This window comes from Phytohabitans kaempferiae (assembly GCF_042433955.1).
GTDB classification, from domain to species: domain Bacteria; phylum Actinomycetota; class Actinomycetes; order Mycobacteriales; family Micromonosporaceae; genus Phytohabitans; species Phytohabitans kaempferiae.
The window spans coordinates 170,218-226,013 of the sequence record NZ_JBHLUH010000060.1; the positions used below are offsets into that span (position 1 = coordinate 170,218).

General features: G+C 69.4%; 55 protein-coding genes and 1 pseudogene (2 of these 56 only partly in view). 8 read left to right on the top strand and 48 right to left on the bottom strand.

The genetic code is table 11. From position 1 onward, the window contains the following. From ACFFIA_RS28375 to ACFFIA_RS28395, 5 genes are all read right to left on the bottom strand, one after another. Positions 1 to 326 carry the 5' portion of a dipeptide ABC transporter ATP-binding protein gene (locus ACFFIA_RS28375; protein ID WP_377256202.1) on the bottom strand. The gene continues 1,480 nt to the left of window position 1, outside the view, so 326 of the gene's 1,806 nt are visible here — the first part of the coding sequence; it begins with the start codon at positions 324 to 326; its stop codon lies off the left edge, out of view. After that, positions 323 to 1,072, bottom strand: coding sequence for an ABC transporter permease (locus tag ACFFIA_RS28380; protein ID WP_377256205.1), 750 nt, complete (start codon positions 1,070 to 1,072; stop codon positions 323 to 325). Before ACFFIA_RS28380 ends, ACFFIA_RS28375 begins: the two co-directional genes overlap by 4 nt. A 112-nt stretch (positions 1,073 to 1,184) precedes the next feature. Then, positions 1,185 to 2,216, bottom strand: coding sequence for an ABC transporter permease (locus ACFFIA_RS28385; RefSeq protein WP_377256208.1), 1,032 nt, complete (start codon positions 2,214 to 2,216; stop codon positions 1,185 to 1,187). Then, the gene (locus ACFFIA_RS28390) at positions 2,177 to 3,835 is read right to left on the bottom strand and encodes an ABC transporter substrate-binding protein (protein ID WP_377256211.1); all 1,659 of its coding nucleotides are present in this window, start codon (positions 3,833 to 3,835) and stop codon (positions 2,177 to 2,179) included. Before ACFFIA_RS28390 ends, ACFFIA_RS28385 begins: the two co-directional genes overlap by 40 nt. Positions 3,836 to 4,130: 295 nt before the next feature. Beyond that, entirely contained in the window at positions 4,131 to 5,261 is a 1,131-nt protein-coding gene (locus tag ACFFIA_RS28395) for an FAD-dependent monooxygenase (RefSeq protein WP_377256213.1), read from the bottom strand. Between the two features lie 462 nt (positions 5,262 to 5,723). Between ACFFIA_RS28395 and ACFFIA_RS28400 the strand changes: the two genes are divergently transcribed. Beyond that, positions 5,724 to 7,064, top strand: coding sequence for an L-serine ammonia-lyase (locus ACFFIA_RS28400; protein WP_377256216.1), 1,341 nt, complete (start codon positions 5,724 to 5,726; stop codon positions 7,062 to 7,064). Positions 7,065 to 7,134: 70 nt separating this feature from the next. Further along, complete coding sequence (locus ACFFIA_RS28405) at positions 7,135 to 7,584, top strand: hypothetical protein (RefSeq protein WP_377256219.1); 450 nt, start codon at positions 7,135 to 7,137, stop codon at positions 7,582 to 7,584. Between the two features lie 206 nt (positions 7,585 to 7,790). On the opposite strand, the gene pucG is transcribed toward ACFFIA_RS28405, so the two are convergent. The 18 genes from pucG to ACFFIA_RS28495 all read right to left on the bottom strand — a co-directional run bounded on the left by pucG (position 7,791) and on the right by ACFFIA_RS28495 (position 27,026). Beyond that, entirely contained in the window at positions 7,791 to 9,071 is a 1,281-nt protein-coding gene (pucG, locus tag ACFFIA_RS28410) for a (S)-ureidoglycine--glyoxylate transaminase (protein ID WP_512700725.1), read from the bottom strand. Next, positions 9,068 to 10,228 (bottom strand): amidase family protein, encoded by a 1,161-nt coding sequence (locus ACFFIA_RS28415; protein WP_377256225.1) that lies wholly within the window; start codon positions 10,226 to 10,228, stop codon positions 9,068 to 9,070. The genes pucG and ACFFIA_RS28415 overlap by 4 nt, the downstream gene beginning before the upstream one ends. Further along, positions 10,225 to 11,307: an acetamidase/formamidase family protein gene (locus tag ACFFIA_RS28420; RefSeq protein ID WP_377256228.1), complete on the bottom strand. Its 1,083-nt coding sequence runs from the start codon at positions 11,305 to 11,307 to the stop codon at positions 10,225 to 10,227. Before ACFFIA_RS28420 ends, ACFFIA_RS28415 begins: the two co-directional genes overlap by 4 nt. Before the next feature lie 31 nt (positions 11,308 to 11,338). After that, positions 11,339 to 12,727: a dihydropyrimidinase gene (gene hydA, locus ACFFIA_RS28425; RefSeq protein WP_377256231.1), complete on the bottom strand. Its 1,389-nt coding sequence runs from the start codon at positions 12,725 to 12,727 to the stop codon at positions 11,339 to 11,341. Further along, positions 12,724 to 14,034, bottom strand: coding sequence for a (2Fe-2S)-binding protein (locus ACFFIA_RS28430; protein WP_377256234.1), 1,311 nt, complete (start codon positions 14,032 to 14,034; stop codon positions 12,724 to 12,726). The genes hydA and ACFFIA_RS28430 overlap by 4 nt, the downstream gene beginning before the upstream one ends. After that, positions 14,031 to 15,209, bottom strand: coding sequence for an NAD(P)/FAD-dependent oxidoreductase (locus ACFFIA_RS28435; RefSeq protein ID WP_377256237.1), 1,179 nt, complete (start codon positions 15,207 to 15,209; stop codon positions 14,031 to 14,033). Before ACFFIA_RS28435 ends, ACFFIA_RS28430 begins: the two co-directional genes overlap by 4 nt. Next, entirely contained in the window at positions 15,206 to 16,120 is a 915-nt protein-coding gene (locus ACFFIA_RS28440; protein WP_377256240.1) for a dihydrodipicolinate synthase family protein, read from the bottom strand. The genes ACFFIA_RS28435 and ACFFIA_RS28440 overlap by 4 nt, the downstream gene beginning before the upstream one ends. After that, positions 16,107 to 16,895, bottom strand: a complete 789-nt coding sequence (locus ACFFIA_RS28445) for an aspartate/glutamate racemase family protein (protein ID WP_377256242.1) — start codon at positions 16,893 to 16,895, stop codon at positions 16,107 to 16,109. The genes ACFFIA_RS28440 and ACFFIA_RS28445 overlap by 14 nt, the downstream gene beginning before the upstream one ends. A gap of 26 nt (positions 16,896 to 16,921) precedes the next feature. Then, on the bottom strand, positions 16,922 to 17,665 hold the full coding sequence (locus ACFFIA_RS28450) for an aspartate/glutamate racemase family protein (RefSeq protein ID WP_377256244.1): 744 nt from the start codon (positions 17,663 to 17,665) through the stop codon (positions 16,922 to 16,924). 26 nt (positions 17,666 to 17,691) lie between these two features. Further along, positions 17,692 to 18,951: a metal-dependent hydrolase family protein gene (locus ACFFIA_RS28455; RefSeq protein ID WP_377256247.1), complete on the bottom strand. Its 1,260-nt coding sequence runs from the start codon at positions 18,949 to 18,951 to the stop codon at positions 17,692 to 17,694. A gap of 27 nt (positions 18,952 to 18,978) precedes the next feature. Further along, positions 18,979 to 19,710, bottom strand: a complete 732-nt coding sequence (locus ACFFIA_RS28460; protein WP_377256250.1) for a GntR family transcriptional regulator — start codon at positions 19,708 to 19,710, stop codon at positions 18,979 to 18,981. Between the two features lie 17 nt (positions 19,711 to 19,727). Next, positions 19,728 to 20,396, bottom strand: a complete 669-nt coding sequence (locus tag ACFFIA_RS28465) for a GntR family transcriptional regulator (protein WP_377256252.1) — start codon at positions 20,394 to 20,396, stop codon at positions 19,728 to 19,730. Positions 20,397 to 20,432: 36 nt separating this feature from the next. Next, positions 20,433 to 21,443, bottom strand: coding sequence for a 2,5-dihydroxypyridine 5,6-dioxygenase NicX family protein (locus ACFFIA_RS28470; protein WP_377256255.1), 1,011 nt, complete (start codon positions 21,441 to 21,443; stop codon positions 20,433 to 20,435). A gap of 72 nt (positions 21,444 to 21,515) precedes the next feature. Next, positions 21,516 to 22,391: an ABC transporter ATP-binding protein gene (locus ACFFIA_RS28475; protein WP_377256258.1), complete on the bottom strand. Its 876-nt coding sequence runs from the start codon at positions 22,389 to 22,391 to the stop codon at positions 21,516 to 21,518. Then, positions 22,388 to 23,404: an ABC transporter ATP-binding protein gene (locus ACFFIA_RS28480; protein WP_377256261.1), complete on the bottom strand. Its 1,017-nt coding sequence runs from the start codon at positions 23,402 to 23,404 to the stop codon at positions 22,388 to 22,390. Before ACFFIA_RS28480 ends, ACFFIA_RS28475 begins: the two co-directional genes overlap by 4 nt. Next, positions 23,401 to 24,282: an ABC transporter permease gene (locus tag ACFFIA_RS28485; protein ID WP_377256264.1), complete on the bottom strand. Its 882-nt coding sequence runs from the start codon at positions 24,280 to 24,282 to the stop codon at positions 23,401 to 23,403. Before ACFFIA_RS28485 ends, ACFFIA_RS28480 begins: the two co-directional genes overlap by 4 nt. Continuing rightward, positions 24,279 to 25,289 carry an ABC transporter permease gene (locus ACFFIA_RS28490; RefSeq protein ID WP_377256267.1) on the bottom strand — a complete coding sequence of 337 codons (1,011 nt, stop codon included), beginning with the start codon at positions 25,287 to 25,289 and terminating at the stop codon, positions 24,279 to 24,281. Before ACFFIA_RS28490 ends, ACFFIA_RS28485 begins: the two co-directional genes overlap by 4 nt. A gap of 18 nt (positions 25,290 to 25,307) precedes the next feature. Beyond that, positions 25,308 to 27,026 carry an ABC transporter substrate-binding protein gene (locus ACFFIA_RS28495; RefSeq protein WP_377256270.1) on the bottom strand — a complete coding sequence of 573 codons (1,719 nt, stop codon included), beginning with the start codon at positions 27,024 to 27,026 and terminating at the stop codon, positions 25,308 to 25,310. A 98-nt stretch (positions 27,027 to 27,124) separates the two neighbouring features. On the opposite strand from ACFFIA_RS28495, the gene ACFFIA_RS28500 reads away from it, so the two are divergent. Then, positions 27,125 to 28,123, top strand: coding sequence for a proline racemase family protein (locus tag ACFFIA_RS28500; protein ID WP_377256273.1), 999 nt, complete (start codon positions 27,125 to 27,127; stop codon positions 28,121 to 28,123). Positions 28,124 to 28,178: 55 nt separating this feature from the next. Further along, positions 28,179 to 28,340: a hypothetical protein gene (locus ACFFIA_RS28505; RefSeq protein WP_377256276.1), complete on the top strand. Its 162-nt coding sequence runs from the start codon at positions 28,179 to 28,181 to the stop codon at positions 28,338 to 28,340. An 88-nt stretch (positions 28,341 to 28,428) separates the two neighbouring features. On the opposite strand, the gene ACFFIA_RS28510 is transcribed toward ACFFIA_RS28505, so the two are convergent. From ACFFIA_RS28510 to ACFFIA_RS28525, 4 genes are all read right to left on the bottom strand, one after another. Beyond that, complete coding sequence (locus ACFFIA_RS28510) at positions 28,429 to 28,734, bottom strand: hypothetical protein (protein ID WP_377256279.1); 306 nt, start codon at positions 28,732 to 28,734, stop codon at positions 28,429 to 28,431. 274 nt (positions 28,735 to 29,008) lie between these two features. Then, positions 29,009 to 29,527 carry an Lrp/AsnC family transcriptional regulator gene (locus ACFFIA_RS28515; RefSeq protein ID WP_377256282.1) on the bottom strand — a complete coding sequence of 173 codons (519 nt, stop codon included), beginning with the start codon at positions 29,525 to 29,527 and terminating at the stop codon, positions 29,009 to 29,011. A 43-nt stretch (positions 29,528 to 29,570) separates the two neighbouring features. Next, positions 29,571 to 30,359 (bottom strand): LLM class flavin-dependent oxidoreductase, encoded by a 789-nt coding sequence (locus ACFFIA_RS28520; RefSeq protein WP_377256284.1) that lies wholly within the window; start codon positions 30,357 to 30,359, stop codon positions 29,571 to 29,573. Further along, a complete protein-coding gene (locus ACFFIA_RS28525; protein ID WP_377256286.1) occupies positions 30,356 to 31,330 on the bottom strand; it encodes an LLM class flavin-dependent oxidoreductase in 975 nt (324 codons plus the stop codon). Before ACFFIA_RS28525 ends, ACFFIA_RS28520 begins: the two co-directional genes overlap by 4 nt. Before the next feature lie 129 nt (positions 31,331 to 31,459). On the opposite strand from ACFFIA_RS28525, the gene ACFFIA_RS28530 reads away from it, so the two are divergent. Both ACFFIA_RS28530 and ACFFIA_RS28535 read left to right on the top strand, forming a co-directional pair. Then, entirely contained in the window at positions 31,460 to 32,215 is a 756-nt protein-coding gene (locus tag ACFFIA_RS28530) for an SDR family NAD(P)-dependent oxidoreductase (protein WP_377256288.1), read from the top strand. Then, positions 32,203 to 32,937, top strand: a complete 735-nt coding sequence (locus ACFFIA_RS28535; protein ID WP_377256290.1) for an SDR family NAD(P)-dependent oxidoreductase — start codon at positions 32,203 to 32,205, stop codon at positions 32,935 to 32,937. The genes ACFFIA_RS28530 and ACFFIA_RS28535 overlap by 13 nt, the downstream gene beginning before the upstream one ends. 19 nt (positions 32,938 to 32,956) lie before the next feature. Here ACFFIA_RS28535 and ACFFIA_RS28540 read toward each other — a convergent pair whose 3' ends face one another. The 12 genes from ACFFIA_RS28540 to ACFFIA_RS28595 are packed head-to-tail and all read right to left on the bottom strand — an operon-like array spanning position 32,957 to position 46,082. Beyond that, positions 32,957 to 34,093 (bottom strand): M24 family metallopeptidase, encoded by a 1,137-nt coding sequence (locus tag ACFFIA_RS28540; RefSeq protein ID WP_377256293.1) that lies wholly within the window; start codon positions 34,091 to 34,093, stop codon positions 32,957 to 32,959. 8 nt (positions 34,094 to 34,101) lie between these two features. Further along, positions 34,102 to 34,551, bottom strand: coding sequence for a nuclear transport factor 2 family protein (locus ACFFIA_RS28545; RefSeq protein ID WP_377256297.1), 450 nt, complete (start codon positions 34,549 to 34,551; stop codon positions 34,102 to 34,104). Beyond that, on the bottom strand, positions 34,548 to 35,384 hold the full coding sequence (locus tag ACFFIA_RS28550; protein WP_377256299.1) for a TIGR03619 family F420-dependent LLM class oxidoreductase: 837 nt from the start codon (positions 35,382 to 35,384) through the stop codon (positions 34,548 to 34,550). Before ACFFIA_RS28550 ends, ACFFIA_RS28545 begins: the two co-directional genes overlap by 4 nt. Beyond that, entirely contained in the window at positions 35,381 to 36,175 is a 795-nt protein-coding gene (locus tag ACFFIA_RS28555) for an ABC transporter ATP-binding protein (RefSeq protein ID WP_377256302.1), read from the bottom strand. Before ACFFIA_RS28555 ends, ACFFIA_RS28550 begins: the two co-directional genes overlap by 4 nt. Continuing rightward, positions 36,172 to 36,984 (bottom strand): ABC transporter ATP-binding protein, encoded by an 813-nt coding sequence (locus ACFFIA_RS28560; protein ID WP_377256305.1) that lies wholly within the window; start codon positions 36,982 to 36,984, stop codon positions 36,172 to 36,174. The genes ACFFIA_RS28555 and ACFFIA_RS28560 overlap by 4 nt, the downstream gene beginning before the upstream one ends. Further along, positions 36,981 to 37,820, bottom strand: a complete 840-nt coding sequence (locus ACFFIA_RS28565) for an ABC transporter permease (protein ID WP_377256308.1) — start codon at positions 37,818 to 37,820, stop codon at positions 36,981 to 36,983. The genes ACFFIA_RS28560 and ACFFIA_RS28565 overlap by 4 nt, the downstream gene beginning before the upstream one ends. Continuing rightward, positions 37,817 to 38,824: an ABC transporter permease gene (locus tag ACFFIA_RS28570; protein ID WP_377256311.1), complete on the bottom strand. Its 1,008-nt coding sequence runs from the start codon at positions 38,822 to 38,824 to the stop codon at positions 37,817 to 37,819. Before ACFFIA_RS28570 ends, ACFFIA_RS28565 begins: the two co-directional genes overlap by 4 nt. A 15-nt stretch (positions 38,825 to 38,839) precedes the next feature. Beyond that, positions 38,840 to 40,438, bottom strand: a complete 1,599-nt coding sequence (locus ACFFIA_RS28575; protein ID WP_377256314.1) for an ABC transporter substrate-binding protein — start codon at positions 40,436 to 40,438, stop codon at positions 38,840 to 38,842. A gap of 13 nt (positions 40,439 to 40,451) precedes the next feature. Then, positions 40,452 to 41,228, bottom strand: coding sequence for an aspartate/glutamate racemase family protein (locus ACFFIA_RS28580; protein ID WP_377256317.1), 777 nt, complete (start codon positions 41,226 to 41,228; stop codon positions 40,452 to 40,454). Beyond that, on the bottom strand, positions 41,225 to 42,892 hold the full coding sequence (locus ACFFIA_RS28585) for a hydantoinase B/oxoprolinase family protein (protein WP_377256319.1): 1,668 nt from the start codon (positions 42,890 to 42,892) through the stop codon (positions 41,225 to 41,227). The genes ACFFIA_RS28580 and ACFFIA_RS28585 overlap by 4 nt, the downstream gene beginning before the upstream one ends. Next, on the bottom strand, positions 42,889 to 44,910 hold the full coding sequence (locus ACFFIA_RS28590; protein ID WP_377256322.1) for a hydantoinase/oxoprolinase family protein: 2,022 nt from the start codon (positions 44,908 to 44,910) through the stop codon (positions 42,889 to 42,891). Before ACFFIA_RS28590 ends, ACFFIA_RS28585 begins: the two co-directional genes overlap by 4 nt. Further along, positions 44,907 to 46,082 (bottom strand): pyridoxal phosphate-dependent aminotransferase, encoded by a 1,176-nt coding sequence (locus ACFFIA_RS28595; protein ID WP_377256325.1) that lies wholly within the window; start codon positions 46,080 to 46,082, stop codon positions 44,907 to 44,909. The genes ACFFIA_RS28590 and ACFFIA_RS28595 overlap by 4 nt, the downstream gene beginning before the upstream one ends. Positions 46,083 to 46,240: 158 nt before the next feature. On the opposite strand from ACFFIA_RS28595, the gene ACFFIA_RS28600 reads away from it, so the two are divergent. Beyond that, positions 46,241 to 47,017 (top strand): HpcH/HpaI aldolase family protein, encoded by a 777-nt coding sequence (locus tag ACFFIA_RS28600; RefSeq protein WP_377256328.1) that lies wholly within the window; start codon positions 46,241 to 46,243, stop codon positions 47,015 to 47,017. Between the two features lie 448 nt (positions 47,018 to 47,465). Here the strand turns inward: ACFFIA_RS28600 and ACFFIA_RS28605 are convergent, their stop codons facing one another. After that, positions 47,466 to 48,107: a TetR/AcrR family transcriptional regulator gene (locus tag ACFFIA_RS28605; protein ID WP_377256331.1), complete on the bottom strand. Its 642-nt coding sequence runs from the start codon at positions 48,105 to 48,107 to the stop codon at positions 47,466 to 47,468. Between the two features lie 120 nt (positions 48,108 to 48,227). On the opposite strand from ACFFIA_RS28605, the gene ACFFIA_RS28610 reads away from it, so the two are divergent. Continuing rightward, on the top strand, positions 48,228 to 49,064 hold the full coding sequence (locus ACFFIA_RS28610; protein ID WP_377256334.1) for an SDR family NAD(P)-dependent oxidoreductase: 837 nt from the start codon (positions 48,228 to 48,230) through the stop codon (positions 49,062 to 49,064). A gap of 214 nt (positions 49,065 to 49,278) precedes the next feature. Here ACFFIA_RS28610 and ACFFIA_RS28615 read toward each other — a convergent pair whose 3' ends face one another. The 8 genes and pseudogenes from ACFFIA_RS28615 to ACFFIA_RS28650 all read right to left on the bottom strand — a co-directional run. Continuing rightward, on the bottom strand, positions 49,279 to 49,566 hold the full coding sequence (locus ACFFIA_RS28615) for a diguanylate cyclase domain-containing protein (protein ID WP_377256337.1): 288 nt from the start codon (positions 49,564 to 49,566) through the stop codon (positions 49,279 to 49,281). A 125-nt stretch (positions 49,567 to 49,691) separates the two neighbouring features. Further along, positions 49,692 to 50,054 (bottom strand): annotated as a pseudogene (locus ACFFIA_RS28620) (5-deoxy-glucuronate isomerase); the annotation flags it as partial. Beyond that, positions 50,009 to 50,155, bottom strand: coding sequence for a hypothetical protein (locus ACFFIA_RS28625; RefSeq protein ID WP_377256340.1), 147 nt, complete (start codon positions 50,153 to 50,155; stop codon positions 50,009 to 50,011). The pseudogene ACFFIA_RS28620 and the gene ACFFIA_RS28625, both read right to left, overlap by 46 nt. Continuing rightward, complete coding sequence (locus ACFFIA_RS28630) at positions 50,152 to 51,444, bottom strand: alpha-L-fucosidase (protein ID WP_377256343.1); 1,293 nt, start codon at positions 51,442 to 51,444, stop codon at positions 50,152 to 50,154. The genes ACFFIA_RS28625 and ACFFIA_RS28630 overlap by 4 nt, the downstream gene beginning before the upstream one ends. 9 nt (positions 51,445 to 51,453) lie before the next feature. After that, positions 51,454 to 52,452 carry a carbohydrate ABC transporter permease gene (locus ACFFIA_RS28635; RefSeq protein ID WP_377256346.1) on the bottom strand — a complete coding sequence of 333 codons (999 nt, stop codon included), beginning with the start codon at positions 52,450 to 52,452 and terminating at the stop codon, positions 51,454 to 51,456. Further along, positions 52,452 to 53,396, bottom strand: a complete 945-nt coding sequence (locus ACFFIA_RS28640; RefSeq protein WP_377256349.1) for a carbohydrate ABC transporter permease — start codon at positions 53,394 to 53,396, stop codon at positions 52,452 to 52,454. Before ACFFIA_RS28640 ends, ACFFIA_RS28635 begins: the two co-directional genes overlap by 1 nt. Before the next feature lie 50 nt (positions 53,397 to 53,446). Then, positions 53,447 to 54,838, bottom strand: a complete 1,392-nt coding sequence (locus ACFFIA_RS28645; protein ID WP_377256352.1) for an extracellular solute-binding protein — start codon at positions 54,836 to 54,838, stop codon at positions 53,447 to 53,449. A gap of 3 nt (positions 54,839 to 54,841) precedes the next feature. Beyond that, positions 54,842 to 55,796, bottom strand: the 3' portion of a protein-coding gene (locus ACFFIA_RS28650) for a polysaccharide pyruvyl transferase family protein (RefSeq protein ID WP_377256355.1). It continues 347 nt past the right edge of the window; only the last 955 of its 1,302 coding nucleotides appear in the window; its start codon lies off the right edge, out of view — the gene reads right to left on this strand; its stop codon occupies positions 54,842 to 54,844.

A 55,796-nucleotide genomic window follows, 5' to 3' on the forward strand; every position in this document is an offset into this window, starting at 1 on the left:
AACGGGTCCTGCATGATCATCGCGATCCGTGCGCCGCGAAGTTCGCGAAGCTGGCGACCGGCGAGTTCGGAGGTCTTCTCACCGCCCAGTTCGACGGTGCCCTCGCTCTCCAACCCGTGCGGGAGCAGGTCGAGGATCGCACGGGCGGTGATGGACTTGCCGCTGCCGGACTCACCCACGATGGCAACCGCCTCGCCGGGTGCGACGGTCAGGGAGACGTCCTCGACGATCCGCGCCGTCGCTCCCGCGCGCGGGCCGCGGACCGTCAGGCCGCTGACGGCGAGGGCAGGACGCGTCGGCTCAGGGTGAGCAGTGTTGGCGCTCATCGCGTCCTTCCGTGGGACTCGTAGCGGGAGTAGATCCAGTCGCCGACGACGTTGGCGGAGACCGCGACGAGCACGACCGCGATGGTCGGGCCGACCGTCGCCCCGGCGTTCTGGAACAGGTACGCCCGGTTCTCCGCGATCATTCGGCCCCAGTCGGACGATCCAGGCGGAACTCCCAGGCCTAGGAAGGACAGGGCCGAGAGGTCGACGATCCCGTAGGTGAACGTCAGGAAGAAGACGGCCACGAGGAACGACGCGATCGTGGGAATCAGGTGGAACACCATGATCCGGGGGGCGGAAAGGCCCGAGGTGCGTGCGGCCTCGATGTAGGGCAGGCGTGCCCTGACGATCACCGCGGACCGCAGCAGTCGGATGTTGATGGGCAGGCCGAAGACCAGGAGCACGCCGAGCGCGGTCCACCAGCCGCCGCCGGTGATGCCGACGAGCACGATGGCCACCACCATCGGCGGCACGGCGTAGAGGACATCGATGACCCGTCCGGTCGCCGCGTCGACCTGTCCGCCGACGTAGCCGGCGACGACCGCGACGAGGGTCGCGAGGATCGTGGTGCCGAGGGCCAGCATCAACGGGCCGAGGAGACCTGTGCGCGCACCGGCCACGACCCGCGAGAAGACGTCTCGACCGAGGTTGTCCGTGCCGAGCCAGTGCTGCGGACTCGGGCCCTGGAGCGCGACAGCGCCATCGATGAAGTCGGGATCGTGCGGAGCGACACCCGGGAAGATCATCAAACCCGCCGCGGCCACGAGGATGCACGATGCGAAGATCACTAGCACGGGAGCCTGCCGGCGGCGCATTCGAGGCCATCGCTTGGTGCGGTGCGGCAGCGCGGCTGGTCGGTCAGCCACGGCCTTTCCCCCTTCGGACGCGCGGGTCGAGTCCGAAGACGGCGATGTCGACCGCGAGGTTGATGAGGACGATGGCGGCGGCGAGGGCCAGCGTGACCGCCTGGACCACGGGGATGTCACGGGCGCTGATGGCGTTGGTCAGCAGTGAGCCGATGCCGTCGAATCCGAAGACGGACTCTACGACCACCAGGCCGCCGGTGAGCGCGATCAGCAGCCCTCCGGCCTGGGTCACGATGGGGACGGCGGCGTTGCGCAGAACGTCGTTCCACAGGATGCGCCGGGAGCTGACGCCTCGGGATCGAGCGAAGGTCACATGGTCTGAGTCGAATACGTCCATGACCGCCGACCGCGTGACTCGCGTCGCCGAGGCAAGAAGCACCGCGGCCATCGCAACCGTGGGTAGGACCAGGTGACGGAGGGTGTCGATCCCGCCTTCTCCACTCCCCACGGTCGGAAACCAGCCGAGCTTCACGCCGAACAACCAGGTCAGCAGGATCGCGGTGGCGAACATCGGAGTGCTCGCGCCAATCACGACGGTGCTACTCACCCAGCGATCGACCACGCCGTCCCGGTGGGTGGCCGCCAGCAGACCGAGGGCGATTCCTCCGATCATCGCCAGTCCCCAGGCGCTCAGCAGGAGCGGCAGCGTGATGGCGGCAGCCCGCCCCAGGGAGTCGGAGACCGGCTCACGCATGAGGAAGGAGTCGCCGAAGTCGAGGGTCACCAACGACCGCACATAGTGCCCGTACTGCGTCAGCAGGGGGTCGTCGAGGCGATGGGTCTCGCGGATCGCCTGCCGTTGCTCAGCTGACGCATACGGCCCCGCCAGCGCCTGCTCGGCACCGCCCGGCGCGGCATGGATCAGGGCGAAGAGCGCGAACGACACGACCAGGAGGACCGCCACACCGCCCAAGAGGCGTCCGCCGAGGAAACGGAGTGCCGAGCCGACCGAGTTCGGCCCAGCACTCCCACGGCCGGTCCGGCTCACGCGGCCACCAAAGCATCGGGCCACCGCGACATCCACCAGAAGGTGCCCGCGGACGCGGCGTCGAGACCGTTCCGGGCGGCGACGAACACCTTGGGGAATGCGATCGGCACGTAGGGCACGTCAGCCTGGGCGAGCGTGAGGGCCTCAAGAAGCAACGCGCCGCGCCGCGGGTCGTCGACGGCGAGCTTCTGGCTGTCGTTGAGCCGGGCATCGACGGCTGGGTTGACGTAGTCGGAGATGTTGGTCCCCGATCCTCCGGCGATGGCGGTGTTGGCCCCGTTGATGACGTACATCGGCAAATTGGACGCGTCGGGCGTGCTGCCGCTGAACATGTCGATCGAGACGCCGTCGGTCTCGCGACCGAAGTACACCGCGCTGTAGTACGTCTGGTCGTCGACCTCGCGCACCTGGAGCTTGATTCCGATCTTGGCGAGATCCTGGGCGGCCGTCTGGACGATGAGGCCAAGAGTGGGGTCACTGCCGGTGACCAGCACCTCCGCAGACACGCCGGCCGGAGATGAGGACTGCGCGATCTCGTTCCGTGCGGCGTCGAGGTCGAAAACGATGTCATTGCCGAGCTTGGTGTAGGCGGCTCTGGTGGCCTCCTCGCCGGCCAGAGCGTCCATGACCGACTCGGGGACGACGGTCGGAGCGAGTTCCGCGTTGCCGCCGAGCGCTCCCTGGACGATCGCCCCACGGTTCAGTGCCATCTGGAAAGCACGCCGCAGATGGATGTCGTTCCACGGCTTGGTCTCGACGTTGAGGTTGAACTTGTACACGGACAGGTCGGCGCTGTCCGCGATCCGCATGTTGGGCAGGCCGCCGATGGAGGCGACCTGCGGCAGCGGGACGTTGAGCATGCCGTCGTATTCGGCGGACTGCAACGCGTTCATGCGGGCCGCGTCGTCACTGATCACTCCGAGCTTGACGTTCTCGAGCGCCGGCTTGCCCTCGCCCCAGTAGCCGTCGTTGGCTTCGAGCGTGACCTCGCGGGTGGGGCTGAAGGCGGCGAACTTGTACGGACCGGTGCCCAGGTTGAGCACGTCCCGGGTACCGACACGCGTGCCGTTCTTGTCGTAGAAGGCCTTCGAGACCATGCCGATCTGGGCGAGAGCCGCGGTGAACTGCGGGTCGGGTGCACTGAGTGAGACAGTGGCCTTGTCGTCGCCGGTGACTTCGACCGACTTCACCTGGGTGAACAGCGCGGCGTTGACCGACTCCGAGTCGGCGCCGACGTGCAGGCTGATGGAGAATGCCGCGTCCTCGGCCGTGAACGGCGATCCGTCCCAGAACGTGACTCCGTCGCGGATCGTGAGGACGTAGGTCGTCGGGTCGGGGGTCTCGACGACAGAGGCCAGCAGCGGCTCGAACTTGCCGTCGTGGTACCGGAGCAGCGGCTCGAGCGCGATGAGGAGCGAACCGCTTGCGAGGCTGCTGGACTGCCGCGGGTCGAGGACCGGGGGCAGGACCGTGGTGAGCATGCTCACCGACTTGCTCTTATTGGCGCCGCCGCTGGCGGCGCACGCGGTGGTGGCGAGCGCCAGCGCCGCGATCACTCCCACTCCAACGAGTCCGGGAAGGATGCGTCCACCTCTAGTTGTCATGGTCCCCCACCTGGCCGAAGGGTTACGGATGTCAGGGACGCTATCTTGCATCCAATTGTTTGTCTCCAGGTTCGCGTCACATTTCTGTGAAGATGTCGAGCACGCGTGCCTCGCACGTGTCTCGCGGTCGCACCCGTCGCAAGCGTTTGGACTTCCTCGCCCGCTCAGCAGGCACACAGCGCACGCGGCAACCGCAGTACCTCACGGGTCGGAGCGTCCCGCAGGGGCATCCCGGAGAAAGACAACAGGATCGCCCGGCGGACACCCACCACCGTCCACCCGCACCGCCACCAGCAGCGCAACAGCATCAGCCCGCCCTCAACCGCAATCCGGAAGACACGGCCGTCTAGGGCCGGGTGGGTGATGCGTGCTGAGCGGCGAGCTGGCGCAGCAGGTCGTTGCGCCGTTCCAGCTCTTCGTCGGAGCCGGGCACCATCATCTCGCCGTGCTCAGCGACGCTCTCCTGCGCCTTGTCGACGAGGGGACGCTGCCGTTTCTCGTAGCGCTCGTAGGCAGCCGGGAGGCTGCCGGGGGTGCGCGCGACCTCCTCAGCCAGGTACTCGGCGGCGGTCAGCGCGAGGCTGGTGCCCATGCCCGACAGCAATGACGCGCAGTGCGCCGCGTCGCCGATCAGCGCGACTCTGCCTCGTGTCCATCGCGGCATGCGAATCTGCGCGAGCGAGTCAAAGTAGAAGCCCTCGGTCTGGTCATCGGCGAACGCCTCACGCAGCCGCGGCAGCTCCCAGGCTCCACCGCGGTCGAGGAAGTCAGTCACGATACGGCGCTGCTGGTCGAGGTTGCGGTAGTCGTAGTCGATCTCGTCGCTACGCACCAGGATGTAGGCGAGCGGCCCGTCGCCCACGTCACGCACCGCCGCCATGAGGCCCGGAACGCTGTACATGGCCTGTTGCCAGGACTCGTCCGGATTGAGGTTGGCCAGTGCCACGTAGAAGCCCTGATGCACGAGGAAGGCGGACTCGGCACCGAAGGTCATCCGTCGGGTCGACGAGTGCAGTCCATCCGCGCCGACGACCAGGTCGAACGTCTCCTTGTATCCGTCTGTGAACCGCACCTCGACGGCGGCTTCGTCGGCCATCTGCGCGATCGACACGCCGAAGCGGAAGTCCGCGTTCGGTTGCGCGGCCGCGAAGAGCAGGTCGTTGAGCCGATCACGAGTGATCTCGATGTCGTCGGCGGTCTCGTTGGCGAACCAGGTGAGATCGATGGTCGCGACGGGCCGGCCGTCCGAGTCGAGTACGGTACCCGGCTCGGTCGGCGGCACGATCTGTTGCCGGGCGGCATCCAGGATGCCCATCCGGGCGGCGGTGCCGAGCGCCTCACCTCGGACGTCTATCGGGGCGCCACCGCGCCGCAGCCCGTCGCACAACTCCACCACAGTGACATCAGCACCGTGACGGGAGAACCAGTAGGCGGCCGAAAGGCCGGCCATGCTCGCGCCGGACACGAGAACCTTCACCCCACACGCTCCTCGCACGAATCGCCGCATTGACGTCGCCGCGTCCCATATCGGGCCATGCCACTCCTCGTTCGTCTCACCTGATGCCGGCACACTCGGGTTCTCGCACCCGAGAACTGATAGCATCCTATCCGAGCTAGATTGGATGTAGTTAGAAATCTGCCGAAGGAGTTCCTGGATGGGTTCCCGCCCCTCGGCCCCTCACCGCTCCCCTGCCCTCGCACGCGTGGCCGTTGAACGCAGCCGGCGCCGAGCACCTACCGCCGTCCTGATTCTCGTCGGTGCCGCAGCCGGCGCCGTCCTCCTGCTAATCCATGTCGAGGTGGTGGGGCTGTTGGTGGCTGGCGGCGGCGTGGCCGCCGCCGTGGCGATGGGAGAGGCGCACGCCCGAGCGGTCCCAACCAGCCCGCCTTCAGGCGCTGCTCCGGCACCGGCCGAATCAGCGCTCGTGGAGTCGGCGTCATGACTCTCAGCGCCTTCGATCTGTTCTCGATCGGTATCGGCCCGTCGAGTTCCCACACGGTCGGGCCGATGCGCGCGTCACGGATGTTCGTCGACGAACTGCGTGCAAGCGCAGGGCTCGCAGCGGTCCACCGCCTCCATGTGCGGCTGCTCGGCTCCCTCGGCGCCACAGGCACCGGCCACGGGACGCCAGGCGCAGTGCTGGCGGGGCTCGAGGGCCACCGCCCCGAGACTGTCGATCCCGCCCTGGTGGCGGCGAAAACCGAAGCTGGTGGCGTCCTGCTCGGTGGCGAGTTCCCCCTGTACGCCGGCGCGGTCGTCATCGACCTCTGCCCAGGTGATCGCCTCCCGCGCCACCCGAACGCGCTCGAGTACTCCGCCCACGGCATCGGCGGACAGCTACTTCTGCGACGCACCTACTATTCGGTCGGCGGCGGCTTCGTCGAGCGGGACGGGGAGGTGAGCGGTTCAGATCTCCCCGTGCCTCTTGAGTTCCGCACCGCCTTCGAATTACTCGCCCGCTGCCGAGAGCACGGCATCTCGATCAGCGAGGTGATGTGGCGCAACGAGTGCTCACGCCGCGAACCCCAGGAGGTTCGCCGCGACCTCCTCGCCATCTGGGCCGCGATGTCCCAATCCATCGAACGGGGATTCCGCACCGCGGGCGCCCTCCCCGGAGGACTGCGCACCAAGCGACGGGCGCCGATCCTCTACAAACAACTCTCTTCCCGTGGTCCGGAAGCGGCCCGCTCGACCGACTGGCTCGCTGCCGCCGCGATGGCGGTGAACGAGGAGAACGCCGCAGGTGGGCGAGTCGTGACCGCTCCGACCAACGGAGCCGCCGGGATCGTCCCCGCAGTCCTCTACTGGGCACTGCTGCACCTGGAGCCAGCCGAGCACGACGATGCCGTCGTACGGTTCCTGCTGTGCGCCGCAGGCATCGCGGTCCTGTTCAAGAAGGGCGCGTCGGTCTCCGGCGCCGAGGTCGGTTGCCAAGGTGAGGTCGGCTCCGCCTGCGCGATGGCGGCCGGCGCAGTCACCGAGACATTCGGAGGCACCCCGGCGCAGGTGGAAAACGCCGCCGAGATCGGCATCGAACACAACCTTGGCCTCACCTGCGATCCGATCGCCGGACTGGTGCAGATCCCGTGTATCGAACGCAACGCGGTAGCGGCCGTAAAAGCAGTGACCGCATCGCGGATCGCACTGTACGGCGACGGGACGCACCGCGTGTTCCTCGACCATGCGATCGCAACCATGCGACAGACCGGACTCGACATGCACAGCAAGTACAAGGAGACGTCCACTGGCGGTCTCGCGGTAAACGTACCCGACTGCTGACCGGGCGTTGCGTGCCTGAGTCAACCCGACCACCCAGGCGTGACCTGATACACCGACAAGAGAGGACACCATGAGCATCACCGACGACACCATGTCCACCGACCCCGGCGACGAGCTTGTCTTCGCGAACGACCGAGTGCGTGTCTGGGCCATGAACCTGGGCCCGGGCGAGGCGATCTTCTTTCACGCCCACCAACACGACCACCTGATTCTGTGGCCTCAAGCCGGCCGGGCCCGAGCCCACGACATCGACGAGGAAGACTGGGTACATGTCCAGGAGGCGCAGAAGAACTTCGCCTTTTTCAAAACCGTCGGTCGCGGGAACGCGCTGAAGCCGCACCGCCTCCTCAACCTCGAGGACCATCCAGTGACGCACTACATCATCGAGCTGATCAGCGAGGAGTCGCCGAGCGACGTCGAACTCCCGGCCGAATCGAACGGACGTGGCGAGATGTCGCGCCCCCACGTTGTTCTCGAGCCGAACGAACAGGTCGACCACCGGCACCGACCAGCCTTGTGAGCCACTTGGCGCAGTTGCTGGGCGACGTGCGGGCCGGGGCGGGGCCCTCGCCCGCACGTGGATCCCGGCGACCCGGCGTAACGCTACCGGTAGGCGCGGTGGCCGGCGAGCGCGTGGCCGACGATGAGCGTGTGCATCTCGGCTGTGCCGTGCCTGCCCGAGGCCGCCCGGTTGCGGTGTTACGCCCGAGGCCGCTGGTTGCGGTGTCACGCGTCGGCGTACACCTCCTTCGCGGCCGCGACCCCACCGCCCGCCGTCACCGAAACGCCGTAGCCGCGCAGCACCTGCTCCAGCGCGGCGAGGGTGACAAGGACCGCATCAGTCCGGGCGTTGTAGCCCATCGTTCCGATCCGCCACACTCGCCCGGCCAACGGACCGAACGAGGTGCCGATCTCGATCCCGAAGTCGGCAAGCATTGCCGCCCGAGCCTTGTCGTCCGGCACACCGTCGGGTATCCGCACGGCGACGACGTTGTTCATCTTGTGCTCGACGTCGCCGAACACGTCCAGCCCGAGCCCTGTGACGCCGGCGAGCATCGCCCGGCCGTGAAGTTCGTGGCGGGCGACCGCGCGCCCGATGCCCTCCTCGACCAGCAGCCGGGCGCACTCGCGGGCGGCGTAGAGCATCGATGTGGCCTCGGTGTGGTGGTTGAGCCGGCGCGGTCCCCAGTAGTCCATGATCTGCGCGAGGTCGAGGTAGTTCGATGCGATCGGGGTGCCGCGTTCGACGTCGTCGGCGTCGCGGATGCCTTCCTCGATGTGCTTGCGGTCGTCGATTACCGCGACCGCCCGGGGCGAAATCGTGATCGGCGCGCTTCCGGACGGGCCGCCGAGGCACTTCTGGAGGCCGGCGGTGACGACGTCTACCCCCCATGCGTCGGTGGGTAGCGAGTTGCCGCCGAGTGTCGCGGTGGCGTCGCAGTAGAAGATGGCGTCGTACCGCCGGCAGATCTCGCCGAGGTCGGACATCGGCTGGCACATGGTGGTCGCCGTGTCGCCGTGGACCACCGCGAGCACCTTCGGTCGGACTCGTGCGACGGCGGCCTCGATCACCTCGGGCTCGAACACCTCGCCCCAGGGCACCTCGATGGTGTGGATCTCGGCCGCGCAGCGCTTGGCGATCTCGACAAGGAGATGGCCGAACCGACCGAAGACCGGCACCAGCACCCGGTCGCCCGGCTCGATCAGTGAAACCAGCGACGCCTCGATGCCGGCCCGGGACGTGCCGTCGACCAGGAACGTCTGCTCGTTCGACGTACAGAAAACCGAGCGGTACAGGGCCATCGTTTCGCTCATGGCGTGGGTCATCGCCGGGTCGAACTGCCCCACGAGCGGCGCCGCCATGGCGCGCAGCACCCGTGGGTCCGCGGTGATCGGCCCAGGTCCCATGAGCAAGCGTGGGGGCGGGTTGATAGGTTCTGGAATCCTCACGTGCTTCTCCTGAGCGGGAAGAGGATGTCGTCCGCAGCCTGTCGCGGTGTGGTTCATGCCAGGTTCACAGCGAGATCGAATAGATCTCTGTCGCGGCCGGTCGCGGCGACGAGGCAGACGCCGGTCGGGAAACCCGACTCGGTCCGCAGCGGCAGGCTGACCGCCGGGAGGCCGCCGAGCCCGGCGAGACAGGTGAGCCGCATCGTGGCGTCACGGACCGAATGAAGCCCGTCGCCGACCGGCGGGGCGACGGAGGACACGCTCGGGAGCGCAAGCACTCGGTCGCCGACCAGGTCACGGATCGTACGGCGGGCGGCATCGGCCGCTCGGCGAGCGGATGCCGCCGTAGTGGCGTCGATGGTGGCTGCGTGCTGGAACCTTCTCCGTACGTCGTTGCCGAGGGTGTTGAGTCGGGAGGCCAGCCAGCCACCGTGACGCTGCCAGGCCTGATATGCCTGCCAGGTCTGGAAGGCCCGTCGCCAGTCGTCGATCTCGGTCAGTGGCCACTGTTCCGTTGCCGCCCCCCGCACGCGTAGCCAGGCGCCGACCGCCGCCGCTATCTCCGGTTCGGCGAGCGCCAGCAGTGGGGGTACGACGACGAGGTTGGCGGTGCCGCCCGGGCCGTCTGCTGGCAGCAGCACCTCGCCGACGGCCTGGAGGACCTCCGCCGACCGGGTCAGCCAGCCGATGGCGTCGAAGTCAGACGCGAGCGGCAGCAGCCCGGTTCTGTCGACGACACCGTGCGTCGTGCGAATCCCGAAGCAGCCCTGGTAGGCGGCTGGCACGCGGATCGAGCCGCCGGTATCGGTGCCGAGCCCGATTGTGGCTTGTCCTCCAGCGACGGCGCTCGCGCTGCCGCTGGAGGATCCGCCGGGGATTCGGCCCGGCGCCGCGAAATTCGGCGGGGTGCCGTAGTGGGCGTTGGTCCCAGCGAGCGAGTAGGCGAACTCGTCGGTGTGGGCGATACCGCGGACGGCGGCACCGGCGTCGAGCAGTCGGTGAACGACGTCGGCATGCTCCGGCTCGGTACGGGCGGCGGCAAGCCAAGCCGGGTTGCCCGCGCCGACCCGCTCCCCGGCGACGGCGTAAAGATCCTTGACCGCGACGGTATGGCCGGTGAGGGGTCCGGCTCCGGTGGCCGGTACCAAGGGGTCGCCGATGACTCGCCACACCGTTCTGACGGACTCCGGCGTGGTCGCGGGTCCATTGCTCATGCGAAGTCTGCCTTGCGAATCGTGGCGTGCACGCCCTTCACCACGTCGACGACCTGGGAGATCCGGAAGTCGGTGGCGGCGGAAAGGTAGGCGTAGGCCAACTGGGGGTCCATTCCGAACCTTGCCTGGAGCAGGGCGATCGCGGCGCGTACGCAGTCCTGCACCGCTTTGTCGAGATCCTCGTCGAGGCCGGTCGGGATCAGGTACTCCGTCGTCTCCGCCAGCGGCCCGACAAGTTGCCCGAAGCGCCGCAGCGCCTCCTCGCGTGCGACCACGTCGAACCGGACAGTGACCCGCAGGCTCGCCTCCATGGCGGTCAAGGCGACCTCCCCGTCCCCCTGTGCGAAGTGCGGGTCGCCGACATAGGCGAGTGCCCCGGCGACCTGTACCGGTAGGTAGAGGGTGCTGCCGGCGGTGAGGAGGGCGATGTCGAGATTGCCGCCGTGCCGACCCGGCGGCACGGAGTTCGGCCGTTCGGCGCTGGGCACCGCGACCCCCATCACGCCAAGGAACGGTGCGAGCGGGAACCGGACCCGCGGTTCCCCGCCTTCGACCAGCGGCAGCCGACCGTGGCGGCCGTCCGCGTCGACTGTGGCGTACGCGCTGTAGGTGGGCGCGTCGCCGAGTGGGTACTCGCCGGGTAGCGCGCCCTTGCGGTGGCGGTTCGAGATCACGCCGTACGGCACGCGCGGCGTCGTATCAATCACGGTCATCGACAGCAGGTCGCCGACTCGCGCGCCGTGCACCTCGATCGACCGCGACACCACATGTGGGCCGTCGACGCCGAACTCGTGCGCGGCGGCGCTGCCCGCGAGCGCGATCGCGTCGTCGAGTACCTCGCTGACGCCATACCGCCCGAAGAACGCCTTCGGATCGCGGCCTTGGTCCTCGAGGATCCCCTCGTGGCTGAGCGTGTCGACGGTCACCTCGGCGCCGGGGTCGATCCGCAGCACCGGCGCGTCAGTCGCGCACGGGAGGCGACCCCACAGCACGAGGTCGGGCGTGGCCGGTAGGTAGGTCGCCGCCCTGATCGGACCGGCGCCCGGCTGCAGGATGGGAGGGCCGTCGGTGACATTCATGGCATGGACCTTTCGCAGCCGAGCAGACGTTTCAGGAGACGGTGGACCTGGCGAGGAATCGACCGCGGCCTGGTGCACCGACGTACCTGCCGTCCTCGACGATTAGCTCGCCCCTGCTCCACACCTGCGTGATTCGCCCCGGCAAGACCCACCCTTCCCAGGGCGTGTAGTCGATGCGCTGGTGTTGGGTGTCGGCACTGATTCGGATCTCGCCGTTGGGGTTCAGCACCACGAGGTCCGCGTCGCTACCGGCTGCGATCACGCCCTTGCGCGGATACAAACCGAACTGCTTTGCCGGCGCGGTCGCGGTGAGTTCGACGAACCGCTCGATACCCAGCCTGCCGGTCGCGACCCCCTGCCCATACAACACCGGGAGCCGGTGCTCGACGCCGGGACCGCCGTTCGGGATCTGACGGAAGTCGTCTTTGCCGTAGCGTTCCTTGTCGACCAGGCAATACGGGCAATGGTCCGAGCTGACGACGCTGAGGTCACCGAGCCCCAACCCTTCCCAGAGCGCGTTGCGATGCTCCTCGCTACGCAACGGCGGCGTGAGCACTACCTTGCCGCCCTCGAAACCCGGGGCGTCGTACATCTCGGGGTCGAGGGTGAGGTAGTGGGTGCAGGTCTCGGCGGCGACCGCGCCGCCGTTGCGCCGGGCAGCCGCGACCGCCTCGACTGCGCCCGCTGTCGAGACGTGCACGAAGTAGATCGGTGCCGACGCCATGTCGGCGATCGCGATCGCTCGGTGAACCGCCTCGACCTCGGTCTTCGGGGGACGGGAGAGCAGGTGGCCGCGTGGGCCGGTCGTGCCGGACGCCACGAGGTCGGCCGCCAACCGGTCGATGACGTCGCCGTTCTCGGCGTGCACGCACACCTGGGCACCGAGGCTGCCGGCCCTGCGGAGGACGTCGAACAGCTGACCGTCGTTGAGCATCAGGGTTCCCCGATAGGCCATGAACACCTTGAAGCTCGTGACGCCACTGGCGACCACGTCCGCGAAGTCGGCCATCGCGCCGTCGTACAGGTCACTCACGCACATGTGGAACCCGTAGTCGACCACCGCCTTCCCACGCGCCTTGTCCGCGTGCGCGGCGAGCGAGTCCATCAGCCCCAGCCCTGGTGCCTGGGCCGCGAAGTCGACCAACGTGGTCGTGCCACCCGCTGCCGCGGCGATGGTGCCGCTCTCGAAGTCGTCGGCGGTCCTTGGTCCATTCAGTCCGGAGTCGAGGTGGGTGTGCACGTCGACACCGCCGGGCAGCAGGAGGCGGCCGCTGACGTCGACGATGTCCATGTCCATGGTCGCGGCCAGTTGGGACAGATCGCCGACCGCCGCGACGGTCTCGTCGATCACCAGCACATCGGCTCGGAGGCTGCCGGTCGCGCTGGCGACGGTGCCGCCAGTGAAGAGCGTGCGAGTCATTCAAAGCTCCTGTCGTTGCCTGGTGGTTCTGCGTCTGCCGAGTGCGCGCGAGACGGTGCCGGCGGGCGCAGCACGAGCGGCGCCAGGGGAAGACGCGGGCGCAGCCCCGCATCGAGTACATCGGTCGAGACCCGCCCGCACCGCTGTGCCCAGGCCGTCACCGCAGCCGCACAGCGCCGGCCCTGGCACAGCCCCATGCCGGCACGGGTCACGGACTTGACGTCCCGCGGCGTCGGCGGGTCCGGCAGCAACGGCACGATCGCCTCGAGATCGCCGAGGGTTACCCCCTCACACGCGCACACGATGGTGTCCGCGCTGGCGCCGGCGCCAGGCAGCGGCGTGCGTCCGGCGATGCCGGCCTGCCAACGGGCGAGCTGCCGCCCCCGTCTGACAGCCCTGCGGAGTGCGGTGCGTCGTCCGGAGGCGGGGCCGCCGCCCAGGCCGATCAGCGCGGCAATCTCGTCCGCGACGAGCACACCGTGCGCCGCGAGGCCAGCCGGTCCCCGGACCCCGGCTGCGGCTCCAGCCGCCACGACAGATAGCAGAGGGGCGTCATTGACGACCACCCAGCCGCCGAGCACAGCGTCCCACGTGGATCGGGCGCCGACGCTGCGAGCGAGCTCCGACGGCGGGATCCGCGAGTCGGCGACGATCACCCGGCGCACCGTCAGCGCACCATCCACGCCGACACCGCGAGGATGCGCGCGCAGGGCGTCGCCGGCCCGCTCAAGCGCGGCCAGCGCCGTCCCGAAACGGACACGCACGCCGCGCCGACGGAGCGTCACCAGCAGCCGGACCGCCGGGAGGGCGCCGATCCGCAGCAGTGCGGGCGCCCGGAGCAGATGTCGGAGCAGCGCCGCACGACCGAACGGAAGCCACACCTCGCGCGGCGTCCCGTGGCGCAGTGCCTCCTCCGTGGCTCCGAGATGGCCACCGACGAGAAGCACGTCGTCGTCGAGCGGCTCCCCCGGCTCATCCGCGTGCTCGCCGCCCGGGACGAGCGGTATCGTGCCGTACTCCGAGAGCGCGGAGACCACAGCGCGACAACCGATCGTGTTTGACGGCAGTCCGTCCACGGCAAGGTCCACCACCATGCCCACCCGGTCGCGGTCACCCGTGCTGTCGGGGTCGCCCTCGTCCAGAGGTGTCACCGCCCAGACCTGGACCTGGCGGTCGTCGGCGAGAACCACCTCGGCACCGCGGCGGCGCAGCTCGTCCACCGCAGCGAAGGCTGCTTCGTCATGGCCGACCACGACCACGTCTACCGTGCGGTCCGTTTGTACGTCACCAGCCGCCGGCGCACTCACCGCGCACCTCCCGCCGCGACTCCGACAGCGCCGAAGCGACCAGGGGAAAAGGGCGTGAGATCGACGCCAGGGTCCTGACCGAGTGCCAGGCGGGCTGCCGCCCAGCCACACGTCGGGCCGAGAGTGTAGCCGGTGTGACCAGCCACCGAGACGATCAGGCCGGGCTGGCCGGGTACTTCGCCGATGACCGGGATCTCATCGGCGGGAGTTCCGAGCAGGCCTTGCCAGGACCGGACGATGCGCAGCCCGGCAACGCCGGGCACCACCCGTACGGCGTCCTCCATGCCCGCCCGCAGGCTGGCGCGCATGGGCTCCGTACGCCAGCCGAGCGGGCCCTCCACACGGACGACCCGGGCCGGGCGACCGCCACCGATCATCACGTTGCCGGAGGAGACCTGCTTGACGGACAGGGGCCGGGAGGTATGCATGATGAGGTGCTCCACCCGTCGACTTCCCGCTTCGGTGACCGACATGGTCAGGCCGCTGACCTCGATGGGCACCGTGGTGATCGGGCGCAGGACGCGCTCGGTCCAGGCGCCGGCCGCGACAAGCACGACGTCGGCGTCCACGCCATCGCCCGGATCGGTGTCCACCCGCCACCGTCCGCCGCTGCGGCGCAGCCCGGTCACGGCGCTGGTCAGGTCGAACCGGGCTCCCCGCTCGCGGGCGGCGCGGGCCAGTTCGTAGCAGGCGGTCTTCGCGTCGACGTACCCCTCGCGGGCATGCCATGACGCCCCGCGCACGCCAGATGCGACCTCGGGGACCAGGTCGGCGAGGTCGGCCCGGTCGACGAACTGAGTCGTGAAGCCCGCGGCACGTTCCAACTCGACCTTCCGCCGGAGGATGTCGACGTCGTCGTCGGACTCGGCAACGACGATCCCGCCGAAGTTGACCACCTTCACCCGGCCGTCGGTCTCGGACGCCAGCGCCGTCCAGCGCCGATCGGCATCGTCGTTGAGTTCGATGATCCGGGCGTGCCGGCGGAACTCCTCTTCGCCGTCCTTCAGCGCTGTGTAGCTCAGCTGGAAATGGAGGTTGGCCGCGGTCTGGGTGGATGCCTGTGTTGCGAGTCCCATCGGGTCGAGGACGAGCACGTCGGCCTCGGGCGCCAGATAGTACGCGGCCGAGCAGCCGACGATGCCGGCGCCGATGATGAGGACGGAGGTTGCGGTCACAGCAGGCCGTGCCGCTCCAGCACCGTGCGGAGACTCGCCACGGCGTGCTCGTCGAGGTCGCGCAACGGACGGCGTGGCCAGCCGCCGGGCTGACCGAGCATCCGCATCGCGGCTTTGATCTGGGAGATCTGTGAGCCGTGGAGACCGACGAAGTCGTAGCCGATCATGTCGGACTGCTGCGCGTCGTACCGGTCTGCGTGCACGCGCGCGACGTCGATCTCTCCCTTCCAGTAGGCCTCGAAGAACGGCACGCCGTGCTGGGCGGCCAGCGCCCCGCCCTCGATGCTGCCCTGGCCACCGAGCTGGTCCATCACGCCGATGCCGAGGCGAGTGATGTAGTTGGCGAAGAAGACCGACCGGGAGCCGAGTCGCGCGAGCGTGTCGAGGTGCTCGCCGTACTTCGGGGTGCTGTCCTTGACCGCCACCACCTGTGGCAGGGCGACGAGTCGCTCGATCAGGTCGGTGGACATGTTCACCGCGGTGCCTCGCGGCCAGTTGTAGACCATGATCGGCCCGTCGACGGCCTCGGCGACCTCGCGGTAGAAGTGGTAGATCTCGTCCTCGGTCGGGCGGGCGTACGGCGGCGGCGTGAACAGGATGCCGTCGGCACCGTCGGCCAGTGCCGCTCGACCGAGATCGATCACGGCATCCGGGGTGAATCCGGTGACGCCCACCACGACGGGAAAGACTCCGTTGACGTGTTCACACGCCACCCGGGCGACGTCGCGACGCTCCTGCGAGGTTTGGGCATACCACTCCCCCGACGAGCCGTTGACCAGGACGCCGTGCACGCCCAGCTCCTGGTACAGGTCGAGTTGCTCGCGCCACATGGTGAGGTCGAGGCGTCCGTCCTGCGCGAACGGGGTGGTGGCGGCAGGCCAGTAGCCGCGCCACTGATCAGCGGGGATCACTGGCAGTCCTTTCGACGTTGAGGAATTGGTGGGTGGATGGGTCCTCCGGTAGTGGGGGTAGAGAGGCCCACTCCGAGCGGGGCCACTGGGCCTGTCGGATGAACTCGGCCGCCGCGGGGTGGGTGCGTGACGAGCCGGACAGGCCAAGCTGGGCGAGTACGCCCGCCAGACGAACCGAGAGGGATAACGGCTCGACAGCGGGGACGCCGGCCTGGCCTGCCTCGGCGAGGCGTTGCTCGACGGTTGTCCCGGCACCTTGCATGGCGGTGCAGCCGAGGACGACGACGTGGGCGCCGTCGTGCTCAACCGCGGCCTGGGCCTGCTCGGCCATCCGATCCAGCAGAAGGTCCTCGTCGTCGTGGAGCCGCTGGACCGGCACGTCGAGCGCGCGGGCCGAAGCGAACCGGTGCCGCAGGCCCCACTTTCTGATCTGGTCCTCGACGACCTCGATGCTGCGCGGCAGGGTCACCAGCACGCTGAAGCGGCGTCCGAGCATGCACGCCACCTGGAACGACGCCTGGGCCGGACCAACGACGGGGATTTCGACGATCTCCCGGGCGGCCTGCACGCCGACATCGCGCATGCAGCGCACCACCACCGCGTCCACGCCCTCGTCACGTGCGGCGACGACCCGGTCGACGACCTGACGCTCCACTCGCGCCACGTCATACGCCGCCTCGAGCGACCGCGGCACGTCGGCCAACCGGTCGACCTCAAGCCGCAGTCCGCCAGTCGAACTGATCACGGTCGCGTCGCCGTCCCAGGTCGAGCGCAACGGGACGATGATCCGGACGCGGGTGCTCATCGGCCGAGGTAGGACGTCGCGTCCGGATAGGTACGCCGGCTATGGCTGAGCCCCAGCTCATGCAGGATCTGCCCCATGCGGATCGTGGCTTGCAGCGGCTCGATGACCGGGATGCCGGGGTGCCCGAGCGCGGCCAGGCCGTCCCGCACCTTCCGCCCGATGCCGTCCATCGCCGTACATCCGAGGATCACGACGTGGGCGCCGTCCTCGACGACGGCGGCTTTGGCCTCCTCGGTGAGTCGCTTCACCAACAGCTCGTCGTCGTCATGAAGATGCTCGACGCCGATGTTGACCGCGCGGGCGGACGCGAACGAGTCCTTCAGCCCGTGCAGCATGACCTGGTCTTCGACGACCTCGATGCTGCGCGGCAGGGTTACCAGCACGCTGAAGCGGCGTCCGAGCATGGCTGCCAGGTGCATGCTGGTCTGAGCCGGACCCAGGACCGGGATGCTGACCATCTCGCGTGCCGTCGCGATCGCGACATCTCGCATGCAGTCGGTGACCACGGCGTCGGCGCCAGCACGCTCGGCGGCCATCGCGAGGTCGACCACCTCCTGCTCGACCCTGGCCACGTTGTAGGCGCATTCGAGCGTGGTCGGGCCGTTCTCGTTGATGTGCACGATGTCGACGGCGAGGTCGTCACGCTCGAACGGCGCGGTGTCGCTGGTGCGGTTGCCGGAGTGCAGCGGGACGATGACGTGGACGTTTGTCCGAGCCGAGTCGGACTGGTGCTCGGTCATGCTCAGTCTCCTGTCGGTGGAACGGTTCAGGCAGCGGTCGCCGTCGCCGAACGCTGGTCGCGCACGACCCGGCCGCCCTGGACGACGTACTGGATCCGAACGGGGTCGGCGAGTGCCTCGATGTCGTCGAGCGGATTGCCGTCGGTCAGCACCAAATCGGCGATCTTGCCGATCTCGACGGTGCCGAGATCGTCGGCACGTCCGATCAGTTCGGCGGTCGTGCGAGTGGCGGCCACCAGAGCGCGCTCATTGCCGATGACGGCCGCCTTGTAGGTGAGCTCGCGGCCGCGGCGGTCCTGGACCGGGCCGACGATGTCGGAGCCGGACGCCATCTTGACCCCGCGCTCGACCATCACCCGCATGCCCTCGTCCCGGCGGCCCTGCATCGACTCAAGCTTGGCGATCTGGGCGGGCGTGATCCCGGCGGCTTCCCGCGCCTGGAGGAGGTCGTGCGACACCGAGAGAGTCGGGACGACAAACACACCTTCGGCTACGATCCGGTCGGCGGTCTCCTCGTCCATGTCCGTCCCGTGCTCGATACATCGCACCCCGGCGTCCAGGGCGTTGTGCATCGTCGGTTTCGTGTGGCAGTGGGTGTGAACATAGGTACCCCAGCTGCGCGCCACGGTCACGGCGGCGCGAATCTCGTCCACAGTGAACTGCACGGACTCCAGGGGGTCGGTCGGGGACAACGCACCACCCCCCGCGAACATCTTGATCTGGGTCGCACCGCGGCGCAGCTGCTCGCGCGTCATCCGCATAACCGCGTCGACCCCGTCCACCACCTCGGGACGCGCGACCAGTCCGGGGATCGTCGGCGGCCGCGAGCCGCCGTGGTGGGCCGGCCGAAGATCGCCGTGACCGCCGGTCTGGGACAGCACTGAGCCCGACGGCAGGATGCGCGGACCGCGGACCCTGCCGGATGCCACCAGGGTGGCGAAGATCGGCTCGGTGCCACACGCGTCGCGCAGCGTCGTGAATCCCTCGTCGAGGGCCCGCCCGATGACATCGACGACCTGCAGGACGTGCTCGGCCCAGGGCAGGTCTCCGTGGGTGCCGTCACTGCCGAGCAGCGCCACGTGGGCGTGAGCGTCCATCAGGCCAGGTACGAGGGTGAGCCCGGCGCCGTCGATCACGATGCCCGAGTTGCTGGACGCCGCCGCGGCGGTACCGCTCGGCGCTACCGAGGTTATCCGGCCATCCTCAACGAGGACATCCTGCCGCTCACGGGTCGGTGCGCCGGTGCAGTCGACAACGTCGACGCCGATGATGGCGAGCGAGTTCATGGGGCTTCTCCTGGTGGTGTTGATGTGTCACAGCGGGCGCGATGCGCTGGGCCAGCGCCGGATGGCATCGAGGAGGCGGTTCTCGAAGGAGGCGACGTGATCGACAAGGACCGCGCGAAGAACGGCCGCGTCCCGGCGGCCCAGCGCGTCGGCGACCCGCTCGAAGGTGGGCAACAGGCCGTCGGTGTGCTCGAACGTGGCGCCGGCGGCGTTGAGCATCCGCATGCTCTCGCCGACCAGCCGCCAGTAGAACGGCGCCAGGTACGGGTTGGCTGTCATGTCGAGGACTCGGCGGTGGAACTCGGTGTCGAGCGCGAGATCAGTTTCCACACCCCCCTCGGCCTCGGCGGCCTTACTGACGAAGGTGTCGAAGGCTTGACACTGGGCGCGGGTCGCGTTCTTCACGGCCAGCTCGGCGATCACACCTTCCAGTCCACGCCGTGCTTCGACCAGGGCGCCGTGGTTCTCGACCTCGACGCCGGCGACGTACGTCCCCCGCCGGGGCATCACCTCGACGAGTCCGTCGTGGACGAGCAGCCGGATCGCCTCCCGCAACGGTGTCCGCCCCACGCCCAGACGCTCCATCAGCTCGCTCTCCACGAGCACGGCACCAGCACGGAGGCGACCAAGCAAGATCGCGGCTCGCAACCGCTGATACGCGAGCTCGCCCTCAGTGCGGGACGGCTCACCCACCGGCGGTGGTAGCACCGCGACCAGATCGTTGCTGATCACCAGGTCGTCCTCGGCTGGCGTCCTCAATGGTCGGCCCCTCCTCATCAATGATCGGCTGCTTCGGAGACCGTCGACGCGACGCGGCTCTGCGGGATCAGGTCCGCGATCCGGTGAGCGAACATGTCGATGTGCGCTCGCAGCTCGCGTTCGGCAGCGTCCGCGTCGCGTACCTCGAAGGCGGCGACGATGGCACTGACGCTGTCGATCATCGCGGCCGGAGAAGACCGCACGTCACCGTGACGTGCGATCGACATCTCCGCGTCGAGCTGTCGGATCAGCTCTCGCATCCGTTCGTTGCCGCAGTGTTGTGCGATCAGCCGGTGCATCGCGCCGTCGACTGCCTCGACATCCTCGGGCTCGAAGCTGCCACCCGCGCTGAGCGTGTCAACTTGTTGGCGGAGCGCGGCGAGAGCATCGGCGGGTAGGTGCTCGGTCGCCACCCGCGCGGCGAACCCTTCGAGCAGCCAACGTAGCTGGTTGATCTCAAGCAGGTCGCGGACCGACACCTTGGTGACGCGTACCCCTTTACTCGCCATCGGGGTGAGCATCCGCTCGCTCACGAGTCGTGCGACCGCGGTGTGAAGCAGCGCTCGGCTGGTCCCCAGCCGGTTGGCCACCTCGACCTGGTTGACCACCTCGCCGCCGCGCAGCTCACCGGAGACGATCAGGCCACGCAGTTCCTGGTAGACCCGTTCCCCTTCGGTCCTCGCCATCGAGACCTCCTATGTCCGCTCAGCACCTGGCCTTGGTCAGGCGAGCGAGCGGCCAGGTGCGACCAAATCCGGAATCGTGAACTCGCCGCGAGAGACGATCTTCCGCCCATCGAGGTAGAAATCGTGGTTCCGAGTCGGGATGTCGCAGTGAAAGCTGGTCTCGTTCGTGCCATCTGAGTGCCCGCCCGCGCTGGCCCCGAACGCGATCATCATGTTTCCGTAGTAGCCCTCAGAGTCCATGACTCCCCCGCCTTCCCAGAAGCGCAGACCCAGCGTCTCCCACTTCGCCCGGTGCTCGTTGCCCCAACCGATGTGGGAGATGAGGTACGCCCGGTCATCGTCGGCCTGGCGGAAGAAGTCGGACAGCAGCCGGGCGTCGGCGCCCTCCCCGGTCATCGAGACGATCCGGCCGCTCTCGATGACGCATGTGATCGGCGACTGCACGTAGCGCTGCAGCGGAATGATGATGTCGCCGGCGTCGATGACGAGCGTGCCCTGGGCGGTGTAGTCCAGTGGGAAGCACGACGTGAACGCGGACGGCCAGTGGTCCCACCGGCCCGGTATGTCGCTGAAGCCCCACTGGCTCTTGCCCTTGCGGCCCTGCTTCGACATCACCAAATCGGTACCGGCCTCGGAGGTGACCCGGATCTCCTTGGCCTCGTTCATCAGCTTTCCGCCGAACTCCCCGCGCTTCTTCAGCTCCTCGGTCGGGAACAGGCGGAGCAGGATGTCCTCGGGTTCCTCGATCATCAGGGTCTTCGCACCCGCGGCGAGCGCCTCGGTGTGCGCCTTGCTGTAGATCCAGTGGGTGTCCATGCTCGCGAGCAGGCCCACGACGAGTGTCGAGGACTTCCACGCCTCGATCACGGCACGGGATTCCATCCAGCCATTCCCGGCGGGCACGGTCAGCTGCAGGAAATCCGCCCCTACCAAAGCACTCGCGGCCATCAGAGCGGACACGTAGGACTCGTTGGACTTGGTGTTGGTGAAGGCGAGGACCGAATCGCCCTTGCCGATGCCGCACAGTTCCAGGTGGGCCTTGAACATCGGGGTCAGGTCAGCGCCAACGTGCGGGTTGGTGGGGACTCTGCGCATTGAGTGCTCTCCTCGTACTCTCGATCAGTGTGTTTCTCGGACTCGAAGGCTGACGCCATCCGCTCGGAATCCGTCGGGCTTTCGCCCGCCTGGTGCCGCGGTGACCCGGGGTGACGCCTCCACAAGCTCCCGGGTGTAGTCGTTCTCAGGTCGATCGAAGATCTCAGTGGTGTCTCCGACCTCCACGATTTGTCCCCGCCGCATCACCGCCGTCCGGTCCGCGAGGTAACGGACAACAGCCAGATCGTGGGAGATGAACAGGTAGGACAGTTGTTCCTCGTTCTGCAGTTCGTGGAGCAGGGCGAGGATCTGGGCCTGGACCGACATGTCGAGAGCGCTGGTGGGCTCGTCGAGAACGATCAGGCTGGGACGGGTCACGATCGCCCGGGCGATGCCCACACGTTGCGCCTGGCCGCCCGATAGTTCGTGTGGATAGCGGCCGAGGAATCGCTGCGGAAGCCCCACCCGTTCGAGGACGTCGGCTACCAGACGGCGCCTCTCCGCGGGACCGAGATCTCGACGCAAGTGCAGGGACGAGCCGACGATCTGCTCGGCGGTGTGCCATGGGGCCAGGGAGTCGAACGGGTCCTGGAAGACCATCTGCATCGACGGGCGGAACCGGGCCAGTGCCCGGGGCGAGAGTTCCGTGAGGTTGCAGCCGTTGAGCAGGATGTCGCCGTCGTCCGGGGGAAGCAACGACATCGCGAGCCGAGCCAACGTCGTCTTTCCCGAGCCCGACTCCCCGACCACCGCGAGCGTCGTCCCCTTGTCGAGCGTCAGGCTGACGTCGTCGACCGCGCGGACCTCCCGCGCCTTTGGCCCGCGCCCGACCTTGAACGTTTTGCGGAGCCGGCGCAGTTCCAGGACGGGCAGCTGCGGCGAGGATTGGGCGGCGCTCATACTCCGACCTCCTTGCTTCTGGTCGGACGCCCGACGCCTGGGAGTTCCGCGTCCGCGACAGGGTGGTGGCAGCGCACCAGTTGGTCGCCGTACGGGCGGGGAGCCGGATCGTCCGCCCGACACCTGTCTGTGGCGACGGCGCACCGCGGCGCGAACGCGCAGCCCTCGATCTGGTCACCCGGCGTCGGCACGGTGCCCGGGATCGCGACCGGTTCCACACCATGTTCGAGGGCGACGGCGATGCCCTTCAGCCCTTGTGCGTACGGATGTCCCTCGCGCAGCACGTCGGCGACCGGCCCGACGGCGACGACGCGGCCGGCGTACATAACCGCGACGCGATCGCACCAGGTGGCGATGACACCGAGATCGTGGGTGATCAACAGGCCGCCCCGGCCATCGCGGACGAGTTGGCTCCGAAGCAGGTCCAGGATCTGCCGTTGCACAGTGACGTCCAGGCCGGTCGTCGGCTCGTCCGCGATGACCAGTTCCGGGTCGTTGGCGAGCGCGATGGCGATGCACGCCCGTTGGCACAGGCCACCGGAGAGCTGGTGTGCGTACGAGCGCATGACACGCTCTGGTTCGTGGACACCGAGATCGGCCAGCAGCGCGATCCCGCGTGCCCGCGCTTGCTTGCGGGACGTTCGTTGACCGCGTCGGATCACCGCGACCAGTTGCGACCCGACGGTGAAGACCGGGTCGAGGGCCAGCCGCGGGTTCTGCGGAACGAATCCCATCCGGGTGCCCCTCAGGTCGGCGTAGGCCCGCGGTTTGTCGAGTTCGGTGCCGTCGAACACGACGGAACCGGATACCCGTTGGGCCCCGTGCGGGAGCAACCCGAGCACCGCTCGGGCGGTGAAACTCTTGCCCGCGCCGGTCTCGCCGACCACGCCGACGAGCTCACCGCGGCCAACTTCGAGTGCGACGTCGCGCAGGACCGGCACATCGCCGCCGGCTCCGCGCACGGTCACCGAGACGTCGCGCATCTCAAGCAGAGCGCTGTGACTGTCGCTCATCGACTCCTCCTCCGCCGCGGGTCCGCCCAGCGGGACAGGGACTCTCCGATGAGCGTGAAAGCCAGAGCCAGCAACACGATCGCCAAGCCGGGGAACACCGAGGTCCACCAGATCCCGCGGGTCAGGCCCTCGGTCCCCGTCGAGATCATGTAGCCCCACTCGGGCAGTGGCACCGGAACGCCGACGCCGACGAAGCCGAGCGCCGCGGCCAACAGAATCGCCCACGCTGCCGAGGTCGCGGCCTGGGTGTAGATGACTCCCAGGTTCGCGGGCAGCACGTAACGCCGCATGATCTGAAACTCGGTGAAGCCCGAACAGCGCGCCGCCTCGACGAACATCCGGTCACGGATGGTCCGGGTCTGCTCGCGGACCAACCGGACGAAGGTCGGCGCCGACACGATTCCGATGACGATGCCCGTGATCCAGATACCTCGACCGAACGCACCCAACACGGCGATGGCGAGAACGAGGAGCGGGAAAGCCTGGAAGACATCAAGCAGTCGGGAGATCACGGTGTCCGTGGCGCGACCCCGGTAACCCGCGAGCAGACCGAGCGGTACGCCAACGACCAGAGCGACCGCGATCGCGATGAGGGCGATCAAAAGGTCGTAGCGCGCGCCGTAGATGACCCGGGAGAAGATGTCGAACCCGCTGCGATCGGTGCCGAAGATGTGCCCGTCCGTACCCGGCGGGAGGTACTGGTCGGGGAGGTTGGCCTCCAACGGATCGAACGGCAGATACAGCGGCGCGAGCAGGGTTGCGAGCAGGACGGCGGCAAGGATGCCGACGCCCAGGGCCAATCCCCAGGCACCCGTCCCACGGAGAGAGCGTGGCGTGCTCGGAGGCGCCGTGGCTGCGGCGATCACTTGACCACTCATGTGAGCCTCCTCCGGGGGTCCAGGTAGGTGTTGCCCAGGTCGACGGCGAGGAACAGCAGGATGTAGACGGCCGCCGCCAGGAGAACAAAGCCTTGGACCGCCGCGTAGTCGTTGTAGTGGAGCGAGTCGATCGCGTAGAGGCCGACGCCCGGCCAGGCGAAGACCTCCTCGACCACCACCGCGCCACCGACCAGGAAGCCGAAGATGAGCGCGGTCATCGTCGTCACGATCGGGGCGATGTTGCGCAGCACGTGCTTGAGGTAGACGACGTGAGGTGGTGTTCCGATGGCCCGCGTGTAGAAGAGGTGATCCGAACGCAGCAGCGACGCCGTGGCCTCGGCGCTCAGCCGGGTGATGGGAGCCGCGGCGGGGAGACCCAAGGCGAGCGCGGGCAGCAGGAGGTGGCCGACGGCGTTGCCGAACACCTCGAGGTCACCGGCGAGCAGGGCATCCACGGTGATCAGGCCGGTCACGCTGTCCGGCGTGGGCATCCCGATGTCGAGCCGCCCGACCGGTGCGGGAGCGATGTCGAGGCTGGAGTAGAAGACGACGATCAAGAGCAAGCCGAGCCAGAACTCCGGGATGGACACTCCGAGTGTCGAGACTCCCCGGGCGAGGCGCTTGGCACCACGTCGTGCGCTTGCCCCAGCGGCGACGCCCAGCGGGACGCCGATCACCAACGCCAGGATCAGGGCGGCGAGGATCAGTTCGATGGTCGCGGGGAACCGCCCCATCAGATCGTCGAGGACACTGTGGCCGGTCCGGACCGACGTCCCGAGGTCGCCGCGCACGAGCCCGGCCAGATAGTCGAGGTACTGCACCCCCAGCGGCTTGTCGAATCCGAACTCGGCACGGATCGCAGCGATGGCGGTGTCGGTCGCCTGGGACCCGGCGAAGATCTTCGCCGGGTCCCCCGGCATCGCCCTCGAGACGAAGAACGTGAGGGTAGCGACCCCGAGAAGGATCGGGATGACCCACGCCACGCGGCGGGCGGTGTATCCAACCATGAGTGCTGCGATCCCCCGTCAGCCAGCCAGGTCCATGGTGCCGAACCGGAAGATCTGGTCGGTTCGAACTTCGTAGCTGGTGATCCGGTCGCTGGTGCCCAGTGTCCAGTTGACCTGTCCCAACCAGACGGCGGGAGCGTCCTGCAGCATGAGCTTCTGAATCTCGGCGACGTCAGCCTTGAAGGGCTCGGAGCCGACGGGCTGTTGGAACGCCTTCTCCTTGATGCGGTCCACCTGGGCGTTCGTGTAGCTGATCTTGTTGCCGTAGGAGCCGGTCGCCCAGTACAGGTCGAGATGGTAAGAGGGGTTGTTGACCCAGGACAGCGCGCTGAAGATGAAGAGTTCGGTCTTGCCGCTGAAGAAGGCCTCGTTCATCTGGGCGGTCGTCACGGGCTTGGTCTCGACGGTGATGCCGATCTTGCCCAAGGCCTGCTGGACGGCGATGGCGATCTCCTCATAGCCGGTCACCGAGTTGTCGTACGTGAGCGGGATGCTGAGGGCGCCGGCGTGGTCCGACTCCGCAAGCGCCCGTTTCGCGGCCTCGAGGTCCTCCTTGTAGAGGGCAGCGTCCTCGTCGAAGCCCGGCATGCCGGTCGGGATCGGACCGGAAGGCCCATCGGCGTAGCCGCCGTAGACGTTGGCGGCGATCGCGTCGTACGGCACGGCGTAGCTGATCGCGCGGCGGACATTGACGTCGGCGGTCGGCCCGGCCGCGTTGTTCATCATGAGGTTGACCTGCTGGTTGGACTTGCTCGCGTGGATGGTCACGCCGTCGGCCGAGGTCAGCTCCTTCAGCGATGCGCTGGGTAGCTCGGCGGCGATGTCGATGTCGCCGTTCTTCAGCAGTGCGACCTGGTCGGAGGCCGAGGGCACCACCTGCATCACAACTTTGTCCGCCTCGGGCTTCTCACCCCAGTACTGGTCGAAACGACTGAGGGTGAGCGACACACCACGCTCGAACGACTCGAGCTTGTAGGGACCCGACCCAGCATCGTGGTCGGCGAGGTAGTCCTGCGCCCACGGGTCGTCGCTGGTGGCGTTCTCCTTCATCAGCTTGGAGTCGTAGATCGCGATCGTTGGGTTGGCGAGCATCTGGAGCGTGAACGGCGTGGTCCGCGTCATCTTCATGACGGCGGTGCGGTCGTCAGGAGTCGTGATCTGGGTGCTGGGGTCGGAGAGACCGATGGTCCTGAGGTCGAACCAGCCGCCCTCCTGGAGCTTCCAAGCTCGCTCGAAGCTCCACTGGACGTCGGCGGAGGTGACGGGGTTGCCGGAGTGGAACGTCGCCTCGTGCAGGCGGAACGTGTAGGTCAGCTTGTCCTCGCTGACATCGATGGTCTCGGCAAGTGCTCCGGTCGGCGCCTCGGAGTCGGCAACCAGCAGACCCTTGTCGTTCTTGGTCAGCTTGAATCCGACGAGCGTGTCGTAGACGTTCGCCACGTATTGGGCGGACCGCTTCTCGAACGAGAGCCGGGGGTCGAGCGTCGACGGGTCCCCGGAGATCGCCTGAACAATGGCGTTGCCGCGGGCCTCACCGGACTCGGACGAACAAGCAGTCAGCGATGCGGCGACTACGGTCAGTGCGGCAACGCCGCCGAGAATTCGTTTGGACCTGATGGACATGAGCGGCTCCTTGCTGCTCCAAAAGCTGTGGCGCGGCGGCGGATGATGCCCCCGAGGTGACGTCAACATCTGATGTATCTGCTTGCTAACATCAGATATATCTGTCGCAGGCATCGCAGATCAAGAGCTCCAGGGTCCCTGGGCCACAGGTTGACGTGCCGTTAACAAGGGAGCACATCATCGAAACATCCGCACTTGGGCCGCTGATCGTCGTGGACTCACACACCGCGGGCGAACCCACCCGGGTGGTCCTACACGGTCTTGACGCGATGCCTGGCGCCACGCTGTCCGAACGCTCGCGCGCACTGTACGCACGCCATCCCCGGCTGATTTCCGCCGTCGTCGGCGAGCCGCGCGGGTGGGCGCCATGGCACGCTGTCGTGCCGATGCCGCCTGATGATCCGCAGGCGGACATCGCCGTGTTGATCTTCTCCGCGCTCGGCCCGCTGGACATGTGCGGGCACGCACTCATCGGCACCGTCACCACGCTGATCGAGGAGGGTGTCGTCACCGCGTCCGAGCCAAGGACCGACCTCACGGTGCAGACGGGCGCCGGACTTATCCGAGTCGCCGCGACCGTCGAGCGCGGCCGGGTGCGGCAGGTGAGCTTCGAGAACGCGACGTCGTACGCTTTCGCCACCGACGCGGTCGTGGCCGTGCCAGGCCTGGGTGAGGTCCGCTACGACCTCGCGTACGGAGGTCTCTGGTACGCGGTGGTCGACGCTTCCAGCCTCGGCCTGGCGATCACCCTCGACCAGGTCCACCGGCTAATGGCGCTGTCGGAACACATTCGGGCCGCCATCAATGCCTCACTTCCCGAGCATCCAGACGAGCCGGACGACCCCACATTCGTTCCGCAGCTACTGTGGACCACCACGGAGGGCACCAGGAGTGGGACGAACCTAGCGACGTCGACCCAGCTCGGATTCGACCGCTCCCCCTGCGGCACCGGCTCATCCGCCCGCACCGCCATCCTCCACGCCGCTGGCGCCCTCGCGATCGGCGACACGTTCAATCACCACAGCGTGCTCGGCACGACCTTCACAACCGAGGTCGTACGAAAGCTCGTCCTCCCCTCAGGCCGCCCCGCCATCACGCCCGAAGTGACCGGATCGGCATGGATCACCGCCCGTTCTGAACTCGTCTTCCGGGACGACGACCCACTGGCCGACGGCTCGTTCGTTCCCCCCTTCAACACCGTCGGCCGGTGAAGCGCAGCCGCAACTGCGTGCGACGAACGCGCCCCGGACCCTCATCGCCGCCGAGGTGAAGGTGGCCACGGTCCGGGCACAAGTGGGCCTGCTGTTCCACAACGACTTCGAGGAGTTCGTGACCCTGACCCCGCAGCCGCACCAGGTCGCCGCACTGACGGCGACCCTCGACGACGTCGTCGCCTGGTCGAGGGCGCTTGCCCCGCTACGCGCCTGACCGGACGGTGCGAGCGGGCTCGCCGGCCCGCTCGCACCTCTACCGTGCGGCGAGTGTCGGCGCGAACCGGTTGGCCGGCCGTGGCAGGTCATAGTGATCGCGCAAGGTGCTGCCGGTGTACGCGGTGCGGAACAGCCCGCACCGCTGGAGGATCGGCACTACCTGGTCGACAAAACTCCTCCAGGCCGGATGGGAGTAGCGGTGGCATGACGTTGAACCCGTCGGCCGCGCCCGAGTTGTACCACTCCTCGATGGTGTCCGCGATCCCGGCCGGCGTACCGGTGACCGTGCGGTGCCCGCGCCCGCCGCCGAGCCGGCCCAGCAGCTGCCGGACGGTGAGGCCCTCACGCCGGGCCAGGTCGGTGACGAGCGCGAAGCGACTCTGCGCGCCCATCGACGCCGGCCTGGTCTACCGCCTCCAGGCTGTGCCAGACCATGTTGAGATAGGTGAGGATCGTCAGGTCGTTGCCCTCACGGCGCCGGGCGGCCGTGCCCACCGGGATCTGATAGTCGAGATCCTGGACGGGCGCCGACCCGCTAGGTAGATCGCGAAGCCCCGGCCCGCAGGGCCGGCAAGGCATGAGGCAGCCGTCGGCCGAATCGTCCGTGCGTGCAGGTGGCGGTGTAGGCGTCGCTTGATGCGCCGGTCAGGGACGGGTGGCCGTGTGCTATCCGGCGTCCGGGTCGCCGACGAGTTTCTCGATGATGTTACCGCGCGGGACCTCGCCGAGGGACAGGAACGTCTCGATGCGCTGGATGCCCTCGATCGCCCAGAGGGCGTCGAGGAGCAACTCCTGGAGGTGGGCGTGGTCGCGCAGGCGGAAGCGGGCCATGAGGTCGTAGGCGCCGGTGACGACGATCAGCTCGTCGAGTTCGGGGATCTCGCGCAGCTGGGTGAGGATCGTGCTCAGGTCGGCACCGGGGGCGATGATCATGGGGATGTAGACGAGGACGGGGTAGCCGACGGATGCCCAGTCGATCGTCACGGTGTAGCCGCGGATGACGCCGAGGCGTTCCAACCGGGTGATGCGGTCGGCGACGGCGGGCGCGGAGACCTGGCATTCGCGGGCGAGTTGGCGTTGTGAGGCGCGCGGGTCGGCCGCGAGCCGGCGCAGGATCCGCCGGTCCAGGTCGTCGAGGGGCACCGCGGCCCGGGGGCGCTCGACGGCGCCCACCAGACCGGCCATCGGGCCTCGCGGGGACCGGGGTGCCGGCGGGGTCCTGCGTCGGTCAGCCATCCAGGCCGTCCTCTCGGCTCGCGGTCGGCGCCATTCTAGGGCCCGGCCACGGCAGCGGCGGGGACGAGTCGACGACGATCCGTGGCAGGTGCGGCATGGCGGTCTCGGGCACCAGGTAGCGCGCGATCACGTCGCGGACGAAGTCGACGCCGGCGCCGTCGGGCTGGCGCACGAACAGGTGTGTCGCGCCGGCCTCCGCCCAGGCGGTGACACGCCGCCGGTCGGTGTCGAGGTCGCCGGTGAGGTCGTCGACGGCCGGCTGGACCTGGGTGGCCGGGTCGGCGTCGGCGAACGAGCGGGCCAGGACCGGTAGCCCGGCGCCGGCGGCCGTGCCGTCGAGCCAGACTGGCAGGTCGAGCTGGGCTGGCTTGGGGGTGACGGCGAGCGTCGTGGGCATGCCGGGGCCCATCACGCCGGAGGGGACCTGCCAACGCGGTCCGGCGTGGCGGATCACGCGTCCGGACCAGGAGGCGCGTAGGAGGGCGAGATCTTCGGCAGCCGCCTCCGGGTCGAGGTCGGCGGTGTCGACGAGCGCGACGACGCGGCCGGCGCTGACGTGGTCGACGACGGCCACCTCCTCGGCGAGGGTGACCGGGTGCTCGACGCCGAGGCGTACCCGAAGGACGATCCGGATGTTTTCGGTACGCGCGGCGATGCGCGCCGCGACGGCGGAGTCGACGCCAGCGGCGCTGCCCGGTGTCAGCACCGCGCAGAGCCCGGCGGCGTCGGCCCCCGCCGCGATGTCGAGGTCGCCGGTGGCGAGCTGGAGCCCGATCCTCATGACGCCTCCACAGTGGACATGACGGGCAGGACCTCGTCGGCGAGGCGGCGCAGCACGTGGTGGAGAGCGGCCTGCGGTGCGCCTTCGATCACGACCCGGAAGATGACGTAGTCGACGCCGGCCTCGGCGACCTCGTGGAGGCCGTCGACGATCGCCGGGGCGGGGCCGATGATGGTGGTCGCGACCGCGTCGGCGATAGCGCCGCCAGGGTCACTGAGGAAGTCCATCGCCGGCGTCGAGTCACGCTCGGCCACGCTCCAGCCGAGCCCGGCGTAGAGGACGTAGCTGGCCCGCTGCCAGTCGAGTGCGGCGCGGCGCTCGGCCGCGTCCTCGGTCAGCCACACGTTACGCAGCGCGGCGACCGGCGGCCGGGTGCCGCCGGGACGGCCGGCCTCCTGCCAGCCCTTGCGGTGCGCGGCCGCCAGCTCGCGCACCAGCGTGAGCGGGTTGGCACCGGAGAGCATCACGCCCTGGCCGCGGGCGCCCGCGCGGGCCACACCCGCGGGTGTGGCCGAGCCGTTCCAGATGGTCGCACCGGCGGGGACCGCGATGTCGCGCAGGGCGGTGAGGCCGGCGCGCTGGCGCGGTACCCGTTGCGCGCGGGGGACGCCCTTGCCGTCGAACTCGACGTCGCGATAGCCGAGCCCGACGCCGAGATCGAGGCGGCCGCCCGAGGCGGCGGCGACGTCGGCCGCGAGGGCCGCCACGCGCTCCGGCCGCTGCATGGGCAGCAGGAGCATCCCGGTGCCGAGCCGGAGCCGAGTCGTGACGGCGAGAGCGGCCGCGGCGGCGGGTAGTACGGCCGGGCAGTAGCCGTCGTAGAAGAAGTGGTGCTCGGAGAGCCACATCCCCTCGTAGCCGAACGCCTCCAGCGCCACCGCGTCCTCCAGCAGCTGCCGGTAGGCCGTCGAGTGGTGCCGCGGCGTGGTCGCGGTCGCTTGCAGGCACCACAGCCCGGCACCGAACCTCATCGCCACCTCCTTGTCATACGCCAGCAGACTAACGCTGTTCTTGTTTCACATGACGCATCTTGATCTCATTTTCGTTAACGAGTGCACGATCTGTTGCTCATATCGTCTGGCGATTGCATATTCGAGGGCATGACCGCAACCGATCCACCCGGCGTCGCCCTGGTGACCGGCGCCGCCCGAGGGCTCGGCCTGGCCGTCGCCGAACGGCTGGCCCGGCGCGGCGATCATGTCGTGCTCACCGATGTCGACCTCGCCGCGGCCCGGGCCGCCGCCGGCGGCATCGCCACCGCCGGTGGGCTCGCCACCGCCGTCGCACTCGACGTGACCGACGCCGCGCAGGTCGAGAAGGTGGTCGCGCACGCGGGGTCGATCGGTCCACTCACGACGGTTGTCAACAACGCCGGCATCGCGTTCGCCGCGCCGATCGCCGATACCGACCTCGACGACTTCGACCGGCTCATGGCGGTCAACGTACGCGGCGCGTTCTGCGTGCTGCGGGCCGCCGTCCGGGCCATGTTGCCGCGACGCCACGGCTGGGTGGTCAACGTCTGCTCGACATCGTCGTTCACCGCGTCGTCGTCACCGATGCTGGCGTACGACACGTCGAAGGCCGCGCTGCGGATGATGACCCAGGCGGCCGCCCGCGAACTCGGCCCGACCGGGATCCGGGTCAACGCGGTCGCACCGGGCACGATGGACACCGCGCTTGTGCGTGGCCTCTTCGACCGCCACGACGGGCTCGACGACCTCGCCGCCGCGCGGATTCCGCTGGGCCGCCTCGGCCGCACGGAGGAGGTCGCCGAGGCGGTGGCGTTCCTCTCCTGCCCCGCCTCGTCGTATGTCACCGGACATGTGCTCGTGGCCGACGGCGGGTGGCTGACGTGATCAGCGTGGTCACCGGGGCGGGCTCCGGCATCGGCGCGGCGACCGCCCGGCTGCTCGCGGCGCGCGGTGACCACGTCGTCTGCGTCGACCGTGACGAGGCCGCCACCCGCGACACCGCGACCGACGTAGGCGGCCTCCCGGTCACCGCCGACGTGACCGACCCCGCCGCCGTCGAGGCCGCGGTCGAGGCCACGGTACGGGCGTTCGGCCGGGTCGACGCCGTCGCCTGCTGCGCCGGTGTCGAGGTCAACGAGGCGGCGCAGCGACTCGACCCGCGGGTCTTCGACCGCGTGCTGGCCGTGAACGTCACCGGCAGCTTCCTCGTCGCGGCCGCCGCCGCCCGGCGGATGATCGCGCAAGGCGACGGCGGGCGTGTGGTGCTGGTCGGCTCGGCGAACTCGGTCGTGGCACTGCCTGGCCAGGCCGCGTACGCGGTGTCCAAGGGCGGCGTGCTCATGCTCGGCCGGGCCCTCGCGGTGGACTGGGCGCCGCACGGCATCACGGTCAACGTGGTCGGCCCTGGCGTCACCGACACCCCGATGTCGGCGGGGAGCCTGGGCGACCCGGAGCGCCGGGCGCTGCTGCTCGACGGCGTACCGCTGGGCCGTCCGGCGCGACCGGCGGAGATCGCCGAGGTGATCGCGTTCCTCGCCTCGCCCGCGGCCTCCTACGTCACCGGCGCCTTCCTGCCGGTCGACGGCGGCTGGCTGGCGCGGGGCTGAGACGAACGACGCAGTCATCTCAGTCGTTGGCCACCAGCGTCACCGGGTGCTGGTTGAGCTTGCGCCCGCCGCCCGGCTCGCAGACGATGACGTCCTCGACGCGCACCCCGACCCGGCCCGGCCAGAAGACCGACGGCTCGATCGTGAACGTCATCCCCTCCTCCAGCGGGGTGTCGTCCTCTTCGGAGATGAACGGCAGCTCGTGCACGTCCATCCCGATGCAGTGCCCGGTGCGGTGCCGGAACCAGCGGCCGTACCCACCGTCCACAATGACCTGTCGGGTCGCCGCGTGCACCTGCGCCGCCGTCGCGCCCGGCTTCGCGGCCGCCATCCCAGCCGCCTGCGCGGCCATCACGAGCGCGTAGACGCGCTCGTACTCGGCCGGTGGTGTTCCGATGTGGATGGTCCGGCCGAAGTCGGAGACGTAGCCGTCGACGACCGATCCGAAGTCGAACGAGACACCGCTGCCGGCCCGCAGCGCGGCGTCGGACAGGCGCACGGTGGCGTCCCGCTCGGTGTCCGGCCCCATCGCCCAGACCGCGGTGTCAAACGACGCGGTGCGCGAGCCGCGCCGCCGCATCTGAAAGTCGATCTCGCTGGCCAGTTCCAGCTCGGTGACGCCCTCGCGGACCTTGTCCTGGATGTCGGCGAGCACCCCGTCGACCAGCGTCGCCGCGCGCGTCATCGCCGCCAGCTCGTCCGGTGACTTGATCCGGCGCAGCGCGTTGACCAGCGGGTTGGCGTCGACGATCGCGGCGTCGGGCAGCAGCTTGCCGAGCTGGATCGTGGTGGCCGCCCAGGTGCGGTGCCCGACGCCGATCCGGCGTACCGCCCCGAACTGGCCCAGCGCCTTGGCGAAGAGCGCCACCGCGTCGTCGGTCTCGTTGACGGTCACGATGTCGCCGCCGCCGACGCCCTCCGGCAGGTCGAACTCGCGCACCATACGCGGCAGCACGAACACGGGCTCTCGACCCGCGGCGATGAAGGCGCCGGTGACCCAGTGGTGCGCGTATTCGACGGTGCCGAACGCCGGGATGCGCCGCTGCATCCCGGTGAGGTATTCGAGGTCGCCGGAGGGCGGGACGAACAGCAGGTCGACGCCGGCCTCCGCCATCCGCTCCCACAGCCGTTCCCGGCGCTGCACGTGGTCGAACATGGTCCTCCTCACTTCGTTGTCTTCAGGTTCTCGGCCACGAGGATGTCGAGGTAGGCCGCCGCTGTCGCCGCCGGCAGCGCGTCTTCGTGGTTGTGCGCCAGCCGCCACCCGCCGCCGGTCCGCTGCCAAACACCGGTGTTGCGGACGACGCCGGCGGGACGCGCGTCGCCGGCGTAGCGGACGGCGAACACGTGCCGGGCGACCGCCACGTCGCCGATGACGTCCAGGACCGGCCGGTATACGTCGATCGCGGCGACCCGTGGCCCCTGGTCGCGCGGCGGTCGCTGGGCCCGGATCACGTCGAGCGCGGCCAGGCCGTGTGCCAGCCCGGGCCGCTCGGAGTCCCAGATCGTCGCCTCGGGCAGGATGTGCCGGTCGATCCGGGCGGTGTCGGCGGCGAGGTACCCGTCGTACATGTCCCGCACCGCCGCCCAGATCTGCTCCTCGTCGCTGGTCATCGCTCTCCCTCCAGCAGTTCGTACGCGGCCCGGGCCTCCCCCGCCGCGACGTCCACGACCAGCTCGTGGACGCCGGCCGCGGCCAAGGCGGGCAGGTGCCGGGTCACCTCGACCGCGCGCCCGGCCGAGCCGACCAGCCGCAGCACCACCCAGGGCGGGTCGGTGGCGAGGGCGCGCACCCGCGCGGCGCCGGCCGCGACCCGGTCGACGTCGAGTGTGCGCAGGTCCTCATGGGCCACCCAGCCGTCGTGGCGCGCGGCCCGGCGCAGCGCCGCGTCGCTGGTGCCGCCGACCAGTACCGGTGGCGGTTTTCCCGGCGCTGGCAGGCAGAGCACGCCGTCCGGCAGGTCGTAGAAGTGCCCGCGCCGGGCGGCGGGCTCGCCGGTCCAGCAGTCGCGCACGACGGCCAGCCACTCGTCGAGCCGGCGGCCGCGATCGGCGAACGGGACGCCGAGCGCCGCGTACTCCTCGGCCAGCCAGCCGGCGCCGACGCCGAGGGTCACCCGGTCGCCGCCGAGGGCGGTGAGCGACGCGACCTGCTTGGCTAGGACGACCGGTTGCCGAAGTGGCGCGACGAGCACCGCGACGCCGAGCCGGAGCCGCGAGGTGACCGCCGCGGCCATCGAGAGCAGGACGACGGCGTCGAACCACGGCATCCGCGCCGGCCAGGTCGCCCGCCCGTCGGCCGCGAACGGGTAGTGGCTGCGGATCTCGCGGGGCATGACGACGTGGTCGCTGACCCAGAGCGAGTCGTAGCCGATCTCCTCCGCGGCGCGCGCGAACGCGACCACCTCCTCGGGCCGGTCGGTGGGGAGCTTGACCCCGATCCTCATCGGCCGCGTCCCGGCCGGATCAGGTCCATGCCCGCGTCGGCGGCGGCCAGGAGCTTCTTGGTGTACGGGTGCGCGGGCGCGCCGAGCACCTGCGCCGCCGGCCCTTCCTCCACCCATACGCCGTGGCGCATGACCGCGACCCGGGTCGCCATCGCCCGGATGACCTCCATGTCGTGGGAGATGAGCACGTAGGTCAGCTGCTCCTCGGCGCGCAAGGCGAGCAGGAGCCGTACGATCTGGGCCCGGAGGGAGACGTCGAGCGCGGAAGTCGGCTCGTCGAGCACGAGCAGCGCCGGGCGCGCGGCGAGCGCTCGGGCGATGCTCAGTCGCTGCAACTGCCCGCCGCTGACCTGGCCGGGCAGCCGGTCGAGCAGGGCCGGGTCGAGCCGCACCTCGCGAGCGAGCGCCTCGATCGTCGCTCCCGCGCCCGCCCGTGGCTCGCCGCGCAGCAGGTGGAACTCCTCGATGCTGCGCCGGACAGTCCAGCGCGGGTCGAACGCGGCCTGCGGCTGCTGGAACACGGCCTGGATCGTCCGGCGGTACGGGCGGAAGGCGCGCTCGGACAGCCGGTCGACACGGCTGCCGTCGAGCCACACCTCGCCGGAGGTCGGCGCGGTCAGCTTGAGCAGGATCCGGCCCAGCGTCGACTTACCGGAGCCGGACTCGCCGACGATACCGAGGATCTCTCCACGGTGGAGGGTGAAGTCGACGCCGTTGACCGCGACGACCGACCGCGCGCCGCGCCCGTAGCGCTTGACCAGGTGGCGCGCCTCCAGCAACGGTGCGGTCATCTCGCCTCCACGGGGCTGTCGCCGTCGACCGCCAGCACGTACGAGTCGATCAGCGACTGGGTGTACGGGTCGCGCGGCGCGGTGAGCACCTGGGCCGTCGGGCCCTGCTCCACCACCGCGCCGTCGTGCATGACCGCGATCCGTTCGCAGATCTGCGCCGCCGCCGCGAGGTCGTGCGTGATCAGCAGGACCGACGCGCCAGCGGCCCGTACCCGGTCGACGATCAGCGCCAGCACCTCGGCCTGGACGGTCGCGTCGAGCCCGGTCGTGGGCTCGTCGGCGATCAGCAGGCGCGGTGAACAGGCGAGCGCGCGGGCGAGGGCGGCCCGCTGCGCCATGCCGCCGGAGTACTGGTGGGGATACTGCCGCGCGCGCCGCTGCGGCTCGGCGATGCCCATGGCGGCGAGCAGGTCGACCGCCTCGGCCGCCGCCCGGCGCCGTGGCGTCCCGCGGTGGATGCGGATCAGCTCGGCGATCTGGTCGCCGACCCGGATCAGCGGGTTGAGCGTCGCGACCGGGTTCTGGAAGATCGCGGCGATCTGGGAGCCCCGGATCCGGCGCAGCTCCCGCCGGCTGGCGTACAGGATGTCCGCGCCGTCCAGCAGCACCCGTCCCGCGTCCACCGTCGCGGCCTCGGGAAGCATGCCGAGGACGGCCGAGGCGGTCAGCGACTTGCCGGAGCCGGACTCGCCGACCAGGCCGAGGAACGTCCCCGGTGGGATCGCCAGGTCGACGCCGCGCAGCGCGTGCACCGGCCCGCCCGCCGTGCGGATGGTGACCCGGAGGTCCTCGACGAGCAGCCCGCTCATGACGGCCCGCCCCATCGGCGCGCCGCGACGGCGATCTGGTTGAGCGCGAGGACGGTCAGCAGGATGGCCAGGCCGGGAAAGACCGAGAGCCACCACTGGCCGGTCACCATGTGGTCCGTACCCTGACGGATCATCGACCCCCACTCGGCCGTGGGCATGCGCACGCCGATGCCGATGAAGCTCAGGCCGGCGAGCACCTGGATCGCCCAGGCGCAGGTGACGGAGAACTGGGCGATCGCCACCTGGGTGATGTTGGGGACGATGTGCTGCCGGACGATCTGGAAGGTCGACCGTCCCGCACAGCGCGCGGCGAGTACGAAGTCGGCCTCCCGCAACGGGACCACGGCCGACCGTGCCAGTCTCATGTAGAGCGGGATGTTGACGACCGCGATCACCGCCACCAGGTTGGGGACGCTCGGCCCGAGGGCGAGGGTCACCCCCATCGCGAGCAGCATCGTCGGGAACGCCTGGAACGACTCGGCGACGCGCAGCAGGCCCTGGTCCCAGGCACCGCCCCGGTAGCCGGCGAACGCGCCGAGGGGGATGCCGACGACCAGGGCGATCGCCGAGGCGCTGAGCGCGAGCAGCAGGTCGATCCGGCCCGCCGAGACCACCCGCGAGAGCACGTCCATGCCGTACTGGTCGACGCCGAAAGGGTGGGCGCCCGACGGCGCGGACAGCGGGTCGCCGGCGCCGACGTCGAGCGGGTCGACCAGGAAGAACGGCCCCACCAGCGAGACCAGGGCGATCACGGCCAGACCAGCGGCGGGTACCAGGATCCGCCACCGCGCCACCGGCCCGCGCCGCACCGACGCCCGGACGTCCAGTGCGGTCATATCCGGCTCCGGGGGTCGACGACGAGGTGGATCAGGTCGGTGACGAGGTAGACCAGGAGGTAGACGATCGCGCTGAGCACGACGACCGCCATCACCGGCGCGTAGTCGGAGGCGGTGATCGAGTCGACGGCGTACTTGCCGATGCCCGGCCAGGCGAAGACGAACTCGACCATGACCGTGCCGCCGAGCAGGTAGCCGAACATGGTGGCGACCATGGTCGTCACCGGCAGCAACGCGTTGGGCAGCGCGTGCCGGACGACGAGCCGGACCGGTGGGATGCCGAGCGCCCGGCCGGCACGGATGTAGGGCGAGCCGAGCACGCCGGTCATGAACTCCCGGGCGGTGCGCATCATCGGCGCACCGGTGGTCAGCGCGAGCGTCAGCACCGGCAGCAGCAGCTGCGCCAGCGACGCGCGCAGGGCGCTCCAGTCCGCGGTCAGCACCGCGTCGACGGTGTAGAAGCCGGTGATCGTGCCCGGCGGAGTCCCGGAAATGCGGCCGATCGGCGCGGGTGCGATGCCGAGGCTGGTGAAGAAGACCAGGATCACGACGGTGGCGAGCCAGAACTCGGGGACGGAGACGCCCAGGCTGCCGACGAGGTCGGCGACCCGGGCGAACACCGAACGGGGGAAGACGGCCGCGAGGGTGCCGACCACGAGTGCCCACGTGACCGCGACGAGGATCGCGAAGAGGGCGAGCTCGACCGTGGCCGGCCACCGCGAGGCGAGGTCGTCGACGACCGGCTTGCTCGTCCGCAGCGAGGTGCCGAGGTCGCCGTGGACGAGGTCGCCGACGTACGTCACGAACTGCGCCGGCAGCGGCCGGTCCAGGCCGAGCTCACGGGTGGCGGCGTCGACCTTCTCCTGGTCGGTCAGCGGACCGGCCAGCAGGTAGACCGGGTTTCCCGGCAGGGTCCTGGTCAGCACGAACGTGATGACCAGGACCCCCAGGACGGACACCACGAAGTACGCGAGCCGCCGGCCCAGGTACGACGCCGTTCGCATGACGGGTCCTTCCCCTCAGCCCTTGAGCGAGAGGTCGTAGTAGAACGGCACCTCGTTCTGCCGGACGACGAAGCCCTGGACCTGGCTGCTCATCGCCATCCGGTAGTTGGGCTGGGCGAGGAACAGCCAGGGGGCCTCGTCCACGAGCACCCGCTGGGCGTTCTCGAAGAGCGCGACCCGGGCGGGGTCGGTCGCCTCCATCGCCCAGCCCTTGGCGATCGCGTCGTCGACGACCGGGCTGCAGTAGTCGGCGTAGTTGCCGTAGACGTCGCACTGGAAGGTCAGCGACAGGATGTAGTTGGGGTCGTTGATCCAGGCCAGCGACTCGTCGACATACATGTCGAGGTCCTTCTTCGCCTTGCGCTCGGAGAACACCGCCGAGGTGAGCGGTTCGAGTTCGGCGGTGACGCCGACCGCCGCGAGCTGCGAGCGCAGCAGCACTGCGATCTGCTCGTGCAGCCCCTTGGAGTTGTCAAACGCGATCTTGATCGTGCCGCCGTCGTAGCCCGAGCCGCTGACCAGCTGCTTGGCCTTGTCGACGTCCTGCTTGTAGCCGATGGCGTCGCCGAGCGAGGTCGCGGCGCCCTTGGGGATTGGCCCGTAGAGCCGTTCCGCCTCGTCCTGGAAGACCTGGCTCAGGATCCGGTCGTAGTCGACCGCGTACGAGATCCCCTGCCGCAACGCCTTGTCCGACAGCGGCGCCCGGCCGTTGTTCATCCCGACGACCGCCACGTTCTGGGAGCCGGCCGAGAGCACCGTGACACCGTCGGCCCCCTTGAGAGAGGCGAGCTGGTCGGGGGGAAGGCTCTCGGCGATGTCGACGTCGCCGGACTTGAGCAGCGCGAGTCGCTGCGCCGCCGACGGCACGATCTTCCAGACGATCTTCTTGATCGCCGGCGGGCCGGCCCAGTAGCCGTCGAACGCCTCGAAGACGACCTCCTGGTCGGGTACCCGACTGGTCAGCTTGTAGGGGCCGCTGCCGTTGCCGACGTTCTTGGCCAGCCACTCCTCGGCCCACGGGTCGTCGGTGGTCGCGTGCGACTTGACCTCGTCCTGGTCGAGAATCGCCAGGCCGTCCATGTAGAGGGCCTGGATCGCCAGCGCGCTCGGCTCGTCCGCGGTGATCGTGATCGTGGACGCGTCGACGACGGTCGGCGGCTTGGTGATGAACGCGATCTGGGTGAGCAGCCAGTTGGCTCCACCCTTGGTGTTGAGGGCACGGTCGAAGCTGTAGACGACGTCCTCGGCCGTCACCGGCGACCCGTCGTGAAACGTCATTCCCTGCCTGATCTTCACCGTGTACGTCAGGCCGTCGGCCGACCGCTGCCACGACTCGAACGCCGACCCCTTGAGCTTGTCAGGTGTCCCGACCAGCTGGCCGTTGCCGCGGTCCTGCGTCTCCAGGTTGACCGGCGTGTCGTAGATCTGTTGCAGGGCATGGTGGGCCCGGGCGAAGTTCGCGTACATCGGGTCGAGGGTCTGGATGTCGTCCGGGACCGCGACGGTCAGGACGCTGTCGGCGGCGGAGTCGGGCGGGTCGCTGTCGGCGCTGCAGGCCGCGAGGGCGAGCACCGCGCAGACCGCGACTCCCCCCGCGAGGCTCCTCAATCTCATGGGTCGTTCCCTCTCAGGACAAGGTTGGTGGTGTGAGCGAAGGGCGGCGCAGGCCGGCGCCGGCGAGCAGGGCGGCGAACCGGACCGTGTCGACCACCGGGTCGAGAACGCGGACCGAAACGGCGTCCCGGACCGGGCCGAGGAGCCCGCCCCAGGTGGTGCAGGCGAAGAAGAGGACCGTCGCCTCGTCGTGCTCGACGGCCGCGCGGGCGTGGTCGAGGCCGGGGCCGGCGGCCGCGGCCGCCATGCCGTCGCGGACGAGCACGCGCAGCTTCTCCGGATCCTCGGCGAACAGGCGCTCGACCTCGGCGTCCGAGGGACGGACCACGGCGGCGGAGCGGATGGTGGCGACACGGTGCCACATGCCGTACTGCTGGACGAGTTCGCGTACCCAGTTGGCGGTTTGTGGCTGCTTCTCGTTCTCACCGCTGCGCATCCGCGGCGCGACGATGCCAAGCCGGCCGCCGAGCGCCGCGGCGGTGTGCAGGGCGGCCTCCATCGGCGCGGTGACCGGGATGCCGACCAGCGGCTTGACCGTGGCCAGCGTCGGGTCGGAGGCGCAGGCGATCACGACCGCGTCGAAGCCCTCCCGCTCGGCGGCGATGACCCGGCCGATCAGCTGGTTGTACGAGGTCGACGGCAGCGGCAGGAAGGCGGTGGCCGGTACGCCGTCGCGAAGCGAGTCGACGGTGACCGTCACGTCGGCCGGAAGCTGCCCGGCGAGCAGCTCGACGGTCTCGGCGTCGTGGTAGTCGGTACCCAGGGGATTGACGACGAGCAGGCGCCTCATGTGTGCGCTCCTTCCCGGTAGGGCAGGTCGGTGGTGATGTAGCCGTCGGCGAGATCGGCGGCGATCGCCTCGGGGGCGCGGTGCGCCGGGTCTCCGTATCCGCCGCCGCCCCCGGTCTGGATCCGGATGCGGGAGCCCTTGGGCAGCGGGAGCGCGTTGACCTTGAGGATGCGCTCGGCGCCGTCGCCACGCTCGACGACGACGTCGGTGGGGCGGCCCGGCGCGCCGCCGAACAGGCCCCAGGCGGGGCGGGCGGCGCGCTCGAACCACAGCGAGACGGTCGTACGCTCGGCGAGAGTCTCGTAGGAGCGCCAGATACCCAGGCCGCCCCGGTGCCGCCCGGCGCCGCCGGAGTCCGGCTCCAAGCCGTACCCGGTGATCCTGATGGGATAGCGCGACTCGATCACCTCGACCGGGTAGTTCTTGAGGTCGCCGCCGCCGTAGTTGATCTGCCCGTTGGCGCCGTCGCGGTCGCTGAGCCCGCCCCAGCCGACCGCGGTCGCCTCGCCGCAGAAGAAGGTCTCGTCGCCGCCGTCGACGGTCCCGGCGAAGAGGATGTTCATCGAGTCGGCGGCCTGGCCGGCGATCACCGCGTCCGGCATCACCGGCGCCAGGGCCTTGATGACCAGGTCGATCATCATGCCGAGATGCGGGTAGTAGAACTGGCAGGCGGCCGGCTCGCGGGCGTCGAAGACCGAGCGGGGTTCGGCGGAGACGGTCATGTTGCGGAACGTGCCCGCCGTGACCGGGACCTCGGGGTTGACGAGGAACTTGAACGCCAGCCGGGCGGCGGAGACGGTCTGGGCGAAACCACAGTTCATCGACCCGGGCGTCTGCCCGCTCGAACCGGCGAGATCGAGGTGGAGCGTGTCGCCGGCGACGGTGACCGCCACCTTGACCGGCACGGGACCGCCGCCCGGACCCCAGGAGTCGAGCGCGCTCTCGGCGGTGTACGTGCCGTCCGGGATCGCCGACACGGTCGCCCGGTCGATCCGCTCGCACTGCGCGAACACCGCCTCGGACGCGGCCTCGATGGTCGCCTTCCCAAACCGGTCATAGAGGCGGCGCAGCATGATCTCGCCGGTGTGGCAGGCCGCCACCTGCGCGTGCATGTCGCCCCAGACCGAGCGGGGCAGCCGGCTGTTGCGCATCAGGAAGTCGATCGTCTGGTCCTGCCGCTCCCCCGCCCGGTACAGGTGGGTCGGCGCGATCCGGTAACCCTCCTGGTAGATGGAGGTGGAGTCCATCGCCTGGCCGGGATCCTTGGCGCCGATGTCCAGCCAGTGCGCCTTCGTCGCGCCGAAGCCGACCAGCTCGCCCTCGTAGAAGATTGGCGAGAAGATCGAGATGTCGTTGAGGTGGCTGCCCACGATGTAGCTGTCGTTGACGGCGTACACGTCGCCGGGCTGGTAGATCTCCGGACCGCCGAAATGGGCGGTGGTGGCGGCGATCGCGGCGTCGAGGGCGCCGAGGAAGATCGGCAGCCCGGGCGCCTGGCCGAGCAGCTCGCCCTCGGCGTTGAAGAGACCGACCGAGCAGTCCTTCATCTCGTAGATGATCGGTGTGTACGCCGAGCGGGCCAGGTTGTTGTTCATCTGCGCGGCGATCGAGTCGAACGCGTTACGGATGACCTCGACCGTCACCGGGTCGATGTCGCGCGTCATGCGTGGCTCCTCTCCAGCACGAGGTGGCCGTGCCGCGAAGTCGTCGAGGACCAGCCCGGTGGTACGAGGACGGTGCAGCCGGGCTCCAGCACGACGGCCGGGCCGGCCACGACGGTGCCCGCGGCGAGCGAAGCGCGGTCGTACACTGTGGACCGCAGCGTCTGCCCCGCGAACCGCACCTCCTGTTCGCCGAGGACGACCGCGCCGGTCGGGTCACCCGGCTCGGCGGCCGGCGGCCGGTCGACCAGCCCGCGCGCCACCAGGCGAAGCGCGACGATCTCGACCTTCTCGGCCGGGTTGTTGTGGCCGAACCGCGCCAGGTGCGCGCGGTCGAAGCTGTCATGCAGCCCCTTCAGGACGTCGTCGGCCGCCTGGCCCGCGTCCCAGGTGACCGTCACCGTGTACTCCTGCCCGAGGTAGCGCAGGTCGGCGCCGGGCAGCAGGTGCACCGCGTCATCCCGCACCCCGTCCGCGGCGAGCAGCGCGCCCGCCTGCTCCGACAGCGCGGCGACGGTCGCGGCGAGCAGGTCCGGCTGGAGGTCGTCGAGCGCGTGGAAGAAACTGCGGACCAGGTCATGGCGGATGTCGGTGTGCGCCATGCCCCATGCAGACAGGACGCCCGGGCTGCCCGGCACGACGACCCGGGGCAGTTCGAGCTCCTCGGCGAGCGAGACCGCGTGCAGCGGCCCCGCGCCACCGAAGGCCAGCAGGCTGAAGTCGCGCGGGTCGATCCCCCGCGCCACGGTGATCTCGCGGATCGCATTGGCCATGGCGGCGTCCGCGACCGCGACGATGCCCAGGGCAGTCGCCTCCGCGTCGAGGCCGAGCGCGCCGGCGACCGACTCGACCGCGCCCCGGGCGGCGTCCTTGTCGAGCGCGAGCGTGCCGCCGAGGAGCGCGACGTCGGGCAGGCGGCCGAGCAGCAGGTTGGCGTCGGTCACCGTCGGCTCGGTGCCACCGCGGCCGTAGCACGCCGGCCCCGGTACCGATCCGGCCGAGCGCGGCCCGACCCGCAGCGCCCCGGCGACCACGTGCGCGACCGAACCGCCGCCGGCGCCGATCGTGTGCATGACCACCGAGGGCGCCAGCAGCGGATGCCCTTCCAGTTCGGTCTGCGCGGCGATGTCGGCCTCACCGTCGACGACGAGGCTGACGTCGAAGGAGGTGCCCCCCATGTCGACGCAGAGCAGCCGGTCGATCCCGAGGTCGCCGGCGACGGCGACGCCCGCCATCGTCCCGCCGACCGGGCCGGAGAAGAGCGTCTGCACCGGCTTGTCGCGGGCGCGTTCGACGGACATCACGCCGCCGTTGGACTGCATGACCGACAGGGGCGCCGCCAGCCCTCGGCCGCGCAGCGCTGCCTCCAGTACCCGCAGATACTCGAGCAGGATCGGCGCGACGTACGCGGAGACAGCGGTCGTACTCGTCCGCTCGTACTCCCGCCATTCGGGGGCGATGTCGCTGGAGCAGACGACGGTGACCTCGGGTGCCTGCGCGGCGAAGACCTCGGCGACCCGGCGCTCGTGCGCCGCGTTGGCGTAGGCGTGCAGGAGCACGACCGCCACCGCGTCGACCTTCCCGCGCAGGCGGTGCGCGACCGCGGCGACCTCGTCCTCCGCGAGCGGCACCACGACTCCACCATCGGCGGCGAGCCGTTCGGTGACCTCGTGGACGTCCCGCCTGGCAACCAGCGGCCTGGGGGCGACGTAGCGCAGGTCGTACATGGCGGGCCGGTTGGCCCGGCCGATCTCGTAGACGTCGCGGAACCCGCGCGTCGTCACCAACGCCAACCGGGCGCCGCGCCGCTCCAGGAACGCGTTGAGGCCGGCGGTCGTGCCATGCACGAACGACGTCGCGGCCGCGAGCTCGACGCCGAGCCGGCCAACCGCGTCGACCACGCCGTCCGCGAGGCGGCCCGGCGTGGTGAGCGCCTTCGCCGTGCGCAGCGAGCCGTCGCCGGCGATCGCCACGGCGTCGGTGAACGTGCCACCGATGTCGACGGCCACCCGCAGTGTCATCTGCTCACCCCTTCCATCGCGACGGCGCCGCCGCCGCTCTTGTCGTGCCACGCGATGAGCCGGTCGAGACCGGCCACGAGCCGTGCCTCGGCAGCCGCGAACGAGATCCGCAGGAACCCGCGGGCGACGTCGCCGAACGCCGTGCCCGGCGCTGTCGCCACGCCGTACCTGACCAGGTCGAGGGCCGCGCGCCGGGAATCGACACCGGGGGCGAGGGGCACCATGAGGTAGAAGGCGCCCTCCGGCACCACCGGGTGGATGCCGGCGTCGGCCAGCAGCCGAAGGGCGATGTCGCGATTGCGCCGGTACTCCACGACGGCGGCAGCGACGCCGTCGCGCGGTCCGGACAGGGCGGCGAGGGCGGCGGCCTGGGAGACGCCGGAAATGCAGGAGAGAAAGGGCTCCTGGAGCCGGGCCAGGGTGGGCGCCAGCCACGACGGCGCCAGCACGTAGCCGACCCGCCAGCCGGTCATCGCGTACGTCTTGGAGAAGCTGAAGACGCTCACGACGTTCGGCGACCCGAGCCGGCACAGCGCCGCGGGCTCGCCCTCGAAGAGCACCTCGTCGTAGACCTCGTCAGAGATCACCAGCACGTCGTGACGGGCCGCGATCTCGACGAGTCGGTGTAGCGTCGGCCGCCCGATCACCGCGCCGGTCGGGTTGCCGGGCGAGTTGAGCACGAGCACGCGGGTGCGGGGGCCGACCAGCGCGGCGACCTCGGCCGGGTCCGGGACGAAACCGTTGTCCGGGCGCAGCGGATAACGCACTGGCACGCCGCCGAACAAGACAGTCTGCATCTCGTAGTTGGGCCAGCTCGGGTCTGGCACCAGTACCTCGTCGCCGGGGCGCAGGACGGCCGCCAGCACAGCGGCGATGCCCTGCACCGCCCCTTGGCTCACGATGACGCGGTCCGGCGAGACCGGCACCTCGTACCGGCGCCGCAGGTCCTCGGCCAGCGCCGACCGCAGCCGCGGGATGCCCGCGCTCTGCGTGTACCCGATCCCGGCCCGCGCCGCAGCGGCACCGGCCTCCACGACGTGCTGGGCCGGCGGCAGATGCGGCTCACCGATCTCCAACCGGACGACGTCATCGCTACGACTCAGCGCGAGGTTGACGATCTCCCGGATGCCGGACGCGGGTACGCGACGCGCCGCCGCACTCAGTTTCGGCATGTTGCCGCCACGCCCCCTCCGAACGGATCACTACGATCTGTCATCCAGAATGAACCTGGGCTTCGCGTGTTACAGACAACAACATCAACTGTAAATACTTAGCTAAACGAAAGCCTCTGAGCGTTGCAGGCTTACATATGATCTGACACGATCATGCCGTGCTTTCCCGACCCGACCCGACCCGCCCATCGGCCGGCGCATGGTGCGGCCTCGGCGACCCCGGCGTGGTGGAGCTGTTGCACGGCGCGGGTTTCGACTGGATCTGCCTCGACGCACAGCACGGCGCGTGGAGCGACGAGAGCGTCACGCGGACGCTAAAGCAGCTACCACCCGACGGCCCGGAGACCGCCGTCCGCGTCGCCGCCAACACCCCCGCCGCCATCGGACGTGCCCTCGACGCCGGTGCGAACAGCGTCATCGTGCCGATGGTCCAAGACCCCCGCGCCGCCGCATCGGCGGCGGCCAGCTGCCGCTACCCACCGGCCGGCGACCGCAGTTGGGGGCCCATGCCCGCGCTGTGGGGACGCAACGTGCCGACACCTCAAGAGGCCAACCGCGCCGTCGGGTGCGCGGTGATGGTCGAGACACCGTACGCCGTGGAGAGGGTGGACCGGATCGCCGCGGTCGACGGCGTCGACATGGTCTTCGTGGGCCCGCTCGACCTCGCCCTGGCCAGCGGCGTCAGCGTCGAGGCACTACTCGCGGACACAAGCCCCACCGCGCCCCTGCGCCAAGTCGTCGCCGCATGCGCCGCACAGGACGTCCGCGTCGGCGGATTCGCCGGCTCTGCGGCCTGGTCCACCACCTTGGCCACCAACGGCTTCCACGCCATCGCCATCGCCACCGACAGCGGACTGCTCGCCAACGCCGCCGCGCGAACGCTCGAATCGTGGCACGGACCTGGCCAAGCGCCAACGCGCCAGCCACTCCAGTAGGAACCCGGTCGTATCATGCCGGCCGCGGCCGATGTCCCGACCGCCAGGACGCGCCTTCGAGGAACTGTTGACCCGGAGCCCGAGCATCTGCACTACGTCGGGGTCGAGTACAGCGCCTCGACAGCCTCCCGCTCTGAAACACCGTGCCGTGCCGCGCTAGTCGCTCGGGTGTCATGGGAATGGCCGTTGCAGAACTGACTGTGCCGCCAGAAGAGGACACAGACGGTCTTCCACCGCAGCCACCTCTGCTCACGTCGGTGATGAGATCGTGTGGGCGTCGGGTGGCTCGGGCGATGTTGGTTTCGCCGTTGGTGTGGTGGTAGCCGATCGAGGTGTTGCGGAGGGTTGCCATGACGGCAGGGCCGTGACCGGTTCGGGCTTGGTGGAGGTCTTCACGGAACGTGACGTCGCTGACGTGATGGACCCGGTTTTCGATCAGCCCCCTCCATCAGCCGAAAGCTTTGAGGAAGGTACTCACTGCGGAGCGGGTCAGAGGTAAGAGCTCGGCGTCGCGGACCGGGCGCGTGCCGAGCCGAAGCAGACTGTCCACGGGACCGGCGAGCAGTGCGGCGAACTGGGCAGCCGCCGTCTCTGGATCGTCGATGCTGAGTCTGCCGGCCAGTGACAGTCGCGCGAGCCGATCGGCAAGAGCCGCAGTAGCCTGGTGGGATACCGCTGTCACGAGGTCGACCAGATCGGGAAACTGCGCGGCTTCGGCGCAGACCAGCCGTCGCAAGGCACGTGATTCCTCAGCGCAATAGCACTTGACCAGCTGTTGTCCGACCTCCGTCAGGCGGGTGGCCAGATCGTCACCGGGGTCCACCAGCTGCGCGATCGCAGCCAGGTTGGCGGCGAGAGCGGCTTCGGAGAGTGATTTCACCGCTTGGCGAAACAATGTCTCCTTGTCGCAGAAGTGGTTGTAGACGGTGGCCTTGGCGACCTTGGCCGCGGCAGCGATGTCATCCACTCGAGCCTGTGCGTACCCCACACGTGCGAAAACGGTGAACGCCGCGGCCATGACGGCCTGCTGTTTGTCGATACGCCCGCGAGACCGCGCCTGCAAGGACCGAGATGGTTGCAACGCGCCCATCGGCCCATTGTAGCCGTCAGGCTAACTAACTGGACCCACTGGTCTGCAGTACCGGACTGGTTGACCTAGACTCATGAGTCTAGTTAACTGTCCTCACCAGTCTGGAGGAGCGGAGGACCTGTGAAGACCGTTGTGATCACCGGCGGGACCGATGGCATGGGGAAGGCACTCGCACTAGCTCTCGTGCGCCGCGGCGACCGAGTCGTTGTCATCGGAAACAACGCGGCCAAGGGACAGGCGGTGCGGGATGCCGCCGCCGAATTGGGGCGTGGTGCGCACATAGAATTCATCCGAGCGGATTTGAGCCTGGTCGCGGACAACCGGCGGGTGATCGAGCAAATCACAGCGACCTACCAAAATGTGGATGCGCTCGTACTCGCCGCACGATATTACCGGTCCACTCGCTTCGTCACCCCCGAAGGCTTTGAAGCCAATTTCGCCCTGTTCTATCTAAGCAGGTACCTCTTCGGGCACGGGCTCGTGACGCTGATGGACCGGTCCGACGCACCTGTGATCCTCAGCTTGGCTGGTCCAGGTGGCGACCTTGCCGAAATTCTATGGGACGACATGCAATTTGATCGTGCGTACGACCCTGATGCAGTCATGAGGCAGTGTGGGAAGTTGAGTGATCTCCTCGCAATCGGCTTCACGTGCCGCTACCCCGACAGCAGGATCCGATACATTTTGCTGCATCCCGGGCTAACGGCGACGGGATTCACTGGGCAGTACGATGCTGCCAGTGCGGAATTGGTCGCTCGCATGCGAGAGCGCGGTCAACCGGTGGAAGTCGCCGCCGCCCGAATCCTCCATCACCTCGACCACCCGCCGGCTGCACCTCTCAGCGCTTTCGTCCGAGACGATCCGGTCGACGTCCACAGCGAACCATTCAACCCCGAAGCCGCAGACCGCCTAGCGCAACTGACTGCGACCATGCTTCGCACAGACTCAGCTTCGTAGCGAGACATTCGGACCTTACGGCGAAACGCAAGACGTTTTGCCCAGATCGGCGGGTCGCGCGACAGGTGTAGCCGTTCCGGTATCACGATGTCTCGCTCGGCACAGTCAGCACCACCTGGCCGTGCTGCAGGACGCCGGCGTGGTCACCGGCGCGAGGGCCAGGCGGTCCTCCTCTACCGCCTCACCGAACGCGGCGCCGACCTGCTCGCCACCCTCAGGGCGGTTTGACCCCATTCCTGGCGGCGCCAGGTTGGGCCGGTACGCCGACACCAGGTCCTTGCTGGCCGCCTTGGCCTGTAGCGGGCGAGGTCGGCCTCCCGCAGCGGGTCGCCGGACGCGCGGCCACCGCGGTCAGCCGGCGGCCGACCGCGACCAACAGCTCGTCGCCGGCGGGGTGCCCGAGCGAGTCGTTGACCTCCTTGAACCCGTCGAGCGGCTTGGCACGGTCGTGGTCTCCGTCGTCGAATGCGTTGGGTACAGATCCGAAACGGGCGCACGACACAACAACCTGACCGTCCTGGCGGCGGCCATCCCAGCCACGATCGTGGCCGCCTTACCGCCGGCATGAGCACCGGTCGAGGCACCGATACCGACGCGCTGGTCGACCAGCGCGCGGTGGATTGTGCCGGCGTCGTTGACCAGGATGTCCAGCCGTCCCATGTGCGCCACGACGGCGTCGACGGCGGACGCGAGTGCGGCCGGCGTGGCCTGGCCGAGGTCGGCCGGCAGGTGGATGGCGCGCCGGCCGAGCGCCGCGACTCGGTCGGCCGTCGCGACCGGGTCGGTCCGGCCGAGCAGTGCGACGTCGGCACCGCCGTTGGCCGGGTTGACCCGGAAGTAGTACGTCTCCTCGTGCCGCGCCTCGTGCGGTGGGTCGTCGTGGCTGTGCCGGTGCGGCGGGTACGTGCTCCAGTTGCCGGACGGTGTGAACGTCTCACCGACGATCAGCCGCCCGGCCGGCAGGTCCGGCTGGGAAATCTCGGTGAGGATCTGGTGGTAAGGCCGGTGGTGTCGCCGGGGTACCGGGCACCGAACGTGGTGAGGTTGGCGTCCAGTGTGCGCAGGGCGGCGGCCACCGCAGCCTCGGTCATCGCGCGGGTCCGCCTTCCCGGGGCTTGCTGAGACGAAGGACGCTGGGGTACTCGGTGGACACTCCCGCCGGGAGGGCGCACAGCAGCCCGTCCGGCGCGCGTTCCGTCGCGAGTGGACCGTACCCGAGCAGCTCGACCGTGCCCGCGTCGGCGTATGGCAGGGTTACGGCGGTGGCGTCGACGTGCGCGAAGACGTGCGTGTCAGTCGCCGTCCAGCCGAGGACGCCGGGACGCCTCGGACCGGGCCAGGGGCGACTGTCGAAGATGGACTCGCCGTTGACGGACAGCCAACGGCCCAGGCCGCGCAGCGGACGGCATTGCAGCTCGGGAAGGGTGCCGTCCGCACACGGCCCGACGTTGAGCAGGAGATTGCCGCCGCGCGTGACAACGTCGACCAGACGGTGCACGAGCTGAGCACCGGTGAGGTAGTGTTCGGCGGTCTCGACGGCGTTGTAGCCGAAGGAGAGGCCGATCCCGCGGATGTGCTCCCAGGGCCGTCCGGTGTCCTCCCGGTCGGTGAGCGCGGAGTACTCGCTCGTGAGGAAGTCGGACCAGCCCGCCTCCCACCGGTCGTTGACCACGCCATCGGGGACGGTGTCGTAGTAGCGGCGGAACACCTCTACCAGGCCGGCCTTTCCCGCGTCGGGCCAGTTGATGTCGTTCCACAGCACGTCCGGCCGAAACCGGTGGACGAGGTCTTCGACGTGCCGCTGGGCGTAGGCGGCGTACCCGGGGTCGACCGGACGGTGGGTGGAGAGGTGCGCGGCCCGGCTGATCGGTGGCAGGTCGGTCTTGTGCCAGTCCAGACCGCCGGAGTAGTAGGTGCCGAAGCGCATCCTGTTGGCGCGAACCGACTCCGCCACTTCGGCGACCAGGTCGCGTCGTGGTCCCCTGTGGACGGTGTTATACGTGCCGCTTTCCGGGGCGTCCCACAGGCAGATACCGTCGTGATGCTTGGCGACCAGGACGACGTAGCGGGCACCCACGCCGGCGAAGAAGGAAGCCCATCCCGCCGGGTCGAAGCGTTCGGCCCGCCAGGCGTCGAGGAACGACTCGTAGGGCGCGCCGCCGTACGTCCGCGCGTGGTGCTGGGCGGCCGGGCTGCCGGCGATGCGGGTCGTGTTGGCGTACCACTCCGCGTACGGCGAGTGGACCATGAACTCGTCGTGGTCGACCGCGCCCAGTTCGCCGATCGGCACCGCCCAGGCTGGCACGGAGTACGCGCCCCAGTGGATGAAGATGCCGAACTTCGCGTCCAGGTACCAGGATGGGATGTCGCGCTCAAACATGTGCACCCCTCAGCCCTTCAACGCGCCCGCGCTGCCCGCGCTGTTGAGGAACTGCTTCTGGAACAGCAGGAAGAGCCCGACCGGGATGATGACGGCGAGGAACAGTGCGGCCATCTGGATGTTCAACGGGATGCCGTCCGCCACCTTCGGCAGCGCAACCGAGATCGGTTGCTTGTTGGCGTCCGGCAGGGCCAGCAGCGGCCACAGGTAGTCCTTCCAGGACGCGACGATCGTCAGCAGGGACACGACTCCCAGGATCGGCCGCGACATCGGCAGCACGATTCGCAGGAGGATCAGTACGGGACCGGCGCCGTCGATGCGGGCCGCCTCGTACAGCTCGTGCGGGATCTGGTCGAAGAACCGCTTGACGATGAGCACGAGGAACGCGTTCGCCGCGTGCGGGAGCCACACCGCCCAGTACGTGTCCAGCAGCCGCCAACCGGTCCCGGGCATGTCCACAATGGTCATGTAGAGCGGCACGAGCGAGATGATGTTCGGGATGAATAGCGTGGCCAGCACTGCCGCGGAGAGGGCGCCACCCCAGCGCGGCTTGAGCACGCTGAGCACGTACCCGCCCGTGACGCAGGTGATCAGCGTGGCCGCCCACGAGCCCAGGACGACCCAGGCGGTGTTGAGCAGGTAGTCCGCGATCCGCACATCAGTCCACGCGCGGGCGAAGTTGCCCAGCTCGAACTCGCCGTTGAACAGGATCCCGAACGGGTCGGTGAGGATCTGCTGGGTGCTCGAGACGGACGCCTTGAACAGCCACAGCAGCGGCCCGACGGCGACGATCAGCAGGCCGAGCAGGATGAGCGCCTGGGCGAGTCCCAGCCAGAACCGGACCGCCGGGTTCTTGCGGTCCGCGTTGGATATCGCCCCGCGCTCGTAGGCTTGCTTCGCTTCGCGGCGCGAGGGCCGGGACGTCGCGTTGGAGACCGCGGGCGTCGCGGCGACGACCGGACGGCGTTCCGCCACCGTGCCGGCGGGATGTGTGGTCTGTGCGGACATCAGGTCAGCTTTCTTGTCGCGTAGAAGTACACGGCGGAGACGAGGCCGAGGAAGAGGGCCAGCAGGACCGACAATGCGGTGGCGGCGCCAAAGTCTCCGTCGATGAACGCGTAGTTGTAGATCATCAGCAACAGGGTGGTCGAGGCGTTGTCCGGCCCGCCGCCGGTGAAGATGAACGGCTCCGTGAACACCTGCATCGTGTTGATGATTTGCAGGAGGAACATCACCAGCACCACCCCGCGGATCTGCGGAAGCGTGATGTGCCAGGTACGCCGGACGATGCCGGCGCCGTCGATCTCGGCCGCCTCGTAGAGGTCCCGCCTTACGGACGTGAGCGCGGCGAGATAGATGATCGCGGCGCTCCCGAAGTAGGCCCACGTCGCTTCCACCACGATCGCCGGCAGCACCGTGTCCGCCGAGTTGAGCCACGCGAGCGGACCGGCACCGACCCACGCCAGCGCGGTGTTGAAGAGCCCTGTCGGCTCAGGGTTGTAGAAGAACTTCCACAGCAGCACCGCCGCGACCGGAGGAACGATGACGGGAAGGTAGGCCAGCACACTGTACAGCCGGCGGGTGCCGCGCAGCTCCGCCATGAACGTCGCCAGCAGCAACGGCACCGGAAAGCCGATCAGGAGCGACAGCAGCGCGTAGTAGAGAGTGTTCGCGGCCGCAGTGGGCAGCAGCGGGTCGCTCAGCACGTAGCTGAAGTTGCTCCACCCCACGAACTCGGCCGGGTCGACGAGGTTGGTGCGCTGCACCGACATGACGACGCCATTGATGATCGGCCACCACGAGAAGTATCCGAAGATGAAGACCAGCGGGAGCGCGAAGGCGATCTTCGTCAGCCCGCCATGCGTGACCCATTCCCGCAGCGACCTGCGCCGGGGTCGCCGCACATTCCTACCGATCGCGGTGGACGCCACCGCCGCCTCCTTCCTGCTCACGCTTCCCCGGCTGGACGGCACCGCCGTCGATGCCGTCCAGCCGGCCGGTATCACCGACGTAGGAGGCGGTTTACCGCTGCTTCCGCGTCGGTCAGGACGGCGGCGATGTCGGTGCCCTCCTTGGTGAGCACCTTCTGGGCGACGGCGTCCAACTCGCTGTAGACCTCCTGGGCCTTTACCGCGGGCTCGGGCTGCAGACGCTGATCGTCAAAGGCGTCGATGTAAGTGTCGAAGTTGGCGACCGGGACGTTGAGGTACGGCGCGATCCACTCGAAGTACCGGTCGTACGCCTCCTGGCTGACCGCGGGACGCTCCGGCACGGTCACCGCCTGCCCGGACGCCGCGCCGGCTTTCGCCTGCGCCACCGCCAGGGACTGGTCGGCGAACTGCTTGAGATAGAAGAAGTCGATCCACTTCACCGCCGCGACCCGTTCCGCAGGTGTGGCCTTGGGGCTGACCACCTGGATGACGCCACCGGTGAGTGAGGCTGGCGCGGCGTTGCCGCCGACCGGCATCGGGGCCATGCCGAAGTTCTTGGCCGGCATCTCGTTGCGAATCACGGCTGGGCGGTACAGCCCGGAGAACCCGATGAACATCCCGATCCGTCCGGCGGCGAAGTCCTCCACCAGCCCGGCCGCGTTGTAGAGGAAGTTGCTGCCCATGGACTTGTCCTGCCACCGCATGCCGCGCAGCAGTTCCAGATAGTCCTTGGCCGGTTGGTCGTTGAACGTCGCCTTGGCGCCCGCCGCGTCCTCGACGGTGCCGCCGAAGCTGTAGATGCCCGCGGCCAGCATCCATCCGCCCTGGTTCTCGGTCGTCATGGTGGCGAACCCGGTGACGCCGGTCGTCTGGCTGATCTGCCGGGCGGCGTCGCGAACCTCTGGCCACGTGCGCGGCGGCTTCTCCGGGTCGAGTCCGGCCCGCAGGAACAGGTCACGGTTGTAGATCAGGCCCAGCGCCTGGGCCGCGGTCGGGATGGCGTAGACGGCGCCGTCTTTGGCGGTGACGAGGCCGACCAGATCCGGGTTGAGCTGGGCGGTGAGACCGGCGAGCTTGATGGCCTGGGAGATGTCCGCGACCTGCCGGCGCTCGGCCAGCGAGTTGGCCTCGGTGAACGGCACCGCCAGTACGTCCGGCAGGTTGCCCCCGGCGAGCTGCGCCTGGAACGTCTGCGCGTCCCACAGCTCTTCCCGGGCCTCGATCGTGATGTTCGGGTTCGCGGCTTTGAACGCGGCCATCCGTTCCTCGAAGAACTTGCGCTCCTCCGGCTCGCTCGTCGGGGGCTTGTCCCCGACGGTGATAGTCACCGGGGCCTTCAGGTCAACGTTGGCGTCGTCCGCCCGCGGCCCGGGGTCGTCACCCCCGCCGCAGGCGGTAACGCCGAGGCTCAGCGAGAGCATGACGGCGAGTGGAATCGACGAGCGTCTCGTGGTGTTTCGCATCGCTCACTCCTTATGTGATCCCGACGTCAGCACGCTCGCGGGTGCCGCCTCGGCGCAGGCGACGACGCGTCGGGCCATCGTGTGTAGGTGTTGGTGTGCTCGGTCGCGGATCGCTCTCGTCTGGGCCCGGGCGGTCGCCGGGTCGTCGAGGATCCGCCGCAGTGCCGTGACGGCTGGGAGCGGTCCGTCGCCAATCTCGGTGATGCGGGCGTGCGCCCCCAGGTCGGCGTACATCCGACCCTTGACGGTGTCCGTCGGCTGACGCAGGTAGATGGCCGGCGTACCTTGGCTCGTCGCCATGAGCGGCGAGTGGCACTCGATGCTGACGACCGCCTGGGCGTCGCGGTAGACGGTCATCGCCTCCGGTGCCGACCAGAACCGATCCAGCACGTGGACGTGGGGTCGGACGTCGGCCGGCAACGAGCCGCCGAAGTACCGCTGCGCGAGGCCCACCGCGTAGGCCATTTCGGGCGCGACCAACACGGGGTTGCCGGTCTGGCGGACGTAGACGACGATCACGGCCGCGAGGACGCCGAGGTCGTGGTCGACCCAGAGTTCGTTGTACGCGGTCCGACGCGCGTCCTGGAGGCTTGGCGGCTCGCCGCGCATCTCGAAGTAGGGCGTCCAGCGCAGCCGCGGCACGGCGCACAGGTACGCCCCGTCGACCAGGCCGTACTCGGCTTTGACCCGAGCCGCCGTCACCTCGTCGAGGACGTCGAAGGCGAGCGTGGCGTCCGGGCCGAACGCCACCGTGGGGCAGGCCAGGTCGAGCGCCCGCAGCAGCCGCTCGGTGATCGAGTCGCGGCAGTACACGAAGGCCGCGCCGTCGAGCGCCGCCAGCAGGTGCTCGTCGATGCCGCTCCGGCCAAGGGACCGCACCATCGTCTCGATCTCGTCAAGAGCACCGGTGAACATGGGGTTGAGCGGGTCGAGGGAGACGCCGAAGAAGCCGTAGGGC

Excerpts from the sequence above, each read along its gene's own strand:
- ACFFIA_RS28380 (WP_377256205.1), bottom strand. The coding sequence starts at position 1,072 with ATGATCTTCCCGGGTGTCGCTCCGCACGATCCCGACTTCATCGATGGC.
- ACFFIA_RS28390 (WP_377256211.1), bottom strand. The coding sequence starts at position 3,835 with ATGCAAGATAGCGTCCCTGACATCCGTAACCCTTCGGCCAGGTGGGGG.
- ACFFIA_RS28400 (WP_377256216.1), top strand. The coding sequence starts at position 5,724 with ATGACTCTCAGCGCCTTCGATCTGTTCTCGATCGGTATCGGCCCGTCG.
- ACFFIA_RS28405 (WP_377256219.1), top strand. The coding sequence starts at position 7,135 with ATGAGCATCACCGACGACACCATGTCCACCGACCCCGGCGACGAGCTT.
- pucG (WP_512700725.1), bottom strand. The coding sequence starts at position 9,071 with ATGAACCACACCGCGACAGGCTGCGGACGACATCCTCTTCCCGCTCAG.
- ACFFIA_RS28415 (WP_377256225.1), bottom strand. The coding sequence starts at position 10,228 with ATGAGCAATGGACCCGCGACCACGCCGGAGTCCGTCAGAACGGTGTGG.
- ACFFIA_RS28420 (WP_377256228.1), bottom strand. The coding sequence starts at position 11,307 with ATGAATGTCACCGACGGCCCTCCCATCCTGCAGCCGGGCGCCGGTCCG.
- hydA (WP_377256231.1), bottom strand. The coding sequence starts at position 12,727 with ATGACTCGCACGCTCTTCACTGGCGGCACCGTCGCCAGCGCGACCGGC.
- ACFFIA_RS28450 (WP_377256244.1), bottom strand. The coding sequence starts at position 17,665 with ATGACCGAGCACCAGTCCGACTCGGCTCGGACAAACGTCCACGTCATC.
- ACFFIA_RS28455 (WP_377256247.1), bottom strand. The coding sequence starts at position 18,951 with ATGAACTCGCTCGCCATCATCGGCGTCGACGTTGTCGACTGCACCGGC.
- ACFFIA_RS28465 (WP_377256252.1), bottom strand. The coding sequence starts at position 20,396 with ATGGCGAGGACCGAAGGGGAACGGGTCTACCAGGAACTGCGTGGCCTG.
- ACFFIA_RS28470 (WP_377256255.1), bottom strand. The coding sequence starts at position 21,443 with ATGTTCAAGGCCCACCTGGAACTGTGCGGCATCGGCAAGGGCGATTCG.
- ACFFIA_RS28475 (WP_377256258.1), bottom strand. The coding sequence starts at position 22,391 with ATGAGCGCCGCCCAATCCTCGCCGCAGCTGCCCGTCCTGGAACTGCGC.
- ACFFIA_RS28480 (WP_377256261.1), bottom strand. The coding sequence starts at position 23,404 with ATGAGCGACAGTCACAGCGCTCTGCTTGAGATGCGCGACGTCTCGGTG.
- ACFFIA_RS28485 (WP_377256264.1), bottom strand. The coding sequence starts at position 24,282 with ATGAGTGGTCAAGTGATCGCCGCAGCCACGGCGCCTCCGAGCACGCCA.
- ACFFIA_RS28490 (WP_377256267.1), bottom strand. The coding sequence starts at position 25,289 with ATGGTTGGATACACCGCCCGCCGCGTGGCGTGGGTCATCCCGATCCTT.
- ACFFIA_RS28495 (WP_377256270.1), bottom strand. The coding sequence starts at position 27,026 with ATGCCTGCGACAGATATATCTGATGTTAGCAAGCAGATACATCAGATG.
- ACFFIA_RS28510 (WP_377256279.1), bottom strand. The coding sequence starts at position 28,734 with ATGGGCGCGCAGAGTCGCTTCGCGCTCGTCACCGACCTGGCCCGGCGT.
- ACFFIA_RS28515 (WP_377256282.1), bottom strand. The coding sequence starts at position 29,527 with ATGGCCGGTCTGGTGGGCGCCGTCGAGCGCCCCCGGGCCGCGGTGCCC.
- ACFFIA_RS28520 (WP_377256284.1), bottom strand. The coding sequence starts at position 30,359 with ATGAGGATCGGGCTCCAGCTCGCCACCGGCGACCTCGACATCGCGGCG.
- ACFFIA_RS28525 (WP_377256286.1), bottom strand. The coding sequence starts at position 31,330 with ATGAGGTTCGGTGCCGGGCTGTGGTGCCTGCAAGCGACCGCGACCACG.
- ACFFIA_RS28530 (WP_377256288.1), top strand. The coding sequence starts at position 31,460 with ATGACCGCAACCGATCCACCCGGCGTCGCCCTGGTGACCGGCGCCGCC.
- ACFFIA_RS28540 (WP_377256293.1), bottom strand. The coding sequence starts at position 34,093 with ATGTTCGACCACGTGCAGCGCCGGGAACGGCTGTGGGAGCGGATGGCG.
- ACFFIA_RS28545 (WP_377256297.1), bottom strand. The coding sequence starts at position 34,551 with ATGACCAGCGACGAGGAGCAGATCTGGGCGGCGGTGCGGGACATGTAC.
- ACFFIA_RS28550 (WP_377256299.1), bottom strand. The coding sequence starts at position 35,384 with ATGAGGATCGGGGTCAAGCTCCCCACCGACCGGCCCGAGGAGGTGGTC.
- ACFFIA_RS28555 (WP_377256302.1), bottom strand. The coding sequence starts at position 36,175 with ATGACCGCACCGTTGCTGGAGGCGCGCCACCTGGTCAAGCGCTACGGG.
- ACFFIA_RS28560 (WP_377256305.1), bottom strand. The coding sequence starts at position 36,984 with ATGAGCGGGCTGCTCGTCGAGGACCTCCGGGTCACCATCCGCACGGCG.
- ACFFIA_RS28565 (WP_377256308.1), bottom strand. The coding sequence starts at position 37,820 with ATGACCGCACTGGACGTCCGGGCGTCGGTGCGGCGCGGGCCGGTGGCG.
- ACFFIA_RS28570 (WP_377256311.1), bottom strand. The coding sequence starts at position 38,824 with ATGCGAACGGCGTCGTACCTGGGCCGGCGGCTCGCGTACTTCGTGGTG.
- ACFFIA_RS28575 (WP_377256314.1), bottom strand. The coding sequence starts at position 40,438 with ATGAGATTGAGGAGCCTCGCGGGGGGAGTCGCGGTCTGCGCGGTGCTC.
- ACFFIA_RS28580 (WP_377256317.1), bottom strand. The coding sequence starts at position 41,228 with ATGAGGCGCCTGCTCGTCGTCAATCCCCTGGGTACCGACTACCACGAC.
- ACFFIA_RS28585 (WP_377256319.1), bottom strand. The coding sequence starts at position 42,892 with ATGACGCGCGACATCGACCCGGTGACGGTCGAGGTCATCCGTAACGCG.
- ACFFIA_RS28590 (WP_377256322.1), bottom strand. The coding sequence starts at position 44,910 with ATGACACTGCGGGTGGCCGTCGACATCGGTGGCACGTTCACCGACGCC.
- ACFFIA_RS28595 (WP_377256325.1), bottom strand. The coding sequence starts at position 46,082 with ATGCCGAAACTGAGTGCGGCGGCGCGTCGCGTACCCGCGTCCGGCATC.
- ACFFIA_RS28605 (WP_377256331.1), bottom strand. The coding sequence starts at position 48,107 with ATGGGCGCGTTGCAACCATCTCGGTCCTTGCAGGCGCGGTCTCGCGGG.
- ACFFIA_RS28625 (WP_377256340.1), bottom strand. The coding sequence starts at position 50,155 with ATGACCGAGGCTGCGGTGGCCGCCGCCCTGCGCACACTGGACGCCAAC.
- ACFFIA_RS28630 (WP_377256343.1), bottom strand. The coding sequence starts at position 51,444 with ATGTTTGAGCGCGACATCCCATCCTGGTACCTGGACGCGAAGTTCGGC.
- ACFFIA_RS28635 (WP_377256346.1), bottom strand. The coding sequence starts at position 52,452 with ATGTCCGCACAGACCACACATCCCGCCGGCACGGTGGCGGAACGCCGT.
- ACFFIA_RS28645 (WP_377256352.1), bottom strand. The coding sequence starts at position 54,838 with ATGCGAAACACCACGAGACGCTCGTCGATTCCACTCGCCGTCATGCTC.